Genomic DNA, 57,671 nt, shown 5'->3' with positions numbered 1-57,671 from the left:
ATTGCAGATACGTCATCACGGAAACCCATGTCTAACATACGGTCAGCTTCATCTAACACAAGGAATTCTAAGTGCTCAAGTGAAATTGATTTTTCACGAATATGATCAAGTAGACGACCCGGTGTTGCAATTAATACTTCAGGGTTTTTACGCAGCAGTTTTTCTTGATGCTGGAATGACTCACGACCAATAATTAATTGGATTTGATAATCTAAGCTCATGCCCAGGTGTTTCATGTTGGCATGTACTTGGATTGCAAGTTCACGTGTTGGCGCTAAGATCACGGCACGTACTGCGCGGTGTTCGAAACGACGTTGCTTTAACATACGCTGTAATATTGGCAGACCGTAAGCGATAGTTTTACCACTACCCGTTTGCGATGTAGCCATGATGTCACAGCCACCTAAAATAAGTGGGATAGCTGCTTCCTGCACCTCTGTTGCTTGTTCAAATCCTAAATGTTTGATTGAACTGATTAAACGTGGATCGATACCGAAATCTTGAAAGCGCAAAGAAGCTACCTCTTAAATAGAATTGAATAAATATAATTGCTAGAAAGCATTTCTGGGGCAGGAACTATATAGGAGCATAGCCAAAATTCCAACCACATTTTTCTAGTCGATGTTTACTATTGTACAGCATAAATAGAACTGACTAGCAGAAATAAACCATTATCCTCTTTAAAAGCCGTTGTTCATTGAATTAAAGCGAAAATATATTAGATAGTTAGGCAATTTTTTTAATGTTAACTAAATTTATTACATAGCAAGTAATAAGGATATATGGGTTATGCGAGCAATCAAGGTCGATTTAAATAAGGTAGTGTTACAGTATTCCTTATATAACAAAATACGCACATTATTATTATTTATGTTAGTGATAATGGTGACGGGGATGTTTATCGCTGTAGAGGTAACAAGCCAACAAGTTAACCCAGCACAAGTTGCCGCATTAACGTCACTAAAGCTTAATTTATTATGGATCACCCTCCCATTATTGCTCATGTGCTTGTTCATCTCGAAACTGGTCATGAATAGACTGGTCAAAAAGCCATTGGCAATGCTGCAAGCTGGATGTCAGCAAGCCATTGATGAGAAAGAAAATCATACAACCTCTTTGTGCTCTCCTTATGTAGAGCTCGATGGATTAATTAATTTACTGAACAAAGAGCTTGAGAAATCAGCACTCGCGCAGGTAAATAAACCGTTTTCAGGGCAAACTAAGCAGCAGTTTGTCGATAGTTTAAGTAATGATATTAGAACGCCTTTAAGCAGTATTTTGGGTACAGCGGAGTTGCTATGTGAAATGCCACAAAATACGAAATCAGTAGAATATTTAAAATTAATGAAGCAATCAGCAAGTCACATGTTGATGCTGTTGAACAATGTTGCTGATTATTCAAAAATAGAATCTGGTAATTTAGAGTTAAGCGAGGAATGCTTTGACTTGTTAGAAATTCTTGATCAGGTATATACATCTCTGCGTCCCTTGGCGCATCATAATTTACGCGTCCGTTTTAGTCTGGATTATCCTGAAGATTTACATCGATTTTATATTGGAGATCCGACTCGACTACAACAGGTTCTGGTCAATTTAGTTGTGAATGCATTGAAATTTACTGACCGTGGTTTTGTTGAATTGCAAGTGCGTGGTATCAATGGTGATAACCCTGAACTGACAGACCTTGTCTTTACTGTTAATGATACCGGTATTGGTATACCGGTGACCAAATTATCACGCCTATTTGATGCCGATGATTTATCACATCCCCATAAAACCAGTGAGGTACCTAGCGGAGGATTAAGTTTGGTCATTTGTTCGCGATTGATTAATTTAATGCAGGGGACACTACAGGTTGATAGTACGTTAGGCGAAGGCGCCAAATTCACGATCAATCTGAGCCTGCCGCGTGTTTACCCTTTACGGGCTCAGCATATTGTTGGGCGCAGTGATCTGGTATTAGCTAAATTAATCGGCCTTAAGGTTTTGCTGGTCGAAAATCATAAAATTAATCGTGTTGTGTTACAGCAGACTCTAAATCAATTGCATATGCAGGTTGTGACCGCCAATTCGGGAATCGAGAGTTTAGAGCTGGTTCAAACACATCAATTTGATCTTATTTATATGCAAGTGCACGGTGAAGATGCTTTGGCAACAATCAAATTGATCCGGTCTGGCGATTCAAGTAATAAGAAAACACCCATCATAGCGCTAACCGAGGAGCCGTTTGAATTTAACCTTGGCAAATACGAACAAGCAGCAATAGAGGGCTGTATTAGCAAGCCGATCTCTAAGCAGGCTTTGACTGATGAAAGCGTGAGGGTATTAGGCTTTGGTGCATCACAAGCGAATGTCGTGCAGCCAATTAACAAAAAATATAATGTGGCGAGCGAAGAGTAACGGTTAGGCTTTAGTTACTGTTAGCAAATAATGATCACTATCGGTAAATAATAAAGTGGCGCTAGGTTAGGCTACCATCATGCTTTTTAGCGCAAGTTGATCAGTAATATCTAGGTTCAGTTCCTCACACGCTTCTTCAAATGTTTTACCTAAGTGGCAAATATACATTTCAATAGCGATAAGGTGATTTTGTAATGCTTGTTGCTGTTCCATGATAATAATCTCCATCAGTGTTTATTAGCCGCTTTATGAGTGAATAAACTAGTCTAATTCGCTAATTTCTGTCTACCATTTCATTAATATTACAGGTTGTTATGTATATAATTGTTAACTTGCGCACAGTTATAGCGTTTTAATACTTGTATATAGCGATGAAAATGACTCAGTATTGAGCATTTATTCAATACGATGGAAGAGTCAAAATGGACGTTACAACGACGCTAATAACAAGTACGCTGGGTATCTTTGTGTGTGCTTTACTGCATTTATATGGCGCTTATAAAGAGCAAAAGTGGTTGTTCTATGTATTCAAGCCTGTCACTACACTCGCTATTGTGGCGTTATGTTGGCATCTATCCCCAGCGCTCAGTGATTATGTTTGGTTTATCTTACTGGGGCTGTTGTTGTCGACCTTAGGTGACATCTTCCTGATGCTCCCCAAAGATCGATTTATCCCCGGCTTATTAAGTTTTTTAGTCGCCCATGTAGCTTACATCGTTGCTTTTTCTATGCAGTTTGAGATGACTTATACCTGGACGTTGATCGCGCCTTTAATGATTATCGCAATATTGTATTTAACCATATTGTGGTCCTCTCTCGCGGAAATGAAAGCACCAGTCTTGGTGTATATGAGTATTATTGTGGTGATGGCCTGGGTCAGTGGTGAGCGTTACTTTAATCTAGAGAGTTCAGCCAGCCTGTATGCCTTTATTGGTGCCATTGTGTTTTTGTTTTCAGATGCGACACTGGCATTCGATCGATTTAAAAAACAGTTCCATAGTGCTTATGGCGTTATTATTGTAAGCTATTATCTTGCTCAGTATTTTATTGCACTTTCAGTTGCATGAGCGGCATCTGAAAGTGCAAGCGTCGTTACAGTAAGGGAATTAATTCGTGACTAAAATAAATCTATCTGGATTGACTATTTATCCATTAAAGTCTGCAAAAGCAATTAACTTAACCCAATCACATGTGAGTGAAATGGGCTTGGAGCATGACCGTCGCTTTATGATTAGTGACATGCAAGGACAATTTATTACCGGTCGAACACAACCTAAAATATCGACCATCAAGATTGAAGTGTCCTCTCAAGGTATCATGCTTTCTGCGCCGAAAATGCCGCCGGTAGCCCTCACATTTAAAGAACTCCAGCAAGATTATACTGATGTAACGGTTTGGGACTCATGCATTAAAGGTCAGCGCTGTAGTGAGGAAATGAACCTGTGGTTAACTAAATTCCTCGGCGTGGCATGTCAGTTACTTTATTTCGGTGAGGAGTCGTCACGCAAAGTCGCTAATTTTGATAAACAAGTTGGCTTTGCTGATGGTTTCCCGCTGTTATTAATCTCGCAAGCGTCACTTGATGAATTGAATCGTAGTACCGCCAGACCGATTGATATGCGCCAATTTAGAACCAATTTAGTCGTGACAGGTTGCGAACCTTTTGCTGAAGATACTTGGAAACGGATAAAAATAGGTGATGCTGAATTTGAATTAGTTAAAGCTTGTGAACGCTGTATTTTTACGACACTGCCCCCAGGCGAAATCAATTTTGCGGATGATAAAGAACCGTTACAAACATTAAATTTATTCCGCAAAGATAGCGAGGGCCGGATTGATTTTGGTCAAAATTTAATTAGTCATAATGATGCGGAGATTAAGCTTGGCGATAGCGTCGAAGTTTTGGAGTATCATGAACCTAAGTTTTATGCTGATAATCGTCCTAAACAGCAACCCATGGCATCAGCAGCCAAGCCGGTAGTCAAACATCCTGCCCAGCAGCAAGCTAAAACCTTATGGGGCAAAGGCGAAACAAGGCAATTGTGTTGTGTCGCGGTTATTGATGAAACACCTGATACTAAAACATTTCGTTTTCGCGTTGAACCTGCGGCATTATTGAATTACAAACCGGGCCAGTTTATTACGCTCAATCTAAAAATTGGTCAAGATCTGGTGATGCGCAACTATACTTTGTCATCTTCGCCAAGCCGACCTGATTTGTTAGCGATTACCGTCAAGCGGGTAACAGAAGGTAAAGCATCAAATTGGTTGAATGATAATTTAACGGTTGGCGGCCGCTTAGGCGCGTCATCACCGCGCGGGCCTTTTCATGCCTTTACCGCGACAACGCAAAAATTGCTATTACTGTCAGCGGGCAGTGGTATCACTCCTATGTTGTCGATGGCGCGTTATTATGCCGATACTGAGTGTGATAAAGACATTGTCTTCTTTTACAGTGCCAAAACAGCAGTAGACTTGATCGCCCTTGATGAATTGCAGTTACTCACTCGCCAACATACAAATATGCGCTTGGTACTCACTTTGACTGCTGAAACGAGCCAAAGTGCTTGGACTGGGTTGAGAGGGCGTATTGATCAGCAAATGCTCGCTGATGTGGTACGTGATATTAGTGATCGCTCTGTGTATGTTTGTGGCCCTGAAGCATTTATGGCCACGATGACGTCGGCATTAACGGCGCTTGATGTACCTGCTGAACAGCAATTTACTGAAAGTTTTGGCGATCATAAACATTCAGAGACGCCGGGCAAACCGGTGAATATCTTATTGGATAGCTGGGATACTAGTTTTATTGGCGATAACAAAACGACATTATTAGAACAAGCAGAAAAAAATGGCGTCAATATCCCTTATAATTGTCGTGCGGGTTACTGTGGCGTTTGTCGTGTGACGTTAGAATCGGGTGAAGTGCGGGTACTTGCTGATCATGCTCTCACTGATGATGGTAAAAAGGCTAAAAAGATACTGGCGTGTAGCTGCATCCCACAAACAGATGTTGTTATTAGTTAGGTCATCATACTGATGTATTGGAGCGATGACTTTGAATATGATTTTTAAACATGATCTTAAATATTAGATGTTTAAATATAACGACTCTCAAATTGTAATTAAATAAGTAGTGCTTTAAAATTTACCTACTTATGTATAGGAGTTAACAAATGAAACGTACACTTGCCATTGAATTCGCCCGCGTCGTTGAAGCCGCTGCACTTGCTGGTTATAAATGGCTAGGCCGTGGTGATAAGAATATTGCTGATGGTGCTGCTGTTGAAGCCATGCGAGTGATGCTAAATAAGATAGATATTGACGGTGAAATAGTTATTGGTGAAGGCGAAATTGATGAAGCGCCAATGCTTTACATCGGTGAGAAAGTCGGCACGAAAATAATTGGCGCTGATGCTGTTGATATTGCTGTCGATCCGATTGAAGGTACGCGCATGACTGCGATGGGCCAATCGAATGCTGTTGCTGTACTTGCTGTCGGTGAGAAAGGTGCATTTCTAAAAGCGCCTGACATGTATATGGAAAAATTGGTTGTAGGTCCAGATGCTAAAAACGCTATCGACTTAAACTTATCGCTTGAAGACAATGTTCGTAATGTCGCAAAAGCATTAAATAAAGATATTAGCGAACTAACGGTCGTGACATTAGCTAAGCCGCGCCATGACGATAAAATCAAAGTGCTGCATGCAATGGGTGTGCGTGTATTCGCATTACCTGATGGTGATGTTGCAGCGTCGATTTTATGCTGCATGCCTGAGAGTGAAGTTGATATGATGTATTGTGTTGGCGGCGCGCCAGAAGGCGTTATATCTGCTGCGGCAATACGCGCGATGGACGGTAATATGCAAGCGCGACTATTAGCGCGCCACGATGTGAAAGGTGATACGCCTGAAAACCGCGCTGCTGGTGAGATTGAAATCGCACGATGTGAAGCGCTTGGCTTAGTGGTAGGCGAAATTTTACCGTTAGATAGATTAGCTAAAAACGATAATGTTATTTTTGCTGCTACGGGTATTACCAAAGGTGACTTGGTTGAAGGTGTACAACGTAAAGGCAACCAAGTGACCACTGAAACCTTAGTTATCCGTGGTAAGTCGGGCACTATTCGTCGTATTCAGTCTACGCATATGCTTAATCGTTTCGATGCTGATCTGCAAAGCATCATCTGTTAAGCTATTCGATATACAGTAGCTAAGTAAATTGAAGATAATAAAAAGCCGCGCTAATTCAAGTAATGAAGTAACGCGGCTTTTTGGTATTCACTATTCGATAACGTTATTTTGTTATTTCGATACGATCACGTGCTGCTTGAGCAAGGTCAGCTAATAACTGCTCAGTATCTTGCCAGTGGATACAAGCATCAGTAATACTTTTACCGTAAACGAGAGGCTCGCCTGCTACGACAGCTTGATTACCTTCTTCGATAAAGCTTTCAGCCATAATACCTGAAATTTGCATGCTGCCAGTACGCATTTGCGTCATCACATCTTCAGCAACAAGTAGCTGATTAGTATGAAGCTTTTGGCTGTTGCCATGACTGAAATCTACCACAACTGAAGGTGCTAAGCCCGCATCCGTTAAGGCGTTAGTTGCAGTATCAATGTGCGAACGCTCATAGTTAGGCGTTTTACCACCACGTAAAATAACGTGACCAAATGGATTACCGTGTGTTTGGTATACCGTCATTAGGCCATCTTTATCTGGTGAGTAAAAGATATGTGGTACTTGAGCTGCGCGTACTGCATCAATGGCAATTTTCGTATTACCGTCAGTACCATTTTTGAAACCAACAGGGCAAGATAGAGCAGATGCCATTTCACGATGTACTTGGCTTTCTGTCGTACGAGCACCGATTGCGCCCCAGCTGATTAAATCGGCGATGTATTGGCCGTTAACCATGTCTAAGAATTCGGTAGCGATTGGTAAACCGATTTCAGTAATATCTACTAATAGTTTACGTGCTAAGCGTAGACCTTTGTTTGCTTGATATTTACCGTTTAAATCCGGATCGCTGATCAAGCCTTTCCAGCCCACAATGGTACGTGGCTTTTCAAAGTACACGCGCATTGCAATCACTAAGCTATCTTTATATTGCTCTTGCAATGGTTTTAGACGACGGGCGTAATCTAAAGCGGCGTTAGTATCATGAATTGAGCAAGGACCAATGATAACCAGCAGGCGTTTATCTTTACCTTCAATAATCGCTTCTATCTCTCGGCGTTTATTAATAAGTTGCTGTGCGGCGTTATCAGATAATGGAAACTCTTTAATCAGTTGACTTGGAGTGATCACCTGATCGATATAGGTAGTTCTAAGTTCGTCTGTTTTAATTGTCATGATGTCTATTAGTCTAATTATGGGCTGTGATCAGCTTAACGTAATTTCATATTATTATAAAGATAATCAGATGTCAGCTTGATTAGAATCATTAAAGCCTAATAGCAGCAGGGCTTTTCCTTGCTGCTGATAGGCCAAAAAGCGCTGCTGAATGTCGTTTGGTGCCTGCGTTGTTGGCACAAAACCGTGCTGATGATAGAAATCGGCAAGGTGGGGTAAAGCAAAGGTAAAGGTTTTACCGGTGATGAAGTGAGTACGCATCTCGCGTAATAACTGATGACCGAGTTGCTGGCCACGATAATCGGGAGACACTAACATGCCCGTGAGTAGCGTTAACTCTCCGATAGGACGTAAACGTGCGCAAGCGACAATGGTATTCTTATCTTTGCTATTGTTGTCTTTTAAAACGGCGATATGCTCGGCTTTGTTGGGGCGAGAATAAGGCAGATATTGCTTATAAAAAGGTTTAACTAACGGATTCTCTATTTTCTTTAACCACTGAAACTGCATCTCGTTGCCTTTTATTATTCGGTTTTGCATACAGATACGGTATTATCACGGTACTATCTGCATGGGATCATGCGTTACGAGTGCTAATTATTTCATGCAAATACTAAAAAATCATAATTTAAAACCTTACACCAGTTTTGGTGTTGATGCTTACGCGGCGCAATTTGTCACCGTCACGACCTTAGCTGAGCTTAAATTAGCATTAGCTATCCCAGCTCCTCAGCGATTAATTCTTGGTGGCGGTAGTAATTTATTATTTTGTGATGACTTTAATGGACTGGTTATTCGTATTTGTTTAACGGGTATCACAGTGAATGAATCAATTGATGACGTGGTGAGCTTACATGTTGCTGCAGGTGAAAACTGGCATGAATTTGTTCAGTGGACCTTGGCGCAAGGCTATGCAGGGTTAGAGAATTTAGCCCTGATACCCGGTGTTGTCGGCGCAGCCCCAGTACAAAATATTGGTGCCTATGGCGTTGAATTGAAAAATTTCTGCGATTATGTCGATGTACTTGATATTGAAAGCTTAACGGTGCGCCGTTATACATCGGCAGAATGCCAATTTGATTACCGTGATAGTATTTTCAAAGGTGAGCTTAAAGATAAAGCAGTGATCACCGCTGTGGGTATTAGATTACCGAAACCTTGGGTAGCTAAAATTAATTATGGTCCGCTAGCCAATTTAGGCTCGGATGCATCGGCATTAACAATCTTTAAGCAGGTTTGTTTGACTCGCCAACAAAAACTCCCTGATCCGAATAAGCTTGGTAATGCGGGTAGTTTTTTTAAAAACCCGATCATCAATAAAGCGCAATTTGATGTGATTTTCGAGAACAACCCAACCATGCCGCATTATTCTGCGGGTGATAAGATTAAATTGGCGGCTGGCTGGTTGATTGATCAATGTGATCTCAAAGGTTATCAGCGAGGTGGGGCGCAAGTGCATACCGAGCAGGCCTTAGTCATCGTCAATACTGGCACGGCAACAGCACATGATATTGTGATGCTTGCGCAACATATCCAAGCGACGGTGGCGGCGCGTTTTGCGGTTGAGTTACAGCATGAAGTGCGCTTCATTGGACGTGACGGTGAAACTAACTTGGCGGAGGTGTGTAATGGTTAATATGACAGCGTCACGACAACAGTTAATACGTTTACTTGCTGATGGTGAGTTTCATTCTGGTGAAGCCTTAGGTGAAACCCTAGGTGTCAGCCGCATGGCCGTGAGTAAACAGGTTAAGGTATTAGAAACAATCGGCTTAGATATATTCAAGATCACCGGTAAGGGCTATAAGCTTTCATCACCTTTACAATTGATTGATGCTCAGCAGATTGCCGAGGGGAGTGGCGTCACGGTTGAGTGTCACCAAGTGCTCGGTTCGACTAATCAACATCTATTGGATAAAGCAGCGTTATTGCATAAAGGTCACAGTTGTTTTGCGGAATATCAAACTGCTGGCCGTGGTCGTCGTGGTAAGAAATGGGTATCGCCTTATGGCTCCCATCTTTATACCAGTACTTACTGGAGCCTTGATGCCGGTATTCAAGCCGCATCTGGCTTAAGTTTGGTGATCGGTATTGCCGTTGAGCGTACGCTGACTGATTTAGGCATTGCTAATACTCAGTTGAAATGGCCGAATGATGTCTATGTTGATGGTAAGAAAATTGCCGGTGTGCTGGTTGAAATTATTGCCACCGCGGGTGGGGAGTGCCATTTAGTTATCGGCTTAGGCTTGAATGTAAATATGCCGTTGCAAGCAGGGCTGGAAATTGATCAAGCTTGGACTGATATCAGCCAACAGTTACAACTGCCACTCGATAGGAATGAGCTTGCAACCCGCTATTTATCGCATTTAGTGACGGTATTAACTGATTTTGAGCAGTTTGGCTTTTCGCATTTCGTCGAAGAATGGAACCGTTGTGATGCATTTAAAGATTGTCCGGTGGTTTTAACCTTAGGTGAGAAACAAAAACACGGTATTGCCAAAGGCATTGATCATACTGGTGCGTTATTATTGGAAATTGACGGGGTTATCAGCCCTTATGTTGGTGGCGAAGTATCATTGCGACGTGCTGAAACTTAATTGGAAGTGGATGTTACGCTAGGTTTTGACTCTAAATGGCTAAATATTCGCCAGTAGAATAAAAAAAAACTGCTTTTTAGCGATTAAGGTTGCAAGAGGTTGGGGGTTACTCTAATATCCCTCCTCGTTAAGTGACGCCGCCGACTTAGCTCAGTAGGTAGAGCAACTGACTTGTAATCAGTAGGTCGCCAGTTCGACTCCGGCAGTCGGCACCATTTAACTCGTTACTGAAGTACAATATGTGGAGGGGTTCCCGAGTGGCCAAAGGGATCAGACTGTAAATCTGACGGCTCAGCCTTCGAAGGTTCGAATCCTTCTCCCTCCACCACTTTGTATTCAGGACGCATGCGGGCGTCGTATAATGGCTATTACTCCAGCCTTCCAAGCTGATAATGCGGGTTCGATTCCCGCCGCCCGCTCCAAATTCGCTGATATGGCTCAGTCGGTAGAGCGCATCCTTGGTAAGGATGAGGTCCCCAGTTCGATTCTGGGTATCAGCACCATTTTTCAGGTCAATTGTTTCTTCTCTTATATTCTTCATATCAAATAACTACACCTTTAAAATAACCACGCTTTTAAAAATCAAAAAATAAATTTAATCATAATCTATTTAAGCTATTTGTAATTCAAATATTATTCATAATTATTTACGAATAACTTGCATGAAAAACGAAAGCCCCTATAATTAGGAGCTCCGTTTGTAGGGGTAGTTCCAATTGGTAGAAAAGGCGTTCTTCAAACTGATGTTTGTGAGTTCGATTATCTCCTCCTCCTGCCACTGTCATCACCGTGTAACAGCGGATTTTTTTGTCTTTAAGGTACAGGTTAGTAGTATGACTTCAAATACTGAAAACCAAGGAAAAGCACTAGAAACTGTAAAATGGGTACTAGTTGCTATAATTCTAATTGGCACAGTTATTGGTAACAATATTTTTAGTGAAGAATCAGTGTTAATCCGCGCAGTTGCTGTAATTATTGCCGCTGTTATTGCTGGTGGCATTGCATTGCAGACAAGTAAAGGGCGCAATGCGCTTGAATTTGCATCTGAATCAAGAACAGAAGTACGTAAAGTAGTTTGGCCTACACGCCAAGAGGCAATCCAAACTACACTTATCGTATTAGTTGTTACCGCTATTATGGCGTTAGTGCTATGGGGTCTAGATGGTATTCTAGTTCGTGTAGTTGCATTTATCACAGATGTAAAGGTATAAGTTCATGTCTGAACAGAAAATGAGATGGTACGTAGTTCAAGCCTTTTCCGGTTTTGAAGGTCGTGTTCAAAAAACATTATCAGAACACATTAAAATTCACAACATGGAAGAATACTTCGGTGAAGTACTTGTTCCAACGGAAGAAGTTGTTGAAATGCGCGCTGGTCAACGCCGCAAGAGTGAACGTAAGTTCTTCCCAGGCTACGTTTTAGTTCAAATGGTAATGAACGATGAATCATGGCATTTGGTAAGCAGTTTACCACGTGTACTTGGCTTCATTGGCGGCACTAAAGAACGTCCAGCTCCTATTACTTCTAAAGAAGCTGATCGTATTCTTAACCGTCTTCAAGATGCAATTGACAAGCCGCGTCCTAAGACGTTATTTGAAGTGGGTGAAGTGGTTCGTGTATCTGACGGTCCATTTGCTGACTTTAACGGTGTTGTTGAAGAAGTTGACTATGAAAAGAGTCGCTTAAAAGTTTCTGTATTGATCTTCGGTCGTTCTACTCCGGTTGAATTAGATTTCGGTCAAGTAGAAAAAGGCTAATTCCATTAACCAGTTAGGTTAAAGGTAAGGTCAAATACAACTATATTTGCATTTTATTGAATGAATTTTCAACAAAATGCTTGGCAAGGGCAGCAATTATATCTATAATTCGCTGCCCTTGTTTTTCGGGAAGCTAGTATCTATGTTGGATACAGCGTTCGCACCCATATTTAAGGTAAATTAAAATGGCTAAAAAAGTTACTGCGTATATTAAGCTGCAAGTTTCAGCTGGTATGGCGAATCCTAGTCCACCAGTTGGTCCTGCACTAGGTCAACACGGTGTTAACATCATGGAATTCTGTAAAGCGTTTAACGCAAAAACAGATTCTGTTGAAAAGGGTTCTCCGACTCCTGTTGTTATCACAGTTTATTCTGATCGTTCATTTACGTTCGAAACAAAGACTTCTCCAGCATCTTTCTTACTTAAGAAAGCAGCAGGCATCAAGTCTGGTTCTGGTCGTCCAAACGTTGATAAAGTGGGTACTGTTACTCGCGCTCAACTGGAAGAGATCTCTAACACTAAACAACCAGACCTTACGGGCGCTGATCTAGATGCAATGGTTCGTACTATTGCTGGTACAGCTCGCTCTATGGGCTTGAACGTAGAAGGATAATTCGGAAATGGCTAAACTTTCTAAACGTATGCGTACGATCCGCGAAAAAGTGGAATCTACAAAAGCTTACGAAATCAACGAAGCAGTTGAACTTCTTAAAGAATTAGCATCAGCTAAATTCAAAGAAAGCATCGATGTTTCTGTAAACCTAGGTATTGATTCACGTAAATCTGACCAAAACGTTCGTGGCGCTACTGTGCTACCACACGGTACTGGTCGTGAAGTACGTGTTGCAGTATTTACACAAGGTGCTAACGCTGAAGCTGCTAAAGCTGCTGGCGCTGACATCGTAGGTATGGACGATCTAGCTGCACAAGTTAAAGCCGGTGAGCTTAACTTTGATGTTGTTATCGCATCTCCAGACGCTATGCGTGTTGTTGGTCAACTAGGTCAAATCCTAGGTCCACGCGGTTTAATGCCAAACCCTAAAGTTGGTACTGTAACTCCTGACGTTGCGACTGCAGTTAAAAATGCTAAGTCTGGTCAAGTTCGTTACCGTAACGACAAAGCTGGCATCATCCACACTACTATCGGTAAAGTGGATTTTGAAGCTGCACAAATTAAAGAAAATCTTGAATCTCTATTGATCGCACTTAGCAAAGCAAAACCTGCTTCAGCTAAAGGCCAATTCATCAAGAAAATCAGCCTATCTACTACGATGGGTGCTGGTCTTTCTGTTGATATTGCAACGGTAGAGACTAAGTAATTTACAGGGAACCTTTTATCTAGTATAATTTGTTCCCTAAAAATTAGTAAATACGTTAAGGCTAATTTATTAGCTTTAACGTATTTACAAAATGTGGGTTGAAGTGAGGATATTGAGTTTAATGCTTGATATGACTTACTTCCGTCCAAGACCGTAGGAGATATTCTTACTTTGTAAGTGATATCTTAATAATGATCGGCTATTTTAATTAATACTTGAGCTTTCCTACGTAGATGGTGCAGGGCCCCTGAAGAATTTATTTCTTCTGGAATCCGAGCCGTAATGGTTCGTTTAATATCTAAGTTTACTTGGTATTATTCGGAAATTTTTAATACCGATTTTTAATCGGTTTTATCCAGGAGTATAGACCATGGCATTAGGTCTCGACGACAAAAAAGCAATTGTTGCTGAAGTCAACGAAGCTGCCAAGGCTGCGCTTTCTGCAGTAGTTGCTGATTCACGTGGCGTTACTGTAGGTGCAATGACTGGTCTTCGCAAGCTAGCTCGTGAGAACAACGTATACATTCGTGTAGTACGTAACACTCTTATGAAGCGTGCTGTTGAAGGTACTGATTTTCAGTGCCTGAGCGAAGCATTTACCGGTCCAACTCTGATCGCATTCTCTAACGAGCACCCAGGTGCTGCAGCACGTCTTTTAAAAGACTTCGCTGCACAAGAAGAATCTTTCGAAGTTAAAGCGTTAGCATTTGAAGGCGAATTTATCGGTGCAGAAAACATTGATAAATTAGCAACACTACCAACATACGATGAAGCAATTGCTCAGTTAATGATGACTATGAAAGAAGCATCAGCTGGTAAACTTGTACGTACATTGGCTGCTTTACGCGATCAAAAAGAGCAAGAAGCTGCTTAATTTAGCCGCTTTGTCTAAAATAAATTTTAATATATTAGGAATGACACATGTCTATCACTAAAGACCAAATCATCGACGCAATTGCTGAACTTTCTGTAATGGAAGTTGTTGAATTAATCGAAGCAATGGAAGAAAAATTCGGCGTATCAGCTGCAGCTGCAGTTGTTGCTGGCGGCGGCGCTGCTGCTGCTGAAGAAGAGCAAACAGAATTCGACGTAATTCTTGCTTCTTTCGGCGAAAACAAAGTTAAAGCTATTAAAGCTGTTCGTGGCGCTACAGGCCTAGGCCTTAAAGAAGCTAAAGGTGTTGTTGAATCTGCACCAGTAGCTCTTAAAGAAGGCGTTGACAAAGCAGAAGCTGAAGCTCTAAAAGCTACTCTAGAAGAAGCTGGTTGCGTTGTTGAGATCAAATAATCTATTTTTAAATAGATTATTGCCCTCATAAGGCATTGGCTGGTGATTTTTTAATCGCCGGCCTTTTTGCGCTATAGGATGTTTGGAAATTTCACATCATTTCAACCAAAATTCTGCGCACTGTTTAGCCCAATTCATTTGGTCGAGACAGTATAAAAAACATATAATGATGTTGTTAGAGCTGTCCTTTTTCAGGGCAGAGTGGGTCACTTATCAGCGAGCTGAGGAACCAAATGGTTTACTCTAATACCGAAAAAAAACGTATCCGTAAAGACTTTGGTAAAAGTGCACCAGTTGTGGCTAAACCGCAAATGTTGGCTATTCAAACTAGCTCTTTTAAAAAGTTTTTAGAAATGGATCACACAGGCGAATACGGCCTGGAAGCAGCATTCCGTAGCGTATTCCCTATTAAAAGTTACTCTGGAACTTCAGAACTTCAATATGTATCGTACCGTTTAGGTGAACCTGTATTTGACGTTAAAGAATGTCAAATCCGTGGTGTTACTTATTCAGCACCGTTACGTGTTAAATTACGCCTTGTATTATACGATCGTGATGCACCTGCAGGCACTATTAAAGATATCAAAGAACAAGAAGTTTATATGGGCGAAATCCCATTAATGACTGATACTGGTACTTTCGTTATCAATGGTACTGAACGTGTTATCGTATCTCAGTTACACCGTAGTCCTGGTGTTTTCTTCGATCACGACAAAGGTAAAACTCATTCATCAGGTAAAGTATTATATAACGCACGCGTTATTCCTTACCGTGGTTCATGGTTAGACTTTGAATTCGATCCGAAAGATAGCTTATTCGTTCGTATTGACCGTCGTCGTAAATTACCATCATCAATCATTCTTCGTGCACTTGAGTTCACGACGGAAGAAATCTTAGCAATCTTCTTTGATACTACACGTTTCGAAGTTAAAGATGGCAAGTTAATGATGGAACTAATGCCAGACCGTCTACGTGGCGAAACAGCTGTATTTGACATTATCGCTAATGGCGAAACATATGTTGAAAATGGCCGTCGTATTACTGCTCGTCATATCAAAAAGTTTGAGAAAGACGGCGTAAACGAAATCGAAGTACCATTAGAGTATATCGCTGGTAAAGTAGCTTCTAAAGATTACATCAATGAAGAAACAGGCGAAGTGATTGTTGCAGCGAATGCTGAACTAACACTAGAATCTGTTGCTGAATTGTCTCAAGCTGGTATCAAGGTAATTGATGTTCTTTATACGAACGACCTTGATGTAGGTAGTTACATGTCTGACACATTACGTGTTGACTCAACTACTAACAAACTTGAAGCGCTAGTTGAAATCTACCGTATGATGCGTCCTGGTGAACCACCAACGCGTGAAGCGGCAGAAGGCCTATTCCAAAATCTATTCTTCGCTGAAGAACGCTATGACCTATCTACTGTTGGTCGTATGAAGTTCAACCGCCGTATTGGCCGTGAAGAAGATACTGGTGCAGGCATCCTGGACAAAGCAGATATTGTTGAAGTAATGAAAACTTTGATTAATATCCGTAACGGTAAAGGCGAGGTTGATGATATCGATCACCTTGGTAACCGTCGTATTCGTTCAGTTGGCGAAATGGCAGAAAACCAATTCCGTGTTGGTTTAGTTCGTGTAGAACGTGCTGTTCGTGAACGTCTAAGTCTTGGTGATCTTGATGCTGTAATGCCACAAGATTTAATCAATGCTAAGCCGATTTCAGCTGCAATTAAAGAGTTCTTTGGTTCATCACAACTGTCTCAGTTTATGGATCAAAATAACCCGTTGTCAGAAGTTACGCACAAACGTCGTATTTCTGCATTAGGGCCTGGTGGTCTAACACGTGAACGTGCTGGTTTTGAGGTACGTGACGTACATCCAACTCACTACGGTCGTTTATGTCCGATTGAGACTCCAGAGGGACCAAACATTGGTCTAATTAACTCACTAGCTGTATTTGCCCGTACTAACGATTATGGTTTCTTAGAAACGCCATTCCGTAAAGTAATCAACGGTCAAGTTACTAATGATGTTCAATACCTTTCTGCTATTGAAGAAGGTCTGTATGCAGTTGCACAGGCTAACGCGACAGTAGATACAAATGGTGTACTTCAAGACGAATTTATCCCATGTCGTCATAAAGGTGAAACTACCTTTATGTCTGCAGATAACATTCAATATATGGACGTATCACCACAACAGATTATTTCTGTGGCAGCATCGCTAATTCCGTTCCTAGAACACGATGATGCTAACCGTGCATTGATGGGTGCGAATATGCAACGTCAAGCAGTACCAACACTAAATGCTGATAAGCCATTAGTAGGTACTGGTATTGAACGCGCGGTAGCAATCGATTCTGGTGTAACAGTTGTTGCGCTACGTGGCGGTTCAATCGACTATGCTGATGCAAGTCGTATCATCGTTAAAGTTAACGAAGATGAACTAGTACCAGGTGAAGCGGGTATTGATATCTACACGCTAACTAAGTACACACGTTCGAATCAAAACACATGTATTAACCAACGCCCAACAGTATTAACTGGTGAAGCAGTGGTTAAAGGCGACGTGCTTGCTGATGGTCCTTCAACGGATCTTGGTGAATTAGCACTTGGTCAAAACATGCGTATTGCATTCATGCCTTGGAATGGTTACAACTTCGAGGATTCAATCCTTGTATCAGAACGCGTTGTAAAAGAAGATCGTCTAACGACTATCCACATTCAAGAATTGTCATCGATTGCTCGTGATACTAAACTTGGTAGCGAAGAGATTACAGCGGACATCCCTAACGTGGGTGAAAGCGCATTATCTAAGCTAGATGAGTCTGGTATCGTTTACGTTGGTGCTGAAGTTAAGCCGGGTGATATCCTGGTAGGTAAAGTAACCCCTAAAGGTGAAACACAATTGACGCCTGAAGAAAAGCTTCTACGAGCTATCTTCGGTGAAAAAGCATCTGATGTAAAAGACAGTTCATTACGTGTACCTAACTCTGTTTACGGTACTGTAATTGACGTGCAAGTATTTACCCGTGATGGCGTAGATAAAGATAAACGTGCACAAGACATCGAGCAGATGCAACTGCGTGAAGCGAAGAAAGACTTAACTGAAGAATTATCTATCTTCGAAGAAAGCTTATTCGGTCGCGTTAAATCTCTATTACTAGCTGCTGGCAAAACGGAAGAGCAACTTAATGCTGTTTCTCGCACGCAATGGTTAGAGATTGTTCTTTCTGACGAAGAACAACAGACTCAATTAGAAGGCCTAGCTAAGCAACATGATGAGCTACGTGCTGAATTTGATTCTAAGTTTGACATCAAACGCCGTAAAATTACTCAAGGTGATGACTTAGCACCTGGTGTACTTAAGATCGTTAAAGTATACCTAGCTGTTAAACGTCGTATTCAACCGGGTGATAAAATGGCCGGTCGTCATGGTAACAAAGGTGTGATTTCAACAATCGTTCCTATTGAAGACATGCCGCACGATAAGTTTGGTGAGCCTGTTGATATCGTACTGAACCCGCTGGGTGTACCATCGCGTATGAACATCGGTCAGGTACTTGAAGTTCACTTGGGCCTTGCTGCTCGTGGTATCGGTAGTAAAATCGATAACATGATTAAAGAGCAACAAGATCTTGCTAAGATCCGTGAGTTTATTCAAAAAGCTTACGACATCGGTGATACGCATCAGAAAGTTGATTTATCAACGTACTCTGACGAGCAGGTTCGTGTTCTTGCGCACAACTTACGTAAAGGTCTGCCAATGGCAACACCTGCGTTTGATGGTGCAGCAGAAGCTGAAATCAAAGAAATGCTTAAATTGGCTGATTTACCAGAATCGGGTCAATTAGAGTTATTCGATGGTCGTACTGGTGATACATTCGAACGTCCTGTAACTGTTGGTTACATGTACATGCTGAAACTGAATCACTTGGTTGATGACAAGATGCATGCGCGTTCTACCGGTTCTTACAGCCTAGTTACTCAGCAGCCGCTGGGTGGTAAAGCTCAGTTCGGTGGTCAGCGTTTCGGTGAGATGGAAGTATGGGCTCTGGAAGCATACGGTGCAGCATATACTCTTCAAGAGATGCTAACTGTGAAGTCTGATGACGTGAACGGTCGTACTAAGATGTATAAAAACATCGTAGACGGCGATCATCGTATGGACCCAGGTATGCCTGAATCATTCAACGTATTGTTGAAAGAGATCCGCTCATTGGGTATCAACATCGAACTAGATGAAAACAAAAACAAGAAATAACTCTAATTTGAGTTAATTCTGATTTTTGATTAGCACTGCGCCTCGACTCACTCTGTGAGTTGAGGCTGCTTAGTTTTCACTCCCAGTGGAGAAAAACGTGAAAGACTTATTAAAGTTTCTAAAACAGCAAGGTAAATCGGAAGAATTCGATGGTATCAAGATTGGTCTAGCTTCTCCGGAGCAGATCCGTTCTTGGTCTTTTGGTGAAGTTAAAAAGCCAGAAACCATTAACTACCGTACCTTCAAACCAGAACGTGACGGTTTATTCTGTGCGCGTATTTTCGGCCCAGTAAAAGATTACGAATGTCTTTGCGGAAAATATAAGCGTCTGAAGCACCGTGGTGTTATCTGTGAAAAATGTGGCGTAGAAGTAACGCAAACTAAAGTTCGTCGTGACCGTATGGGCCACATCGAATTAGCGTCTCCTGTTGCACACATTTGGTTCTTGAAATCATTACCATCTCGCATCGGTCTATTATTAGACATGACGCTACGTGATATCGAACGTATTCTTTACTTCGAATCATATGTTGTTATCGAACCTGGTATGACTTCGCTAGAGCGTGGCATGATGCTGACTGAAGAGCAGTATCTTGACAACCTAGAAGAATGGGGTGATGAATTTGACGCGAAGATGGGTGCAGAAGCTGTACTTTCTTTGTTACAAGATCTTAACCTAAACCAAGACATCGAAGAAATGCGTGAAGAATTAGAGACTACAAACTCTGAAACTAAACGTAAGAAGATCACTAAACGTCTTAAATTAATGGAAGCATTCGCTGTCTCTGGTAATAAGCCAGAGTGGATGATCATGAACGTTCTACCGGTATTACCGCCAGATCTTCGTCCATTAGTACCACTAGATGGTGGCCGTTTTGCGACTTCTGATCTGAATGACCTTTACCGTCGTGTGATCAACCGTAACAACCGTCTAAAACGTCTATTAGATTTAGCTGCACCAGATATTATCGTACGTAACGAAAAACGTATGTTACAAGAATCTGTTGATGCGCTATTAGATAATGGTCGTCGTGGTCGTGCGATTACTGGTTCTAACAAACGTCCTCTTAAATCTCTTGCTGATATGATCAAGGGTAAACAAGGTCGTTTCCGTCAGAATCTACTAGGTAAACGTGTGGATTACTCTGGTCGTTCTGTAATTACAGTTGGACCAACGTTACGCTTACACCAATGTGGTCTACCTAAGAAAATGGCACTTGAGCTATTCAAGCCATTCATCTACGGTAAATTAGAATCACTTGGTTTTGCTACAACGATTAAAGCAGCTAAGAAAATGGTTGAACGTGAAGGCGCTGAAGTTTGGGATATCCTAGACGGCGTGATCCGCGAACATCCAGTAATGCTTAACCGTGCACCAACTCTTCACAGACTTGGTATTCAAGCATTCGAACCTGTACTAATTGAAGGTAAAGCAATTCAGTTACACCCTCTAGTATGTTCTGCATACAACGCCGATTTCGATGGCGATCAGATGGCTGTACACGTACCGTTAACAATTGAAGCTCAATTGGAAGCGCGTACACTGATGATGTCTACGAATAACATCCTTTCACCTGCGAATGGTGAACCGGTTATCGTACCTTCTCAAGACGTTGTATTAGGTCTTTACTACATGACTCGTTCTGGCGTTAACGCTAAGGGTGAAGGCATGGTATTAGGCAGCCCTGAAGAAGCTGAAAAGCTATATCGCAGTGGCCATGCTGAACTACATGCACGTGTTAAAGTACGTATTACTGAACATCTTAAAGATGAAGAAACTGGTGAAGTTACAGTTCGCACTGAACTGAAGAACACAACAGTAGGTCGTGCGATTCTTTATTTGGTAGCACCTACAGGTCTACCATATGCACTAATCGATCCGTCTAAAACTTTATCTGCTGAAGAAGAAGCTAAACTTGAAGCGAATCCAGCTAACTGGATCCTGAAAGTATCTAATGAAGCGTTAGGTAAAAAGCAGATTTCTAAGCTACTAAATGACTGTTACCGTCTATTAGGTCTGAAAGATACTGTTGTATTCGCCGATCAACTAATGTACACCGGTTTCCATTATGCTGCCCTTTCTGGTGCATCTGTTGGTATCGATGACATGGTTATTCCAGCAGCGAAGAAAACACTACTTGAAGAAGCTGAAATTGAAGTAACTCAAATCCAAGAGCAATTCCAATCTGGTCTTGTTACTGCGGGTGAGCGTTACAATAAAGTTATTGATATTTGGGCTCGTGCGAATGAGCTAATCTCAAAAGCAATGATGGATAACTTGTCTACAGAAACTAAACCTAACTCGTTAGGTGATGATGAGACACAGAAATCATTCAACAGTATCTTTATGATGGCCGATTCTGGTGCACGTGGTAGTGCGGCACAGATTCGTCAGCTAGCTGGTATGCGTGGTCTGATGGCGAAACCAGATGGTTCGATCATCGAAACACCAATTACGGCTAACTTCCGTGAAGGTCTAAACGTACTTCAGTACTTCATCTCAACGCATGGTGCACGTAAAGGTCTAGCCGATACAGCACTTAAAACAGCAAACTCGGGTTACCTAACTCGTCGTCTTGTTGACGTTGCACAAGATCTTGTAATTAACGAGATTGATTGTGGTACTGAAAATGGTCTAATCATTACTCCTCATATTGAAGGTGGCGATGTTGTTGAACCATTACGTGATCGTGTTTTAGGTCGTGTTGTTGCTGAAGATGTACTAAACCCAGTATCGGGCGAAGTAATTCTTCCACGTAACACGCTACTAGATGAAAAACTTTGTGACTTCTTAGAAGAACACTCAGTGGATCAAATGAAAGTTCGCTCTGTAATTACTTGTGACAATGACTTCGGTGTTTGTGCAGCTTGTTACGGTCGTGACTTAGCACGTGGCGAAATGGTTGGCCAAGGTGAAGCAGTTGGTGTTGTTGCAGCACAATCAATTGGTGAACCTGGTACACAGTTAACGATGCGTACATTCCACATTGGTGGTGCGGCATCGAGAGCATCTGCAGAAAATAATATCCAAGTGAAAAACACGGGTACTATTAAGTTCCACAACGAGAAATTCGTTGAGAACGCAGACGGCAAACTGGTTATTACTTCACGTTCATCAGAAATCACGATTATTGATGAAAACGGTCGTACTAAAGAAAGCCACAAACTGCCTTACGGTTCGATTGTTGACTTTAAAGATGGCGCAGCTATCGAGTCTGGTAGCATCCTTGCTAACTGGGACCCGCATACTCACCCAATCATCACAGAGGTGGCTGGTCAAATTAAGTTTGTTGACTTAATTGAAGGTATTACGGTTACTAAGCAAACGGATGATCTAACGGGTCTATCTAGCACGGTAATTCTTGATCCTGCAGCACGTGTTGCTGCTGGTAAAGATATGCGTCCTATGGTTAAACTTGTTGATGCAGCAGGTAATGATTTATTCATTCCTGGTACAGAAGTTATTGCACAATACTTCTTACCTGCAAACGCAATCGTTAACCTAGAAGATGGCGCGTTAGTGACTATTGGTGAAGCGTTAGCACGTATTCCTCAAGAAAGCTCGAAAACACGTGATATTACGGGTGGTCTACCACGCGTAGCGGATCTGTTTGAAGCGCGTCAGCCTAAAGATGCAGCTATCTTAGCGGAAATCTCAGGTACTATTAGTTTCGGTAAAGAAACTAAAGGTAAACGTCGTCTAGTTATCACACCGACTGATGGTGCTGAAGCTTACGAAGAGATGATCCCTAAATGGCGTCACTTGAACGTGTTTGAAGGTGAGAAAGTTGCAATTGGTGAAGTTATCGCCGATGGCCCTGAATCAGCTCACGATATTCTACGTCTACGTGGCATTAGCCATGTTGCGAACTATATCGCAAACGAAGTTCAAGAAGTATACCGTCTGCAAGGCGTTAAGATTAACGATAAGCACATTGAAACTATCGTTCGTCAAATGCTACGTAAAGCTAACGTTGTATCTGCTGGTGACAGTAACTTCCTACAAGGTGAACAAGCTGAAGTTTCACGTCTGAAAATTGCTAACCGTCAGCTAGAAGCTGAAGGCAAGCAACCAGCCGTGTTCCAGCATATCCTTATGGGTATTACTAAAGCGTCTCTTGCAACTGAGTCATTCATCTCTGCTGCATCTTTCCAAGAAACAACACGTGTTCTAACAGACGCTGCTGTACATGGTAAGATTGATGACCTTCGTGGTCTGAAAGAGAACGTTATCGTTGGTCGTCTGATCCCTGCAGGTACAGGTTTCTCTTACCACCAAGAACGCGCTAAAATGCGTGCTGGTAAGGTAGAAGAAGCTATGCCAGAGATCACTACTGATGAAGCTGAACAGAACTTAGCTAACCTATTAAATAACCTTTAATTGATTTGCTGAATGCAATTAAAGTTGTTAGCAAGTGATGACAGACCCACTGATTCACTTGCTGACTATTATTGAATAGTGAAGGCGCCCTTTATAGGGCGCCTTTTTTTTGCTTGTTTTTTAACGCTATACCAGTCTATACTCTGACACATCTTGTCGGAGTGCTTTAGGGCTGAGACCATTTAAATATGGGATCCGTGGAACCTGATCAGGCTAATACCTGCGTAAGGAAACAAGAGTGATTAATACAATAGCGTTAATAATATTGCCAATTTGTACGGGGGATCTGTAACAATTGACATCTTATTTACCGCTGTATTTGGACTTAAACTAATATAGTCTTATCACCACTCTCCATACTCAACGACAAGCAATCATCTTATTTAAAGGAATGAATGCTATGTCTGCTAATAATATAAATACCAACAGCAATACAAATCTAGATAAATCCAAAAAACCTACACGTCGTGAAAACCGTGAAAACGCCCAAGAATTTATTAACAACCTCAGTTGTGAACCCTTTCCAAATTCCGAAAAAATCCATCTCACTGGCAGCCGTGATGATTTAAGAGTCGCGATGCGCAAGATTAATCTTGATGAAACGCTAGTTGCAGGCAGTAAAGATGAACCTGTATATGAATACAACGAATCCATCCCAATCTACGATACTTCAGGTGCCTATACCGATCCTGCGATTGAAATTAACGTGCATCAAGGTTTACCTAAATTAAGGCAAGGCTGGATTGCAGAACGTAACGATATTGAAGAACTCGAAATCGTTACTTCACAGTTTGCTCAGCAACGTCTTGCAGACGATGGTATCGACCATATTCGTTTCGAACATCTACCTAAACCACTTAAAGCGATCGATGGCCAAAACGTTACTCAGATGCATTATGCGCGTAACGGTATCATCACTCCGGAAATGGAATATATCTCGATCCGTGAAAACATGGGGCGCGAGTTGATCCGCAATGAGCTGTTATTAAAGCAACATGCCGGTAATGATTTTGGTGCGAGTATTCCGGATCTTATTACTCCTGAATTTGTTCGAGAAGAAGTCGCCCGTGGTCGTGCGATCATTCCTGCTAACATTAATCACCCTGAATCTGAGCCAATGATCATCGGCCGTAATTTTTTAGTTAAAGTGAATGCCAATATTGGTAATTCGTCAGTGACATCGTCGATTGAAGAGGAAGTGGAGAAGCTCGTATGGGCTACACGCTGGGGTGCTGACACGGTGATGGACTTATCCACAGGCCGTAATATTCATGAAACCCGTGAGTGGATCCTGCGTAATTCACCTGTTCCGATCGGCACAGTTCCGATCTATCAAGCCTTAGAGAAGGTAAATGGGATCGCCGAGGATCTTACTTGGGAAGTCTTCCGTGATACGTTGATCGAACAAGCTGAGCAGGGGGTTGATTACTTCACGATCCATGCTGGGGTATTATTGCGTTATGTGCCGATGACTGCAAAACGTCTTACCGGGATCGTTTCTCGAGGTGGATCGATTATGGCGAAATGGTGTTTAACACACCATAAAGAAAACTTTGCTTATGATCATTTCGAAGAAATTTGTGCGATTTGTAAAGCATACGATGTATCACTGTCGTTAGGTGATGGTATGCGCCCGGGTTCTGCGGCTGATGCCAATGATGAAGCGCAATTTGCTGAATTACAAACGCTCGGAGAGCTGACTAAAGTAGCTTGGCAGCAAGATGTGCAAGTTATTATCGAAGGCCCTGGTCATATCCCAATGCACATGATTAAAGAGAATGTTGAAAAACAACTCGATATTTGTCATGAAGCGCCATTTTATACTTTAGGCCCACTAACGACAGATATCGCCCCAGGTTATGATCACTTTACCTCGGGTATTGGTGCTGCGCAAATCGGTTGGTACGGTTGTGCTATGTTGTGTTACGTAACGCCCAAAGAACATTTAGGCTTACCGAATAAAGAAGATGTTAAGCAAGGCATGATCACCTATAAAATATCTGCTCATGCAGCTGATTTGGCCAAAGGTTTTCCGGGTGCTCAAATCCGTGACAATGCGATGTCAAAGGCTCGTTTTGAATTCCGTTGGAATGATCAGTTTAACCTCGCTTTAGACCCTGATACTGCACGTGCTTATCACGATGAAAATATCCCGCAAGAATCGGGTAAGGTTGCGCATTTCTGCTCTATGTGTGGCCCTAAATTCTGTTCAATGAAAATATCCCAAGATGTACGTGATTACACTGCCAATCAAGAAAAGATAAAAATTCAATTACTTGATGAAGTCGTTCTGATCGATGACGTCGCTGTAATTGATGCTGAAAAAGGCATGCAGCAGATGTCTGAAGAGTTTAAAAAGCACGGCGCAGAGTTATACCTGCCTCCTACACATGATGCAGTAAATGGCCGTGTACCAGAATCTACAACCGAAAACGTGGAATAATAATTTAATGACTGAAGCCATTATTTGGACTATCGCGAGCTTTACTGCTCGTGATCATGCGACGAATCAAGCCGATATTAAAACGATTAATGCATTAGATGGGCGTGGTTACCATGTTTCTACAGCATGCTTATCTGATGAAGATTTTTCTGCTGAGCTCGCAGTGTTAAGTACCGCCGCTATGCCCGCTGCTATTAAGGTTGGCGTACTAGACACTGCATCGCATATTGATATTTTAGTTCGTTTTTTACAAGATTATAAGCAGTGCTACCCAGCATTACACGTTATCTATGAGCCGTTAACTATCACGTTAGCAGAGATGGTTAACGCTAATTATGGATTAATCGCGGCCATTCAAACAGGCTTATTGCCACTCGTTGATGTATTGATATTAACGCAAGATGAAACGAGCGTTGATGCGGCCGATTTATTTAGTACAACTAAAAAATCGATCAACTTACTGTTGAACTCCGGCGTAAAAGGCGTTTGTGCGAAAGCTATTTTTACAAACGATACCCTAGTTAACAGTAACAAATACGGTGAAGATGAACAGCAACTGTCTGTCATGTTAGATATCTATATCGATGCTGAGCGTGAAATTTTATTATCCTCACCGATCATGAGACTCAATTCATTAAGTGACGCTGAACATTGCGGTGTTTTTTCTGCAGCCCTAGCAACTGTCATTGGTCAAGATTATCCGGTTGATGATGCACTTGTTGTCGCCAGAGCGTATTTAAATCAAGCCGCAGCGATTTGGCCAACCGACCGAGAATATTTTCCCCAAGTTGTGTTACCTAATACAGTATTAGGTGATCAGCTTGGCTTAGCGCAACAAATGCAGTTAGCTTATGATTTTGCACCTTGCGATACCAACCGCCTTGGACTATATCCAGTCGTGGATACAGTTGCATGGCTAGAGAAGGTATTGCAGCAGGGGGTTAAAACCTTGCAGCTACGGATCAAAAATAAAACACCAGCGGAAGTCGTTGAAGATGTAAAAGCGGCAGTGGCTTTAGGCCGTCAGTATCAAGCTCGTCTGTTCATCAATGACTACTGGCAATTAGCCATTGAACACGGTGCTTACGGAGTTCATCTTGGCCAAGAAGATATGTTGATTGCCGATTTTGTCGCAATCAAACAGGCTGGCTTAAAGCTAGGCCTGAGTACGCATGGTTATTATGAAATATTACGTGCCCATCAAATAAAACCCAGTTATATCGCCCTTGGTCATATCTACCCGACGGTAACCAAAGATATGCCATCAAAACCACAAGGGTTACAGCGTCTACAGCGTTATGCTGATTTAATGCAAGATTATCCTTTGGTCGCTATCGGTGGAATTAGCATCGCGCGTGCGCCACAAGTGGCTGCGACTGGTGTCGGTAGTGTTGCAGTTGTGACGGCAATTACTCGTGCTGCAGATTATAAGCAAGCAATCGCTGATTTATTAGTGATTACGGAGCCGACACCTGTATCTACTTTAGTTTGTGAGCGTAATTAAAATGGCAGCATTAAGTGATCAGGAATACATGCGTTATAGCGCGCACTTACTGCTTGAAGATGTGGGTGAGAAAGGGCAGTTAGCACTACGTAATGCCAAGGTACTCATTGTTGGTGTTGGTGGACTTGGCGCACCCGTCGCCTTGTATTTAGCTGCTGCTGGTGTTGGTCATTTAGTTATAGTCGACGATGATCAGGTTGAGTTAACGAATCTGCAACGACAAATTATTTTTACTCAGCAACAATTAAAGCAAACCAAAGTGAGTGCGGCTAAAGCAGCTTTAACACAGCTTAACCCGCATATTCATGTGACAGCTATCCCAAAGAGGCTCACGCTTGATAGCGCTAATAATCAAATGGCTGAAGTGCTGGTTGATGTTGATTTAGTCATTGATTGTAGCGACAACATGCCGACGAGACAGGTGATAAATAAAATATGTGTCATGCAGAAACTGCCGTTAATTGTTGGAGCTGGTATTCGTATGGAAGGGCAGTTGATCTCGTTTAACGCACAGGATGTTGATTCTGCGTGCTACCACTGTTTATATCCTTTTGATGAAACAGCGGAAGTGAATAACTGTAGTACTTCAGGCGTACTTGGTCCACTGGTGGGTATTGTTGGTTCATTACAGGCTCTGGAAGCGATAAAGCATTTAACTGGTATGCCTGTGTCTTCACTTAATCGTTTGATGCGTTTTGATGGCAGGAGGCTGCTGTGGCAGCATTTATCGGTTGCGAAAGATCCCGACTGCAGTGTGTGCGCCATTCACTGAATATAGAAAAAATATAAATAGTTAATTAAACGGTTAATTAACTATTTAATTACATAATCGCATGTCGATAAGCGATATGAGAAATAGGATAGAAGATGAAATTAATCATTAATGATGAAATTAAGACAGTAACAGTGACGACAATTTCGTCACTGTTACTAGCACTCGAGCAGCCTGAGAAAGGCATCGCAGTGGCGGTAAATCAAGCCATTATTACGCGTCAAAAGTGGGACGATTTTCAGTTGTCAGAAAATGATCAAGTTACTTTATTCCAAGCGATAGCAGGAGGCTAAATGTCAGTATTACCTTTAAACTCAGTATTATCATTACCAAGCGATGAACTTGTCATTGCAGATAAAATATTCTCATCTCGCTTATTCACTGGTACGGGTAAATTTAGCGATCAAAAAATAATGGCTGAAGCCTTAATCGCATCGCAATCTCAGCTTGTCACTATGGCATTAAAGCGTATTGATTTAGCCAATCAAGATGATGATATTCTGAAACCGCTTATCGCTGCGGGTATGAATCTATTACCTAATACATCGGGCGCACGTGATGCAAAAGAAGCTGTCTATGCTGCGCACCTTGCACGTGAAGCATTGCAAACCAATTGGGTTAAATTAGAAATTCATCCTGATCCAAAGTATTTACTGCCAGACCCGATTGAAACCTTAAAAGCTACAGAGCAACTTGTTCGAGATGGTTTTCATGTGTTGCCTTATATTCATGCTGACCCGGTATTGTGCAAACGCTTAGAAGAAGTGGGTACTGCTGCTGTGATGCCATTAGGCGCACCAATTGGCTCGAATAAAGGTATCCGCACGGCTGAATTTTTGGAAATTATTATTGAGCAATCTAGGGTGCCAGTTATTGTCGATGCAGGTATCGGTGCACCATCTCATGCGGCGCTAGCAATGGAAATGGGTGCGGATGCGGTATTGGTGAATACAGCTATCGCAGTAGCTAAAGATCCTGTGGCAATGAGTAAAGCGTTTGCCTTAGCCGTGCAGGCCGGTCGCCAAGCTTATTTAGCTGGCTTAGGAGCTCAGGCGAGAACGGCTGTGGCATCGAGTCCGTTGACTGCATTTTTAGATCTATAATCACGCTAATTTAAGGGTTAAACATGAGCTTTTATGAGCAATTACAACAATTAGATTGGGATGATATACGCTTATCTATTTATGCCAAGACTGCGGCTGATGTTGAGCGGGCATTAGCTAAATCGAGGCTCGACCTTGATGACTTTCAAGCGTTGATCTCACCAGCGGCTGACCCCTTTCTTGAGCAGATGGCGCAGCGGAGTGTCGAGTTAACCCGACAACGTTTTGGTAATACTATCCAATTCTATGTGCCGCTGTACCTCTCTAATATGTGCTCTAATATTTGTACTTATTGTGGTTTTTCAATGCATAACAAGATCCGTCGAACCACGCTGGACATGACGCAGTTAAACAGTGAAGCGAAAGCGATTAAGAAGATGGGTTTTGATCACTTATTATTAGTGGCTGGTGAGTCAGAGCGTAAGGTCGGCATGCCGTATTTTCGCCAGGTATTTACTGAATTAAAATCGCAGTTCTCACATCTATCGTTGGAAGTACAACCGTTAGAGCAAGCTGACTATGAAGAATTAAAAGAACTTGGTCTTGACTCGGTACTAGTCTATCAAGAAACCTATAATCCCCGTACCTATGCAGAGCATCATATTAAGGGTAAGAAGTCTGATTTTAAATATCGGATAGATACGCCTGATCGTTTAGGTAAAGCGGGTATTCATAAAATGGGATTGGGTGCATTAATTGGTTTGGATGAATGGCGCACTGATTGTTTTCACGTTGCAGCACATTTAGATTACTTACAGAAACGTTATTGGCAAACCAAGTATTCAATTTCTTTTCCACGTTTAAGACCCTGTGAAGGTGCGTTTCAGCCTAAATCGATTATGAATGATCGCCAGTTAGTACAGCTGATTTGTGCCTACCGATTATTTAACCCTGATGTTGAACTGTCGTTATCAACCCGAGAGTCAGAGCATTTTCGTGACAATGTCATTCCGTTGGGGATCACCAGTATTAGCGCTGGCTCGAAAACCCAACCGGGTGGTTATTCTGATGATACAGACAAGGCATTAGAGCAGTTTGAAATTGATGATGACCGTTCACCTGCTGAAATGGCAGATTTAGTCAAGGCAATGGGTTTAGAAGTTGTTTGGAAAGATTGGGATAGGTCGTTAACGGCTCTAAAATAATGGTGTGTAGGCTGCTATCATATAGCGTGAACGCAGCCTATTCTTGGTATTTTAAAGTGGTGCTGTTTTACATTTGATCACACATGAACAAAGACTTTAAAAATTATATTTAACACCAAGCTGCGTAGATATTTCATTGGTGTTGATTGTGCCTATATCACGGTAACTGATGTTGGCGACCGCAGACCAATTGTCAGCAAACGCATAATCATTACCAAAATAAAATTCATTTATTTTAATTTTAACGCCACTTTCTTCTAACGCAGCATAGTTGTATGAGAATTTCATTTTATAGTTTTTCGTTACTTGTATATAAGTACCAATTTCACCGGCTGCGCCACCAATTTTGTCACTGTACTTCTCAATGGTACCTGGACCAGGTACCATTGAGAATTCATACACAGATCCAGCTAATTTGTAATCGGCATAACCCAGCGATACGTAAGGGGTAAATTTATTCATCGGCATGAAATAGCCGACTGAATAATATTGTTTTGTAGTCGAAAAATAATCTTGTCCAGATTCAGAGCCTGAACTCGTGCCATTAGTCCAAGCTCTTGCCCATCCTTCTCCATCAAAAGAGCTATAACTGATACTGTAGCTAGCAAATACATTGTCATAGAAGTTCCAAGATGCGTCGAGGAAGCCACCTAACGCGCTTTCCACTTGCTCATTATCAAAGAGCGCATCATCTGCCTTACCAAACTGTAGACCAGCTGAAACATAAGTAAAATCATTGTTGGCACTGGCTAATGGTGTCGCCATGATTGTAGAAACCGTGATGATGGATAATAGTACTTTTTTCATTTTAGCTTTCTCTCTATTTACACTGATTTAAACTTATGACATACGTCGCGTGACTAACGTATTAGAGTGATGAGTTATGATGATTTTTCTACTTTAACGGTTGTTTTTGTTAAACGTTTACTGATTAATTCAAGCGGTAATTTACACAGTAAAACACCCGCCGTTAACAGGACCATCATGAACAGTGATTCGTGACTAATCGTTCTGCCGTTAACCACACTGTCTAAGCCAAGTGCAATCACAGGGAATACCAAGAAACAGATCGATGCTTGGAATGGACTTGCTACTTTATTCAGTTGGAAATAAGCCATGATGCCGCCAATACCAGCGATAGCACCAAGGTAAATAACCGATAACCAAGACGTTAATGTGAATGTAGCGAAGTCTGGTTGCTCTACAAATGCGCCGACAACAAGTAACAGTACTGAAGCAACAAGACACGGTAGTGCGTTATACGTTAATACATGAATTCCCTGACAGCGAGTTTGAACACTGGTATAGATCGTTGCATGCATGAATACCGCTAATACCAAGGCGCCAACACCGATAAGGCTGCCATTCGCGCTTACACCCATCTCATTACTGATAATTGTGATTAAGCTGAATAGTGCAATGGCAAGACCTGCTATTTGGTGAAGATGTACTTTTTGACGATGTACCAATATTGCAAAACCTAAAACAACAACCGGCATAGTGGCAAAAATAATAGACGCTAAACCTGAAGAAATATATTGCTCACCAAAAATCATTAGGGTAAATGGTGCAGCAAAATAAAACACACTGATTAATGCAAATTCAAGTTTCTTCCCTTTTGGGAACATCAGTGGGATTTTAAGCCAGCGCGCCGCTAGAATTAATAGTGGTGCAGCCAGTGCAAAGCGTAAACCTGTTGCTGTGATCGGCGGGATAGAGTGAACAGCAATTTCCATCGCCATCCAGGTTGTACCCCAGATCAAACATACAGAGGCAAATAATAATGTGGCGACGAGTTTTGTATTCATAAGGCGATCTCTATATAAGTGCTGGATATTTAATATGATAATTCTATGCCTTTTGCTGGGGTATATGGTTTCCTATTGTCGATTAAAAACCACCTTATTAAACAATAAATACTCCTAATGTTGGGTTTGGTAGAAAATATTTATTTATTACCACTTTATTTCTTGGTTTTTTGTTTTGTGATTTCTATTTTTGGGAAATAAAGTGTTCGTAGGCGGGGCGTTTATTTTTGCTTTGAACATACTTAGATAATGGCGGTATTCAGCCCAATATGCTTTTTCGAATGGGTGGTTACCCACCCATTCATGTCTCTTGCTTTCATCTAAAATTTTATTAAGCTTTTGTTATTCATCGCTTTTGTTTGAACCTTAAATTGTGGCTCGATGGTTGCTATATAGTTATCACACTGTTAATTGAAATTGAATAAATTAACAACGTTATAATTATATGGAGATTCTTATGTTTAAATACGCGACGGCAATATCGATGGTACTGGCGAGCATGACTACGTTTAGTGCGCAAGCATCATCAGGAGCCTGTGAACCCGGTGAGATCGTGATTAAATTTAGTCATGTGACGAACACCAGCAAACACCCCAAAGGTATTGCTGCATCATTACTGGAAGAACGAGTAAATAAAGAGATGAATGGTAAAGCTTGTATGCAAGTTTTCCCTAACTCAACACTTTATGATGACAATAAAGTGCTTGAAGCGTTATTAAATGGTGATGTGCACTTAGCGGCTCCTTCTTTATCTAAGTTTGAAAAAATCACCAAGAAATTCCGTATCTTTGATTTACCCTTCCTGTTTGATGATGTCGCCGCGGTGGATCGTTTCCAAAACTCTGAAGCGGGTGACAAATTGAAGAATTCAATGCGTCGTCGTGGCTTACAAGGTTTAGCATTTTGGCATAACGGTATGAAGCAAATGTCTGCTAATCGCCCGCTTATTTATCCTGAAGATGCACAAGGTTTGAAATTCCGTGTTCAAGCATCTGACGTACTCGTTGCACAGTTTGAGCAACTCGGTGCTAACCCACAAAAAATGTCGTTTAAAGAAGTTTACGGCGGTCTACAAACCAAGGTTATTGATGGCCAAGAAAATACTTGGTCGAATACTTACGGTAAAAAATTCTTTGAAGTACAAGACGGTGTCACTGAAACCAACCACGGTATTCTTGATTATCTCCTTGTTACATCAAACCGCTGGTGGGCTAAATTACCGAATGATGTAAAAGTCCAACTACGTCAAATCATTGTTGAGGTGACAGCGACACGTAACGCCGAATCATCACGTATCAATAATGAAAACAAAGCTAACATTATCGCTGCTGGTGGCATCGTGCGTACGTTAACACCTGAACAGCGCGAAGCCTGGGTTGATAAGCTACAGCCTGTTTGGTCTAAATTCGAAAAAGATATTGGTAGTGACTTGATCCAGAAAGCATTAGCGTCGAATAAATCATAATACCAAGCGGCATAAGTTACTTATGCCGCGTTAAGCGAATTGAAGGGAACCAATATGAATAATGGATTATGGGCGCGCTTGGGGCGTATATCCGATAGTGTCGAAGAGCTAAATATAGCTATGTCATTAGGTGTGATGACCTTACTGACCTTTGCTAATGTAGTGTTTCGGTATTTGTTCAATGGCAATATTTTATGGGCGTTAGAATTAACCGTATTTTTATTTGCTTGGTTAGTATTGGTAGGAGCGTCGTACGGGGTAAAAAAACATTCACATATTGGTGTTGATATCTTAGTTAACATGGCCTCGGTGAAATTACGTAAGGTTTATGCTGTTATCGCCGTGAGTGCGTGTTTACTTTTTTCTGTCCTGTTGTTGATTGGATCGTGGAATTATTGGTATCCGTTTATTACCGAGCAAGCTTGGTATGAAACCGATGATATTCCAATGCCAGAATTCTTACAGTTTCTAGCTGATTGGCTTAATGAGGGGGAGCGTTATGAAAAACTACCGCGTTTTATACCTTATTTTTCGTTACCGCTAGGCACTGCGTTACTGACATTTAGATTTGCGCAGCTGTTATGGCAAGTGCTCACTAACAAAATAGACCGTGTGATCGCAAGTCACGAAGCTGAAGAAGCGTTGGCGGTATTGGATCAAGAAGATAACAAGGATTAAGTTATGGTTTTAGGTATATTGTTATTGATGATCATCGGGTTCATGATGTTCGGCGTGCCAATCGCGGTATCACTTGGTTTATCCAGTATTTTGTTTTTACTGGCTAGTTCAGATGCCAGTTTAGCCTCTGTCGCGCAAACGCTATTTAATGCGTTTGCTGGGCATTACACCTTATTGGCGATCCCATTTTTCATTTTGGCCTCGACTTTTATGTCCACTGGTGGTGTTGCTCAGCGCATCATTCGTTTCGCTGTCGCTATCGTGGGTTGGTTCCCTGGCGGTTTAGCGATTGCTTCAGTGGTGGCGTGTATGATGTTCGCAGCATTGTCTGGTTCATCACCTGCAACGGTTGTCGCTATCGGCAGTTTAGTGATTGCCGGTATGGTTAAGAATGGTTACAGCAAGGAGTTTGCTGCTGGGGTTATTTGTAATGCGGGGACCTTGGGTATCCTAATCCCGCCTTCGATCGTAATGGTAGTATATGCTGCTGCTACAGATGTCTCTGTTGGGCGCATGTTCTTGGCAGGTGTGGTGCCTGGCACATTAGCGGGACTGATGTTGATTATTGCTATTTTAATTACCGCAAAAGTGAAGAAACTGCCTGCACAACCGTTTGTAGGTTGGAGTGAAGTTTTCCGTTCTGCCCGGGATGCATCATGGGGATTAATGCTAATTGTCATTATCCTTGGCGGTATTTATGGTGGTATCTTTACACCGACAGAAGCGGCCGCAGTTGCTGCAGTTTATGCGTTTGTGATTGCTAACTTTGTGTATAAAGATATGGGCCCTTTTGCAGATAAGAAAAGTACTCAATCTGTCATTGTTAAATCATTTCATGTGTTATGCCATCCCGATACCAAGAAAAGCTTATTTGATGCCGGTAAAATGACGATCATGTTGCTGTTCATTGTTGCCAACGCCTTAATTCTAAAACATGTGTTAACTGAAGAGCGTATACCACAGATGATCACTGAAGCCATGTTAAGTGCAGGTCTTGGGCCCATCGCATTTTTGATTGTGGTGAATGTATTGCTGTTGATTGGTGGCCAGTTTATGGAACCATCAGGGCTGTTGATTATTGTCGCACCGTTAGTATTTCCGATTGCGTTAGAATTGGGTATTGATCCTATCCATCTTGGTATCATCATGGTGGTGAATATGGAGATTGGTATGATCACACCGCCGGTTGGCTTGAATCTATTTGTGACTTCTGGCGTCGCGCATATGTCGATGTTACAAGTGGTGAAAGCGGTTATGCCATGGGTTGCGTTGATGTTGGTGTTCTTGATGATAGTGACGTATGTGCCTTGGGTATCAACCTGGTTACCAACCTTGATGATGGGACCTGAATTGATCATTCGTTAATACGTACTTACGTTATAAAGTGATATGACAAAAAATTAATACGACGACACCAAAATGGTCAGCATATGCTGACCATTTTTAGTTGTTTAGTTTGTTTCAATAAACGTTATTTCAGCGGTTGCTCTTTAAAGGCTTGTTTGTCTATTTGATGTTTCTGCATTTTGTCATACAAGGTTTTACGCGCTAGATTGAGCTGATGCATGGTGTCTTTAATACTGCCATTGCAGCTTGTTAGCGCTTGCTCAATGAGGATTTTTTCGAATGCTTCAACTTGCTCTGATAAATTTTGCGTTAGGCTTGCTTGTGCCTCATTAGACGAGTTAAGGCCGGTCAGTTTCCCCAATAATATATAACGTTCAGCTGCGTTTCGTAATTCACGTACATTACCTGGCCAGTCATGGGCAAGCAATGTCTGCACATCCTGAAGTGGTAAGGCTGGCACTGCTTTACAATATCGCGCGGCAGAGACTAATAAGAAGTGGTGGAACAGACTTTGAATATCATCGAAGCGTTGGCGCAGGGGCGGTAAGTTGAGGGTGACGATATTGAGACGATAATAAAGGTCTTGGCGAAATGTACCTTCGACAGCAGCTTGGGTTAAATCGACTTTGGTAGCGGCAATAATACGAATATCTAAAGGTATCTCTTTATTAGAACCGACGCGCTCGAGTGTTCTTTCCTGCAAAATACGTAGCAGTTTAATCTGCGCTTGCATAGGCATTGATTCGATTTCATCAAGAAATAAAGTACCACCTTGAGCGAATTCAAATTTACCAATACGTCGTTCAGATGCGCCTGAAAATGCGCCTTTTTCATGGCCAAATAATTCACTTTCAATTAAGTTTTCAGGCACTGCGCCGCAGTTGATGGCGACAAAATTATGTGTCCGACGACTACTTTGTTCATGTAAGGATCGCGCAACTAGCTCTTTACCTGTCCCTGTTTCACCGAACAATAAAATATCAGCAGGGGTATCGGCAATATGACTGATCATTTCTCGTAATTCAATAATGGATTTAGTTGTGCCAATGATCCGTGGCCCAAGTGTTTCTTTGGCCTGTAGCGCTTTTTTTAAGGTTTTGTTTTCTTCGGTTAACAAGCGCTTTTCGATAGCACGCTTGACTGACTCTGTGAGTCTAACTGAGGCAAATGGCTTTTCAATAAAATCATAAGCGCCATCGCGCATCGCTTGTACGGCGAGAGAAATATCACCGTGACCAGTGATTAAAATAACGGGTAGGCTAGGGTCTTGTTGCATTAGCTTTAGTAGTAATTGGTGGCCACACAAACCCGGTAAGCGAATATCTGTGATCACCACTAGCGGCGTTTCGATGGCGAGCTGAGCCAATGCGGTTTCTGCATCGGCAAAACAAGTTACGCTGATCCCTGCCAGCTCTAAAGTTTGCTGATTAGCGAACCGTAAATCTTTTTCGTCATCAATAAAAAAAACCTGACTCATTATTTATCCTATGATTTTATTATGCTCTCGTACTACTGGCTGTATTACTTCGTTATTATTTGATACTGGCGCTATTGTTTTCGCTGCGGGTATATTTTCCCTGGCGTTGTCGTTGCAGGGATCGTCGTTGTTGAAGTGGTCGCTGTCGGTACCATCGCCAACGGTAAACTAAGGCTGAATCTCGCGCCAGCGTTAGGCCTATTCTCCGCGGTAATATTACCCTGCATGTTACGCATTATTTTGTGCGAAATAGATAAACCCAGCCCTAAACCTGTTTCTTTAGTGGTGAAAAATGGGTCAAACAGTTGTGACAAATTTTCTTTGCTGATCCCTGCGCCAGAATCGTCAACTTGAACAATGACCTGCTGTTGGTCGCGACATAAAGACACATGAATATGTTTGTCACTAGACTCTTCGACCGCTTGCATCGCATTGGATAGTAAGTTCACCAGCACTTGTTCTAATTGCACCTGGTCGACATTAACCAGTACTTCAATATTGGCATCATCAAGGGTGATAGCCACTTGATGATTTTTTAATTGCGGTCTGACTAACTCGATAGCCATATTTATCACATTGAGTAATGGCACTGGGTGTAATTCACCACTGGATTTACGGGCAAAAAACTTTAGTTGCGAGCTTATTTTTGCCATGCGTTCGGTTAAATGAATAATGCGTTGCAAGTTATCATCGGTAGATTGATATTGTTCGCGTTGTAAGAATACCAAGGCGTTATCTGCATAACTTCGAATAGCTGCGAGGGGATTATTTAACTCATGACTAATACTGGCTGATAGCTGACCCAATACCGCGAGCTTTGCGGTTTGAATTAATTCTTTTTGTGTGTCGCGTAGGGTTTGCTCCATTTTTTGGCGTTCAATGATTTCATTATTCAGATCGGCAGTACGTCGTTTTACTTCTTGTTTAAGTTTGTATTTTGTTTTAATGCGAAGCAGTTCTTTGTCTTTGGCTCGCTGATGTTTATGCATCGATAATTTTAAGCGTAAATTGAGTAACCAAAAAACCAGTGACAGTAATACTAGGCCAATGGCCATATCGATAAAAATAGCGGTTAGGGGGGTAAATACACGTACTGTCCAGCCTGCTGTCGGCATCGACTTACTTATCGATAAATAATTTGTGACGAATGGCTTCGCCGTTTTCAGTTGCAGTAACGTCGGACTTTCTTGTAGTTGCCCTGAGAAATTGAGAGCCGCTATTGTTTTATTGCCATAGCGGCGGCTGGCCGCTATTTTTTGCAGCTTAGCGCTATTCAGCGGTGTTAGGCTGTGTAGTAACCATGACGCGGTGTTAGAGATGAAAATAACATTGTCATCATCGGTAACCATGAAGTGTGATTGTTTTCCGGTCCATTCTTTTTCGATCTTGGATAAATCCATTTTGACCACAACCACACCGATTATTTTACCGGCGTAGATAACTGGCGAAGAAAAATAATAACCTCTTTGCCCTGATGTGGTACCTAAGGCAAAATAACGTCCCTGCTGCCCTTTGACTGCCTGCTGAAAATAAGGACGAAAAGCAAAGTTTTTACCGATGAAGGTTTGCTCTCCTCGCCAGTTATTGGCTGCAATAGTCGTTCCGTTAATATCAAGTAGGTAAGTATCTGATGCGCCAATTGTATTGTTAACGTGTTTTAAATAACGGTTGGTTTTCTCTGTTAGCGCTGTGTTGTCGGTATCTTGTAAGCTGGCGACGACGAGCTTTTGATCAAAAAGTAATTTAGGTATCGCGTTAAAGCGTTGTAATTGACTTTGCAGGTGAGCGGTGAAAATATCTAATTGTTGATTACTTTGAGTGACCAATTTGGCATAACCAGATCGCCAAATCCAGCTTGATAAAATGATCAAACTGATTAGATAAAAGCCAATTAGAAATTTTCGTGTAGTTAACATTATTATCACCTCTAGGTGTACAATAACGTAACATGCTGGATTTACAAATTAATGGCGCTGAGAGTGCGAAGTAGGCACTGTTCATCGTGTTATTTTATTACTTATTAAGCTTATTTCCCAAGTCCTGTGTTTGATAGTGGAGTGGTTGAGAGTACTATGGTTGAAAGCACTATACTTGAAATTAGAATGTTGATGATTGTATTTTTAAAGAAAGGATTTACTTCATTATGTTAGATTCGAAGGATAAATTGATTTTAGATTTGTTGCAGCGTGATGCGTCGCTGTCAATTGCTGATCTAGCCGACAAAGTCAGTTTGACGGTATCACCTTGCTGGAAACGGTTAAAACGTTTAGAAGACAGTGGTTATATTTTACGTCGTGTGGCTTTATTGAATGAGCAAAAGCTCGGTCTTGCATTAACGGCTTTTGTTAATATCAAAACTCAAAATCACAGTGATATCTGGTTTAAGAAGTTTGTTGTCAGCGTGAATGATTTTGCTGAAGTGATCGAATTTTACCGTATGGCGGGCGAATACGACTACATGATGAAGGTACTAGTAAAGGACATGGCTGCGTTTGATGTTTTTTATAAACGATTAGTGAATTGCGTCGATGGTTTAACCGATGTCACCTCTTCTTTTGCGATGGAAGGGTTAAAAAATACGACGCAATTACCAATCACTTAACTAATTTTTAATTTAGTTCCTAATTCAGTGCTAAGTTAGCGCTGAACTTATAGTTTTAGCAGGTCTTCCGCTATTTTTTTAGCGCTGTGGGGCGGTGCAAATGCCGCTACATATTGGCCCTGTGGATTAACCAAGTATAGTCGAGATGAGTGATTGATAAGGTAACTTTCACGCTGCTCTTCCGGTATTGGCGCTGTATAAGGTACAGAAACATATTTACCGTTATTGGCTAAAAATGTTTTTTGATAAATAACCCCAAAGCTAGCCACTAACTTATCTATCTCGCTGCTTGCGCCTGTCATGCCGATAAAATCATCGTTATAAAAGTGCGTGTAAGTTGTCAGCATCTCATTGCTATCACGCTGTGGGTCAACCGAGATAAACACCACTTGTGGCATTACTTTACCCGCGTCAGCCATGATTCCCGCGACATTATTGAGATTGTATAGTTCTGTCGGGCAAACATCTGGGCAGCTGGCATAGCCAAAGAATACTAATGACCATTTATCTTTAAACAGTGCATTGGTAAATTCTTGTTTATCACCGAGGGCGAACTCTGGCAAGGTGACTTGGTGTGGTTGCGCGTATGCGGTGGTGAATGTCGGTAGACTTGGCTGCTGCATATTATTGGCAACGATAGCGCCGAGTGCACTAAGGCCGATAATACCCGCAGCGATGATAGCCTTAGATTTTTTCATTTTAGATCCCTTTATCGAAACTAGTTATGTTTCATATCAGAATGGTCCATATTACCGTGGTCCATGTTGCCGTGATCCATTTTATTTTTACGGTTATCACGTTTCACTGGCATTTCAGCACTGATTTTCTCACCGTTCAATAGCGTAAATGAAACATTAACAAGCTCGCCTGGCGCTGCAATCTTGTTTGGTTCTAATAGCATTACATGGTAACTGCCCGGTTTGAATTGAAACATGGTATTGGCGGGGATGGTGACTTGTTGCTGTTTTTGCATTGTCATCATGCCATCTTTTTTACCTGATAAATGCAGTTCACTACGACCAAAACCTTGCGCCTCAACATCAGTGATCACTATAGGCTTATTGGTGTGATTCATCACGGTGAAAAAAGCCGCTTGTACTTTTGCAGATGGTGGTGCTGCACGAACCCAAGAATCCATGATCATCAGATTGATTTTCTCTGCTGCAAATGTTGGCGAGGCAGAAAAAATAGCGCTAGCGATAAGGGTCGTCATTATTGATTTTTGCATTTGTTCATCCTGAATTAATGAGTCGTAGTAGTAAATTGAAAAGGCACTAAATAAGGTTGGCCGGCAACCGTGACGGTGAGATCTGCCTGCCAAAGCATTTCACCCAATATACATATCGCCAGTGCCGTCTCGGCTTGATATGTGTTTTTATCGACAGCATCGAGTGTGGTAGGGAAGCCGGGCATCGTCATGTTAACCCCATTAATCGTTACGCTGGCATTATCAATTTTAGTGCCGTTTAAGTTAACGGATAATGGTGTCATCGGTTTGGCATTAAATGGCGTGATAGAAAGGGTAATTGTTTGCTCTGGTGTGAGTTGCACTTGGCATGCTTGTTCATTCACTCGGCAGTCTTGTTGCAGTGGTAATTGCACACTATTGAGATCGCGCTGTGGCTGATAGAAGAAATTGAAATAACCGACTGCGGCGGCAGAGATAATGCTCACACTAACTGTTAACCATTTAGACATGGGTAAAGACTCTTATACTTGGCATTGGATCATGAAAAGAATATTCGTTCTATAATAAAACGATTAATAACATAATATTACTTTAATTTTAACAGCAGATAAACGGGCAATGTAAGAAAACTATCGCTAGCGCGTATTTCGTTGGGGATTGGTAATGACTTTAAATCAGCTGATGCCGCTGAAATCACATTGTCGGCATCAGCCAGTATAAGGCTAGTGCGAGTTGTTTTTGATTATTCTGTAGTGTGTTTGCACCAACCCAGATGGGTAACATTGTGATGATAAGACCGTGACATCAAGGGCTGGTTGTGGCGCGTTAAATAAGCGAATACCATTACCGAGCAAGATTGGAATGGTGGATATAATTAATTCATCAATAAGATCGAGTCGTAATAATGAGTCTGCTAAATTAGCGCCACCGAGTAACCAGATATTACCTTCGTTGGTGGCTTTTAATTGTGTTATCGTCGCAGCGGGGTCGGTAATAAAAGTGACGTTATCATTGGGGATAATATCGGGTGAATGTGAGGCGACAAAGCATTGTTTATTGGCATAAGGCCAATCACCAAAATCTTTAATTACTTTAAAGGAAGTATTACCCATCATCACGGCACTAACGCCTTCTAAGAAGGTTTGATAACCGTAATCTTCACCTTGTACATCGACATGTGAGAGCCATGATATGTCATGGTCTGGCTTTGCTATATAACCGTCTAAACTTGTTGCTATATATAAAATAACGTTCGACATAATCATCGCTCCCAGTTGAATGCAAATTAACTCATTTTAATTCATTAATGTATCTAGTGCTGTTTGAGAAGGGGCAAACCAGTATGATCCTGTTACCGCATCTGAATAATCAATCAATCTATCAGTGACGCCGTCTGGAATTCCGTACATACGTTGTAATTGCGTGGTGAAGCGTAATTGATCACATGCGAATGCTAAAAAGTATAGTCCGTGTTCCGATGCGTTACCATATGGCGAGCTGCGACGATAGATTTTCATACCCGATACATCGGTGCGGCTGACGTGTGAATTCGCTGGCATGGCATCGCCTGATAATTCAATATCGTCTTCTTTTGTTCTGCCTACAACCGCCTCTTGCTCTGGTACTGGCATCGCATTGAAACTGCTTAGATCATGTACCCATTTTTGTGATAATACAAAACTACCACCCGCACCAGATTGTCCTTCTGGGATCAATGATGCTAATTGACGCGCGTCTTCTTTTGGATTCGCAGTACCATCAACGAAACCAATTAAGTCACGGTTTTTGTGATATTGAAAACCTGATATATCGAGCTGCGTGTCGGCGATTTTAGTCAGCATTTTTTGAATATGAAATGCTTGCTCTAATGTATGGCTAGCATTGTCACTGTGGATCCAAAACATCACATCACCTTGAGAGGCCAAGGCTTTTTTACCATGTGAGCTGGCGATCTCGGTAAAATCGTTAAATAACGGCAATTCCAGTTCAGGTAGTAACGTATTCGTGGTGCTACGGCCAAAGGCAATCACGATATTAATATCGTCAGTTTGCTTCGTTAACGCACCTTGTAGTGCTTGCTGAATATCCGCTAAGTAAACATCTTCTTTAAAAGTATATTCTAAATGATGGTAGCTTTGGCTTTGTTCGTTAAAAATAGCGATTTGTGGTTGGGTCATGCCAACTCCTTTCAATACAGAGCCAATCTAAACATTTAGATTGGCTCATGAAAAATAATTAAATAGCGTGTGTAGCTTGAGATAACCACTGTAAATCAGAACCGCTTAACAATGGTGATAATGCGTCACGTACTTGGGCGTGATATGCATTGATCCAGTTTACTTCATCTTGTGAGAGTAGTTGTTGATCTATGAGATGCAAATCAAAAGGAACCAAGGTTAATGTTTCAAACTCATAAAACGTTTTACCATCGTGGCCATTGTCTTTCTCGACAACATAAATCAAGTTCTCACAACGAATACCGTATTCATCTTGTTTGTAATAACCCGGTTCATTAGATACCACCATACCAGGTAGTAATGCGACACTATTTGAGTTTTTACCAATGCGATGCGGACCTTCGTGTACATTTAGGAAACAACCCACACCATGGCCAGTGCCGTGGTCGTAGTCATAACCTTGTTGCCATAAGAATTGACGGGCTAATGAATCTAATTGCCCACCGTTCGTGCCTGCTGGAAATTTCATGTTAGCAAGGGCAATATGACCTTTCAGTACCAAGGTGAACATTTTTTTATGTTCTGCACTCGGTGTACCAATCGCAACAGTACGGGTAATATCCGTTGTCCCATCAAGGTACTGGGCACCAGAGTCGAACAGGTAGATACTGTCCATCGGCAGTTGTGCTGGCACACCATTATTATGATTGTAATGGCACATAGCTGCATTACCACCGGCAGCTGAAATCGTATCAAAACTTAATTCAACGAAGTGTTCGTTCGATGCTCGGAAAGTGGTTAGCTTGTCAGAAAGGAAGCCTTCATCATGCAAATTACCCGCTGTGACTTCTTGTTGTAACCAGTTAAGGAATCGTACTTCTGAAGCACCGTCACGGATATGTGATGCGCGCATACCTGACAATTCAACGGTATTTTTACACGCTCTTGGTAACGCAACAGGATCATCGCCTGCAATTAAAGTGGCGCCCGCACGTTGCGCTGTTAACTGGCTAAAAGCATTTGATGCCTCAGGATCGGCTAATACTGTTAGCTGTTGTTCACCTAGTGCCTGGTAAGTTGCTGTTGCTTGTGCTTCTTCGATAATTTCAACGCCTGTACCCACATGTTCGTGGAAACCCGCTGGAATTTTTGCTGGGTTCGTAAAGAACGACATCGAACCATCTTTACGTAATATCGCACTGCCAAGAATAACGCAGAAGCAGTGAATGTCTTTACCACGAATATTCAATAACCAAGCAATCGAGTCTAATGCGCTAATCAGTACGGCGTCCGCACCTTGTTTCGCGATATCGGCACCGATTTGTTGACGTTTTTCTAGGCTTGATTGACCTGTGTATTTTTCATCAAGTAATAAACCAAGATTTTCTGTTGGCGTCGGTCTGTCCGCCCAGCTTAAATCAATCGGATTTTGGTCAACAGCAACTAAGTTAATCTGTTTTGCTGCTAAGGTTTTTTCACTGGCATTGTGCCAATTTAAGTTATGTACTTTAGCGTCATAACCGACATTAGCATTTGCAGGTAATTGTTCACTTAACCAAGCCACATGTGGTTCTTCATTAAGGTGATAAAACTCAAAACAATCGCCGCTGACTTGTTGTTTTACTTGAATGGTATAACGACCATCAGTAAATATAGCTGCGCGATCTTTTAAAATGATCACGGTACCAGCAGAACCGGTAAAGTTACTGCACCATAATAGACGCTCATTATGTGCTGGCACGTATTCGCCAAGGTACTCATCTGCACGCGGTACGATAAAGGCGTCTAAGTTCGCGGCACTCATGTGCGCGCGTATTGCTGCTAATTTCAGTTCTATTGCTTGAGGCATCTTGCTGTCCGGTTTGTCATGTTACCTGACGCGATGTACTGCGTTTTATAGGGGTCATGTTCTGGTTATAGAAAGAGAGAATACTGAAACATTAACCTGTTAGGGTTTAGATATGCAAGAGGAGGTAATGGGGATTGTGATATTTTCAGTAATTATATAGTGATTAAGTCATTATTTACGGCTTTATTTATCTTTGCTGGTGGCTGATCTTAGTTTAACTTGGTGATCTGCCACCCATTTATAAAGTAAAGAGTAGAAGGTGAATCGTAGCAGGTTAAGCGTATCGTTATGATTTTTCAGTCACTACACGACGCTTGTTATGCCAGTTGATTTGTTGGATCACTAAGCCAACGATAATGGTCACTAAACCGATAAAGGTTGAAGGGTGGATCTCTTCACCGACAATCGCGCTGAGTAGGAACAATGAGATAAACGGTGAGATGAAAATCAAATTACTGACCTGTGCGGTATTCGTCGCTAACTTAATCGCCATTAACCATAATACAAATGAAATGCCCATCTCAAATAAGCCGATATAAACCGCCCCTAAAATACCTTCGATAGAGTTGAAGTTGAAATCAGACAGCAGCGCGGTCGCGATGAGGGTAAAGGGCAGGCTTAATAAAAATCCCAGCAATAAGCTCACAATCGGATCATTATTATTCTTGGCATTAATGATCCAATAGCTTGCCCAAATGAGTGTGCTTAATAATGCAAACGCGACCCCGAGTGGACTCTCAAAATTAAGCCCTAACAAATCGCCTTTAGTCGCAATTACTAACGCGCCGGTATAACTGAATAGTATCGCTACCCAGTCTTTTTTACGGATTTTTTGGCCAAGAAAAGGCACTGATAATAATGTCAACGTAATTGCCCAAGTGTAGTTTAGCGCTTGTGCTTGAGAGGCTGGCAGTAAGTCATAGGCTTTAAATAACACCAAGTAATACAGGAACGGGTTAATCACACCGAGCGTTAAATAAAATAGTGGCTGCTTAACGAAATATTTTTTAAGCAGGTGCATTTTTTTCTGCTTAAAGGCTATACAGGTAAGCAACACGATACTGGTTAGTGAGGCAATCAATACCATTTGAATCGGTTCAAAATGACTAAGCGTAATTTTAAATGCAGAGGCAACCGTGGACCAGAGTAGTACTGTTATTAAACCGAACAGCATGGCTTTCTTTTGATTTTTCATGAGTACCAATTTTGAGAGGGAGGTAAATGCGTGTTAGCAGTGTAATCGGCAAATTTATTCAGATCTAGTATTTCATGCGGGATAACTGATATTGAGATAATTAATGGGTGGCTTAACACGAATATATCCGTGTAAGCCACTTTGTGATTTAATGCTCAGACTTTAAATCGAGGTTAAAATAGCGCTTAAAAAAGAGGTCAATCGCAATGATTAACCGGGGAGATTAAAACGCATATTCCTCAGCAACCTCAGTTAACTTATCTGCCACGGAAAGCAGGTTATGGGCTGATTGTGTTGCGCCTGTCGCCACTGAACGTGCTGAATCTGCGCCAGCTGAAACATTACTGACATTACGTTCAATTTCTGCGGCAGCAAGGCTTTGCTCTTCAATCGCGCTAGCAATTTGGTCATTAATGGCCACTATTTTATCTACGGATAGGGTGATTGCTTCAAAAGTATTAGAGGCCTCTTTGGCTTGCATCACGCCCATGTTGGCTTGCTCTCTGCCTACGGCCATGACTTTTACGGATTCTTTCGCGCCAGATTGCACGCGCTCAATCATCACTTGAATTTCATTGGTTGATTGTTGAGTGCGACTGGCTAGCGTTCTTACTTCATCGGCGACCACGGCAAAACCACGGCCTTGCTCTCCGGCTCTTGCTGCTTCTATGGCGGCATTAAGCGCGAGTAAATTAGTTTGATCGGCAATACTTCGGATCACTTCGACAACGCCGCCAATATCGGCGCAATGACTTTCCAGTTTTTGAATCGTCTGACTTGATGTTTCGACTTCTGATGCAATGGCATTAATGGCGATAATTGTTTGGTCAACAACTTGCTTACCTTCTAATACCGCCCGTTCAGCATCATGAGTTGCGCCAGTTGCATCACTGGCATTCACAGCCATGTCTGTTGATGTTGTTGCCATTAGTTTGATTGCTGCGGCTATTTGATGGGTTTCCGTTTGCTGCGCAGTAATGGTTGTTTCAGCTGAATTGGTTTTATCGGTAATGTCTTGCACTGAGCTATGTACATCGACTGCACTGCTATTGAGTTGTTTCACTAAGGTACGCATGCCATCAATGGTACTGTTAAAGTGTTGGGCGATAATGGCTAATTCATCACGACTAATAATTTTTACGTTCTCGGACAGGTCACCATTAGAGACATTTTGTGCAACGCGACTAATACTGCGGATGGTTTCTGTTAGCGAGATATAAATACTTAATAAAATCACCACACAAACCACGAATAAGATAATTAGGATCGCGTAGAACACATTCAACTCATTATTTTTCTCATTCAAGCGAACGGTTATTTCATTACCTAAGGTATTAAAAGCCACCTCATATAAACGCGTAATATTGACTTGTAATTCATCTCCCAAACGATAGAGGGTATTAGGGTCAATTTTTATCTCGGCAGAAACGGTATTAATTAATTGGCGATCCAATAAATCATCGAGTGTCGCCATCGTCGTTTTGATCTGATTAAGTGGTGGCGTTAAAATATTATTATAGTTTGAGTTGATTGCTAGGAGCGCTTGCACATCATTATTTGTGGCGGAAAATATAATGTTGAGCTGATCGATACGGCGGCTTAAATCATCAAAGCTGGTGGCGGTGAATGTAGCAAATGCAGCTGTTTCTGCCGCTTTGTCTGTGACTTGGTAAGTAAAGTCGAGCAGTCGAGGTAATTGGGTTTGAGTCAAATTAATGAGGTAGTAGCTGCTCAGGTGTGAATCAAATAATAGCTTGCTTTCGCTATTGATTTCACGCGTACCAATACGCAGGTTTTCTAGCATCAAATCAACCGCGTAAAAAATTTCTTCAGGTAATAAAAAATCACTGTCCGCTTTTAATTGCTGCCAATCAGTCGTGATTTTATCAAATGCAGATAGCTGTGAGCCTGTCGCGGCAGTATAAGCACGATAATATTGATTAAAAGTATTTTCTGCGAGGGTTTGCGCTTGAGCGATGTTTTCATCACCAGGCCCGAGCTCTGCGACTTCTAGGCTTAATAAATGGCGATATTCAATAAGTTTATTGGCGACTTCAGGTAGGGCTTGAAGTAATTCATAACCTTGTAATTCAGACTCTGCAAAAGCGATATCTTTTTGTGTTTGCGAGATAATAGTTGATGAGAAAAATACAATGGGCGTAGTTAGTAATAAAATCACTAAACCAAATTTTTTCTGGAATGATAATCGGCTAATCAAGTAGGTGATTGGCTGCAATAATGTGCCCATAAAAATATCCTTATCAATATGGTTAGGAGTCGCTAGCGTCGAAGTATGGATAAGTGCCTAATGCTAAGGCATCAATAATATAACTAGTTGTTGCGTTAATGTTAAGTATTTCTGGTGTGTATTTAACAAATAAACAAGCGTTTCGTGATCTGTATAGTGAGATCTAAGGGATTATTGAAATTAAAGGGAGAAATTGATGTGCACGTGATCGCTGTGCACATCAGAGTAGACGCTTGGTTTAGCGCATTGTTACAAACTCTTCTGAGCCTGTTGGGTGGATAGCGACAACGCTATCGAAATCCGCTTTCGTTGCGCCCATTTTCATCGCAACACCAAAACCTTGGATCATTTCGTCCACAGCAAAACCAATACCGTGTAGACCAACAACCGTTTCATTTTCACCAGCGCAAACTAGCTTCATTTTACAAGGTTGGCGGTTTGACGTGATCGCTGTATACATAGCTGTAAAACCAGACTGGTATACTTTCACGTTTTCTTCGCCATATTGTGCAATCGCTTCTGGTTCAGTTAAACCGATTGTACCGATTGGCGGGTGGCTAAATACAACAGTTGGGATCAGTGTGTAATCCATTTTAGCCGTTGTTTTACCGTTAAACAGACGTTCTGATAATTGACGACCTGCTTTAACTGCAACAGGAGTTAATTCAACACCACCTTCCATAATATCACCAACACAGTAGATACCATCAACATTGGTGTTTTGGAATTCATCTACTTTGATGTAACCACGATCATTCGTTTCAACACCGGTAGCAGCGAGGTTAATCTTGTCTGTCGAAGGGTGACGACCAATAGCCCAGATTAGCGTATCAACATTTTGTGATTCACCATTCTCAAGATGTAGCGTGATAGAACCATCAGCTTCTTTTACGACTTCTTTTGGAACTGAGTTTGTATGCAATGTAGGACCTTCGGTATTCATTACATCAACAAGCGTATCAATAACCATAGGATCAAAGCTACGTAGTGGCGATTCCTTACGCACGAACAAATGTGTCTCAGTGCCTAGGCCGTGTAATACACCGGCTAATTCAACTGCAATGTAACCCGCGCCGATAACAGCAACACGTTTTGGCTGTTCTGTTAGTTCAAAGAAACCATTTGAATCGATACCGTGTTCAGCACCAGGTACGTTTGGAATTGTTGGCGCGCCACCTGTTGCAATCAGGATGTGATCGGCAGTGTATGTTTCGCCGTTGACTTTGACTGTGTTTTTATCTTCAAAAGTTGCGAAACCTTTGATCACTGTTACCTTGTTATTACCAAGAACATTGTCATAAGAAGTATGAATACGACTAATATATGCTTCACGTGCCGCTACTAATTTACCCCAATCAAGGCCTTTGTTTTCTACATCAAAGCCATAGTCTTTTGCATAAAGGTGCATTGCTTCTGCGATTTGAGCGCCGTGCCACATTACTTTTTTCGGAACACAACCAACATTCACACAAGTACCACCTAGTGCGTTAGCTTCGATGATGGCAACTTTTTTACCGTACATTGAGGCTCTGTTTGCAGATGCAATACCGCCGCTACCACCACCAATGGCAATATAATCAAAATGCTGTGACATATTCATAGTCCTTAATTGAGAAGATGAGCTTATTATATGACTAAGTTCATGCTGTTGTTTTGTAATAAAGTTAATTACACAGTTTAAACTGAATTGAGAGATATTATTAGTAGGTAAAGCCATTCACGGTCATTACTTTTACCTATCAATGCTAAATCTGATGCACCCGACACGTGTCGATATTTACTCGCTATACTTGAAATTATCATTTTATAGCCGCATTAACTAATTAATATCATTATAAATAGGATGACTCTATGACTAACCCACTTTTGACTATGACTGGCTTGCCCCCGTTCGCGAGTATTAAACCCGAGCATATCGTACCAGCAATAACACAAGCTATTACTGATTGTGAAGCGGCGATTGTTAACGTATTAGCTAATGATGATGCAGTCACTTGGGCTAACTTGGTTGCGCCTTTAGAAGAAAGTGATGACAGGTTAGGTCGTATTTGGTCGCCTATTGGTCACTTGAATGCTGTTGTTAGTAATGATGAGTTACGTGAAGCACATGATGCTTGCTTACCATTGTTGTCTGAATATTCAACGAAAGTTGGACAGAACCAGGGGTTATTTTTAGCTTACCAGCAATTACATGACAGTGATGAATTTGCAAGGTTATCAACAGCGCAGCAAAAAGTACTTACCAATGCACTACGTGATTTTAGATTATCGGGCATTGATTTAGTCGATAATGAAAAACAGCGTTATGGCGAGATCACGAAACGTTTATCACAACTGACATCAACATTTAGCAACAATGTTATGGATGCAACGATAGGTTGGCAAAAAGAGATCACCGATGAAGCATTGCTGATTGGTTTACCTGAGTCAGCAAAAGCCGCTGCAAAAGCAACAGCAGAAAGCAAATCATTAACAGGTTATCTGTTCACGTTAGACTTCCCAAGCTACCTACCTGTGATGATGTACTCTGAAAATAGAGAGTTACGTCGTGAAGTGTATGAAGCATTCTGTACACGAGCATCCGATGTTGGTCCTAATGCCGGTAAGTGGGATAATACCGCAATCATGGCTGAAATTATCGCTCTGCGTCACGAGCTTGCTGAATTACTTGGTTTTGCTAATTTTGCAGAAAAATCGTTAGCGACAAAAATGGCTGAAACACCAGAACAAGTGATTGAGTTTTTAACTGACCTTGCTGATAAATCAGTGTCGCAAGCGGATGTCGAATTAGCTGAGATCCAAGCCTTCGCTAAAGATAATTTCATGGCAAAAGACTTAGAAGCGTGGGATTTAACGTTTTATGCTGAAAAGCTAAAACAAGCGAAGTATACAATTTCTGATGAAGAACTGCGTCCATACTTCCCGGAAGACCGAGTTGTCAAAGGCATGTTTGAAGTGGTTAAACGTTTATTTGGTCTTAACATTATTGAAGAGCTAGGTGCCGAGTCTTGGCATACCGATGTGCGATTCTTCGAGATATTTGATGAAGAAGGCGAGTTACGCGGTAGTTTCTATCTTGATTTATATGCACGTGAACATAAACGTGGCGGGGCTTGGATGAATGATTGTCTAACGCATCGTATTAAAGCCGATGGCGAACTGCAAAAGCCTGTGGCTTACTTAACATGTAACTTCAATAAACCAGTTGGCGATATGCCTGCGCTGTTTACGCATAATGAAGTGACAACATTGTTCCATGAATTTGGTCATGGCTTACACCATATGCTAACGAAAGTTATTCCTGCTGCTGTGTCTGGTATTAACGGTGTGCCTTGGGATGCCGTTGAGCTACCAAGTCAGTTTATGGAAAACTGGTGTTGGCAAGAAGAGGCACTAGCCTTTATTTCTGGGCACCATGAAACGGATGAGCCATTACCTCAAGCAATGCTAGAGAAACTGCTTGCGGCGAAAAACTTTAATTCAGCGATGGGCATGCTACGCCAAATTGAATTTAGTTTGTTTGATTTCCGTATGCATATGGAATACAACCCTGCGCAAGGTTCGAATATCCAATCGGTATTAAATTCGGTACGTGAAAAAGTATCAGTGCTACCTGCCCCAGAGTTTAACCGTTTCCAAAATGGTTTTTCACACATCTTTGCTGGTGGTTATGCGGCAGGTTATTACAGCTACAAATGGGCTGAAGTATTATCAGCAGATGCCTTTTCGCGCTTTGAAGAAGAAGGTATCTTTAACGCTGAAACTGGCCGTGACTTTATGAGTTGTGTGCTAGAACGTGGCGGTAGTGATACTCCTATGGCGTTATTCGAGCAATTTCGCGGACGTAAACCAAGCACATTCGCATTATTAAATCACTCTGGTATCAGTTAATGCGATGGATAACTTGCCGTAACAGATAGGTTATAGCGGTTATAATTTAGTTTTGATTTTAAAACAGTGGTAAATTGTGTATTCTCTTTGCGTGATATGTACCACTGATTTTTTAGTGCAAAAGTATTACCATAGTTCTAAATGGGCTAGGTAATACTGAATTGATATCCATCTGCCGCAACTAAACAAATCAAATTCTGGATAGGATCTATGATCGATACTCTCACGCCTAGTGATATAAACAGTGATATAAAAATTGATACACTACCATCGCTAGACGTTAATAATCTTGATCTATTTCTCACCAATCTAGCGACATTACTGCGTATTGATACTATTTATGTCGCGACTGTTTGTCCTCAATCTCTAGAGTTGACGGTTTTATCTTGTCTGCAGCAGGGCGTATTAGATGGCAACCTTGCTATTGATTTCAAATCCATGCCTTGTTTTGCAACATACCAACGTGGTTATGCTGAATATGAGCAGAGTCTATCCCATCGATTTCCTGAACAAGCATTGTTGCAAGCGTGGAAAGCTGAAGCCTATTTAGGTATTCGTTTACATGATGCATCTGGCCAGCCCATTGGTATATTATCGGCATTTTTTCCTCGCCAACTTTCTAAACATAAACTGGAATTAAATTTAATTCGTTTAGTCTCAGGTTTCTTAGAAAGAGAACTTCAGCCGATACAGATAAAAGCATTACCTGTAATCATTGATACTGATACTACTTGTACTGATAGTCACGCTAACGCTGAGTTAAGTGCTTATACGTTGTGGTTGAAAGACAATATTGCTAAAGGTCGGTTAAGTAGTTGGAGCTATTATCTTAGTCAGGATAAATTAGAATGTTCCGATTCTGCTGCTAGTATCATTGAAACCAATGATGTTAAGAAAATAGATAAACTCGAAGCATTGTTAGCATTAGTACATGACACGGATAAAAAATCGGTATTACGTGATTTTCATCATGCGATGGTCGCTAAAACAGCTACATCCATCCGCAGTATTTTTAACATCACGACATTACTCGGTAATTCAAAACGCATTCAAAGTGATATTTACCCAATTGTAGATGAATTGGGACAGGTATATCGACTGGACTGTATTAGTAAAGACATCACGGCGGAAGAATTAACAAAAAAACGAGCGTCTGCACAAGAGCGTATTCTTGAAACTATTCTAGCCACAACCCCTGTAGGGTTAGTCAAATTAAATGCCAATCGTGAAATTGAATGGGTGAATAAGCAGGCATGTAAAATGTTTGGTTATGGATTGGAAGACTTTCATCAATTACGTGAGCAAGGCAGATTAAATACCAGCAGCCTGAACTTATATTTCGATGACGATAAAGAATTGTTTGAAGAATACTATCAAGATATATATGCCAACAAACGCAATAACTTCACGCTTAATGCGCGTTACCGTCACCGCGATGGCAGTATCTTATGGACTAAACTAACGGTCACCGCGGTTAGGAATGATATTAATAAAATTCAATATTTCATTAATACCATTCAAGATCTCACCGAAGAGCAAGATAATAGACAACGTCTGTCGATTATTGAAAGCGTGTACAGACACAGTGCTGAGGGGATCATGTTATGTGATGCCAATCAGAAGATTATCGATGTTAATCCAGCATTTGAAGTTATCACCGGTTATAACGCTGAAAATGCAATCGGTCGTACACATGATTTATTACGATCTGGTGTCCATGATGATCAGTTTTATGATGATATAACCGCGGCATTGCTGAAACACAATGAATGGAAAGGTGTCATCTGGAGTCGTAACCGTGCTGGCGATATTTTTGCTCAGCAAGTGACGCTATCAAGTATTAGAGAAGGCGGTAAACTTAAATATTTCTTTGCTGTTTTTTCGGATGTGACTGAAGAGAAAAAAACCGAACAGCAAATTATCACGCAATCCAATTTTGATGCGTTAACTGGGTTACCTAATCGCCAATATTTTAGTGCTGAAATGCATCAAATAATCGATAAGTCAGCTAAAAATAACGAAAAGTTTGCCATTATTTATATCGATCTCGATGATTTTAAATCAGTGAATAATTCAGAAGATTTTAAAGCGGGTGACCGTTTATTAAAAGAAACGACAGAACGACTGAAATATCGCAGTAGAGACAGTGATTTCCTTGCCCGTATCGACGGTGATGAATTTGCCTTCATCATTCCTGATGTCTTTAATAAACGCCAAGCTGCAGTATACGCCAAGCAGTTGCAAGGGGTGTTCGCACAAGCTTATAAATTGTCTAATCAACAACGCTATGTGACCGCGTCAGTCGGAATTACGATGTACCCAGAAGATGGTCTATCAGTTGAAGCATTAATGCAAAGTGCAGAGCAAGCTGTATTTGAAGCAAAGCGAAACGGGCGTAATCAATGCGTTACTTTTACTCAAGAACTAAGTGACGCGGCGATCCTTAAACATCAAACCGTTGTCGAATTAGCTGAAGCGATCAAACGCGGTAATCTTGACGTTTACTATCAACCAATTATTGATAATGCGACAGGTAAAATAGACAAACTAGAAGCATTAGTGCGTTGGCACCATAAGGACAGAGGGTTCATTTCTCCTGCCGAGTTTATTCCGCTTGCTGAAGAAGGTGGCTTGATTCAGAGTCTGGGTGAGTATGTACTCGATCAGGCGTGTTGTGATCTTAAAATCATGCATGACGCTGGCTTCCCTTACATTGAAATGAGCGTGAACCGTTCAAGCCTAGAATTTAAGACTGTCGATATGCAGGCATCAGAATGGCTAAAAGTGATCTCGTCGCATAACCTACCTTATGCATCGCTGACAATGGAGATAACGGAAAGTTTGTTGATGGATATGGATGGTCAGTATATGCAGCGCATTAATGCGTTAAAACAAGCCGGAGTCAAAATCGCTATCGATGATTTTGGGACTGGTTATTCGTCATTAAACTATTTACGTAGCTTACCTGCCGATATCGTTAAAATTGATCGTAGTTTTATTATTAACATTCCAGATAACCAACAAGATAACTTATTACTCGATGGTATTATTACGATTGTTCATAACTTGGGGATGAAAGTCGTCACTGAGGGCGTCGAAACCCAAGCACAGCTACACTATTTACAAGAAAAGAAATGTGATTACTCACAAGGCTTCTTATTGTGTCGACCAATACCGCTGCACGAATTATTGGAATTCATCACGCAAAATGAAAGTGCTTTTAAATAACACTTTTATCTAATCATCAACTGAATTTAGGTTGTATTGGTATTTTTTGCTAATATAGGCATTCGTACTCGAATAATTAAACCTAACCTTATCAGGCCACCATGAACAGCATACAAATAATCACAACAGATTCACTATTTTCTGATCACATTGCAGCACTTGCTAAACAATGGGGATTCTCTCTTGAACCTGTGGCTGATGCTCAATTTCAATTGCTCTATTCTGATAAGGGACTTGAGCTATTTAAACTTGATGAACCCAAGCTCGGCGCTGTGTATGTTGATTTTGCTGGTGGCGCTGTTAATCACCGTCGTAAATTCGGTGGTGGTAAGGGGCAAGCGATTGCCAAAGCTGTCGGTTTAAAATCAGGCGTGACGCCGTCAGTATTGGATGGCACTGCCGGTTTAGGTCGTGATGCGTTTGTATTGGCATCATTAGGTTGTAACGTTACCATGCTGGAACGTTCGCCTATTGTTGCAGCATTACTTGAAGATGGTTTAAAGCGCGCCGTACAAGATGAAGAGATTGGTAGCTGGATTGGCACACGACTAAAGTTAATATTTGCATCGAGCCTATCAGAATTAGAAGTGTTAGGTATCGCTCCAGATGTGGTGTACCTCGACCCTATGTATCCGCATAAGAAAAAATCGGCGTTAGTTAAAAAAGAAATGCGTGTATTCCAATCATTAGTTGGTGCAGATTTAGATGCCGATGGTTTGTTTGCACCTGCAATGCGTGTTGCGACTAAGCGTGTCGTGGTTAAGCGTCCTGATTATGCCGAATATATTGCCAATGCAGAACCCAGCATGGCTATTGAAACAAAGAAAAATCGTTTTGATGTTTATGTAAAACAGGCAATGAAATAGCTCATGTGCTTTACTTGCGCAGTTATTAATATCGGGTAGATATTTTATTTTAATATAATATATGGAATGAGGCTCAAGGTTTTTAATGTTTAGCTGTGCTAACTTTGCGACCCAAATGGGCCTAACTATAGACGAGGGATAGTTGTGCTACTTGAATTAGATAATATTGAGAACGAATTGACGAGTTCATATGTGTTTACAGATGAAGATCACCGCCTTTTGCGCTCTTATGATGGCGTAATTGAAGGTATTGCGACATTATTTGGTAAACAGTGTGAAGTGATCCTGCATTCATTAGAGAGTGTAGACCGTTCTGTTATTAAAATTGAAAATGGTTTTAATACAGGTCGTGTTGAAGGATCACCAATTACCGATTTAGCACTTAAGATGCTACAAGATATATCGGCGCAAAATAAGCAATGTTCAAAAGCGTACTTTACGCAGACTAAAGATGGTCAAATGATGCGTTCTATGACGATCGCAATCAAAAACCGTTCAGAAAGAACAATTGGTTTAATTTGTATTAACATTAATATTGGTGCATCGTTTATTGATTTTGTGCAGGAGCTTTTACCTACTCCTGAAGCAAGAGAAACAGAACTGTCTTCTGAGAACTTTGCTACCACGGTTGAAGAATTGGTCGACCGTTCAGTAGAAGAAACAATTACTGATATTAATAACCGTACTGATATCGCGAATAATGCTAAAAATAAGCACATCGTCATATCACTGCACCAACAAGGTATTTTTGATATTAAAGATGCAATCAATATGGTTGCTGATAAACTTAATATTTCAAAACATACTGTGTACTTATATATACGCCAAATTAAATCTGATGAAGCAGAGTTATAAGATCCAGACATAGATAGTTACTATTTACGTTCTCTTATTCTGTGAAGATGAATATATAAAGTATAGAAAGGTGATTATCGTATGATTAATCACCTTTTTTTTGTTTTGATTTTGTAAACTTACACTTAACGATCTAGGTATGTGTGATTATCGTACGTAGTAAGGGGCTTGACTAATTAGTTGATATAAAACTTGCCAAGCAAGTCAAGATCTCTATAATGCGACCTCACTGACACGGCAACAGCCGCTAGGTAAGGTGTTTAAAAACGACTTAGGTTATTTTTTAAACCGCCTGAATAAAGCATCGATAGGTGCTTGACTTCGAAACTGGTTTGCGTATAATACGCAGCCTGACTACGACGCAAGGCGTCAAGGTCAACGCTCTTTAACAATTTATTCAAGCAATCTGTGTGAGCACTTGCAGAGATATAATGACCAAATATTATATCAATGTAAT

At 41.3% G+C, this 57,671-nt stretch carries 46 protein-coding genes, 4 tRNA genes and 1 riboswitch (1 of these 51 running past the window's edge); of the genes, 32 read left to right on the top strand and 18 right to left on the bottom strand.

Features of this window, described 5'->3' with window-relative positions; genetic code table 11:
• Positions 1-512, bottom strand: the 5' portion of a protein-coding gene (locus JFU56_RS20050; RefSeq protein WP_198439023.1) for a DEAD/DEAH box helicase. Its footprint begins 871 nt before the window's first position; the window shows 512 of its 1,383 coding nt (coding positions 1-512); its start codon is at positions 510-512; its stop codon lies beyond the left edge, outside the window.
• Positions 513-789: 277 nt separating this feature from the next.
• Between JFU56_RS20050 and JFU56_RS20045 the strand changes: the two genes are divergently transcribed.
• Positions 790-2,400, top strand: a complete 1,611-nt coding sequence (locus tag JFU56_RS20045) for a hybrid sensor histidine kinase/response regulator (protein WP_198439022.1) — start codon at positions 790-792, stop codon at positions 2,398-2,400.
• Positions 2,401-2,466: 66 nt separating this feature from the next.
• On the opposite strand, the gene JFU56_RS20040 is transcribed toward JFU56_RS20045, so the two are convergent.
• Entirely contained in the window at positions 2,467-2,613 is a 147-nt protein-coding gene (locus JFU56_RS20040) for a hypothetical protein (RefSeq protein ID WP_019442543.1), read from the bottom strand.
• 209 nt (positions 2,614-2,822) lie between these two features.
• Here JFU56_RS20040 and JFU56_RS20035 point away from each other — a divergent pair, with 209 nt between their 5' ends.
• The 3 genes from JFU56_RS20035 (at position 2,823) to glpX (ending at position 6,593) form a co-directional block, all read left to right on the top strand.
• Complete coding sequence (locus JFU56_RS20035) at positions 2,823-3,467, top strand: lysoplasmalogenase (RefSeq protein WP_198439021.1); 645 nt, start codon at positions 2,823-2,825, stop codon at positions 3,465-3,467.
• A 46-nt stretch (positions 3,468-3,513) separates the two neighbouring features.
• Complete coding sequence (locus JFU56_RS20030) at positions 3,514-5,427, top strand: MOSC N-terminal beta barrel domain-containing protein (RefSeq protein WP_198439020.1); 1,914 nt, start codon at positions 3,514-3,516, stop codon at positions 5,425-5,427.
• A 149-nt stretch (positions 5,428-5,576) separates the two neighbouring features.
• Positions 5,577-6,593 carry a class II fructose-bisphosphatase gene (gene glpX / locus JFU56_RS20025; RefSeq protein WP_198439019.1) on the top strand — a complete coding sequence of 339 codons (1,017 nt, stop codon included), beginning with the start codon at positions 5,577-5,579 and terminating at the stop codon, positions 6,591-6,593.
• Positions 6,594-6,696: 103 nt separating this feature from the next.
• Here glpX and JFU56_RS20020 read toward each other — a convergent pair whose 3' ends face one another.
• Both JFU56_RS20020 and JFU56_RS20015 read right to left on the bottom strand, forming a co-directional pair.
• Complete coding sequence (locus JFU56_RS20020; protein ID WP_198439018.1) at positions 6,697-7,758, bottom strand: 3-deoxy-7-phosphoheptulonate synthase; 1,062 nt, start codon at positions 7,756-7,758, stop codon at positions 6,697-6,699.
• Positions 7,759-7,824: 66 nt separating this feature from the next.
• On the bottom strand, positions 7,825-8,268 hold the full coding sequence (locus JFU56_RS20015; protein WP_198439017.1) for a GNAT family N-acetyltransferase: 444 nt from the start codon (positions 8,266-8,268) through the stop codon (positions 7,825-7,827).
• 61 nt (positions 8,269-8,329) lie between these two features.
• Between JFU56_RS20015 and murB the strand changes: the two genes are divergently transcribed.
• From murB to thiH, 20 genes are all read left to right on the top strand, one after another.
• Positions 8,330-9,394 carry a UDP-N-acetylmuramate dehydrogenase gene (gene murB / locus JFU56_RS20010; protein WP_198439016.1) on the top strand — a complete coding sequence of 355 codons (1,065 nt, stop codon included), beginning with the start codon at positions 8,330-8,332 and terminating at the stop codon, positions 9,392-9,394.
• Positions 9,387-10,355, top strand: a complete 969-nt coding sequence (gene birA / locus JFU56_RS20005) for a bifunctional biotin--[acetyl-CoA-carboxylase] ligase/biotin operon repressor BirA (RefSeq protein WP_198439015.1) — start codon at positions 9,387-9,389, stop codon at positions 10,353-10,355. Before murB ends, birA begins: the two co-directional genes overlap by 8 nt.
• Before the next feature lie 139 nt (positions 10,356-10,494).
• Positions 10,495-10,570, top strand: a tRNA-Thr gene (locus JFU56_RS20000).
• Positions 10,571-10,598: 28 nt separating this feature from the next.
• Positions 10,599-10,683: transfer RNA gene (locus JFU56_RS19995), tRNA-Tyr, on the top strand.
• A gap of 19 nt (positions 10,684-10,702) precedes the next feature.
• Positions 10,703-10,777 (top strand) — tRNA-Gly (locus tag JFU56_RS19990).
• Positions 10,778-10,782: 5 nt separating this feature from the next.
• Positions 10,783-10,858 (top strand) — tRNA-Thr (locus tag JFU56_RS19985).
• A gap of 330 nt (positions 10,859-11,188) precedes the next feature.
• Positions 11,189-11,566, top strand: a complete 378-nt coding sequence (gene secE, locus JFU56_RS19980; protein ID WP_019442535.1) for a preprotein translocase subunit SecE — start codon at positions 11,189-11,191, stop codon at positions 11,564-11,566.
• Positions 11,567-11,570: 4 nt separating this feature from the next.
• Positions 11,571-12,113, top strand: coding sequence for a transcription termination/antitermination protein NusG (gene nusG / locus JFU56_RS19975; RefSeq protein WP_198439014.1), 543 nt, complete (start codon positions 11,571-11,573; stop codon positions 12,111-12,113).
• Positions 12,114-12,298: 185 nt separating this feature from the next.
• Entirely contained in the window at positions 12,299-12,727 is a 429-nt protein-coding gene (rplK, locus tag JFU56_RS19970; protein WP_198439013.1) for a 50S ribosomal protein L11, read from the top strand.
• 7 nt (positions 12,728-12,734) lie between these two features.
• Positions 12,735-13,433 carry a 50S ribosomal protein L1 gene (rplA, locus tag JFU56_RS19965; RefSeq protein WP_019442532.1) on the top strand — a complete coding sequence of 233 codons (699 nt, stop codon included), beginning with the start codon at positions 12,735-12,737 and terminating at the stop codon, positions 13,431-13,433.
• A gap of 370 nt (positions 13,434-13,803) precedes the next feature.
• Complete coding sequence (gene rplJ / locus JFU56_RS19960) at positions 13,804-14,307, top strand: 50S ribosomal protein L10 (RefSeq protein ID WP_019442531.1); 504 nt, start codon at positions 13,804-13,806, stop codon at positions 14,305-14,307.
• Between the two features lie 47 nt (positions 14,308-14,354).
• Positions 14,355-14,720, top strand: coding sequence for a 50S ribosomal protein L7/L12 (gene rplL, locus JFU56_RS19955; RefSeq protein ID WP_019442530.1), 366 nt, complete (start codon positions 14,355-14,357; stop codon positions 14,718-14,720).
• A 233-nt stretch (positions 14,721-14,953) separates the two neighbouring features.
• On the top strand, positions 14,954-18,991 hold the full coding sequence (gene rpoB / locus JFU56_RS19950) for a DNA-directed RNA polymerase subunit beta (RefSeq protein WP_198439012.1): 4,038 nt from the start codon (positions 14,954-14,956) through the stop codon (positions 18,989-18,991).
• Positions 18,992-19,088: 97 nt separating this feature from the next.
• A complete protein-coding gene (rpoC, locus tag JFU56_RS19945) occupies positions 19,089-23,372 on the top strand; it encodes a DNA-directed RNA polymerase subunit beta' (protein ID WP_198439011.1) in 4,284 nt (1,427 codons plus the stop codon).
• Positions 23,373-23,519: 147 nt separating this feature from the next.
• A riboswitch (TPP riboswitch) is annotated at positions 23,520-23,621 on the top strand.
• Positions 23,622-23,772: 151 nt separating this feature from the next.
• Positions 23,773-25,815 (top strand): phosphomethylpyrimidine synthase ThiC, encoded by a 2,043-nt coding sequence (gene thiC, locus JFU56_RS19940; RefSeq protein ID WP_198439010.1) that lies wholly within the window; start codon positions 23,773-23,775, stop codon positions 25,813-25,815.
• Between the two features lie 7 nt (positions 25,816-25,822).
• Entirely contained in the window at positions 25,823-27,319 is a 1,497-nt protein-coding gene (gene thiE, locus JFU56_RS19935; RefSeq protein WP_198439009.1) for a thiamine phosphate synthase, read from the top strand.
• A gap of 1 nt (position 27,320) precedes the next feature.
• Positions 27,321-28,091 (top strand): HesA/MoeB/ThiF family protein, encoded by a 771-nt coding sequence (locus JFU56_RS19930; protein WP_198439008.1) that lies wholly within the window; start codon positions 27,321-27,323, stop codon positions 28,089-28,091.
• A 95-nt stretch (positions 28,092-28,186) separates the two neighbouring features.
• Complete coding sequence (thiS, locus tag JFU56_RS19925; protein ID WP_198439007.1) at positions 28,187-28,384, top strand: sulfur carrier protein ThiS; 198 nt, start codon at positions 28,187-28,189, stop codon at positions 28,382-28,384.
• Positions 28,385-29,194: a thiazole synthase gene (locus tag JFU56_RS19920; RefSeq protein WP_198439006.1), complete on the top strand. Its 810-nt coding sequence runs from the start codon at positions 28,385-28,387 to the stop codon at positions 29,192-29,194.
• A gap of 23 nt (positions 29,195-29,217) precedes the next feature.
• Positions 29,218-30,339: a 2-iminoacetate synthase ThiH gene (thiH, locus tag JFU56_RS19915; RefSeq protein ID WP_198439005.1), complete on the top strand. Its 1,122-nt coding sequence runs from the start codon at positions 29,218-29,220 to the stop codon at positions 30,337-30,339.
• Positions 30,340-30,435: 96 nt separating this feature from the next.
• Here the strand turns inward: thiH and JFU56_RS19910 are convergent, their stop codons facing one another.
• Both JFU56_RS19910 and JFU56_RS19905 read right to left on the bottom strand, forming a co-directional pair.
• Positions 30,436-31,146 (bottom strand): outer membrane beta-barrel protein, encoded by a 711-nt coding sequence (locus tag JFU56_RS19910; RefSeq protein WP_198439004.1) that lies wholly within the window; start codon positions 31,144-31,146, stop codon positions 30,436-30,438.
• A gap of 74 nt (positions 31,147-31,220) precedes the next feature.
• On the bottom strand, positions 31,221-32,147 hold the full coding sequence (locus JFU56_RS19905) for a DMT family transporter (RefSeq protein ID WP_198439003.1): 927 nt from the start codon (positions 32,145-32,147) through the stop codon (positions 31,221-31,223).
• 457 nt (positions 32,148-32,604) lie between these two features.
• Between JFU56_RS19905 and JFU56_RS19900 the strand changes: the two genes are divergently transcribed.
• From JFU56_RS19900 to JFU56_RS19890, 3 genes are read left to right on the top strand one after another with little or no spacing between them, the layout of a single operon-like run.
• Entirely contained in the window at positions 32,605-33,612 is a 1,008-nt protein-coding gene (locus tag JFU56_RS19900) for a TRAP transporter substrate-binding protein (RefSeq protein ID WP_198439002.1), read from the top strand.
• Positions 33,613-33,666: 54 nt separating this feature from the next.
• A complete protein-coding gene (locus JFU56_RS19895) occupies positions 33,667-34,290 on the top strand; it encodes a TRAP transporter small permease (RefSeq protein ID WP_198439001.1) in 624 nt (207 codons plus the stop codon).
• Positions 34,291-34,293: 3 nt separating this feature from the next.
• Positions 34,294-35,655, top strand: coding sequence for a TRAP transporter large permease (locus JFU56_RS19890; RefSeq protein ID WP_198439000.1), 1,362 nt, complete (start codon positions 34,294-34,296; stop codon positions 35,653-35,655).
• A gap of 106 nt (positions 35,656-35,761) precedes the next feature.
• Here the strand turns inward: JFU56_RS19890 and JFU56_RS19885 are convergent, their stop codons facing one another.
• Positions 35,762-37,114, bottom strand: coding sequence for a sigma-54 dependent transcriptional regulator (locus tag JFU56_RS19885; RefSeq protein ID WP_198438999.1), 1,353 nt, complete (start codon positions 37,112-37,114; stop codon positions 35,762-35,764).
• A gap of 71 nt (positions 37,115-37,185) precedes the next feature.
• Positions 37,186-39,030, bottom strand: a complete 1,845-nt coding sequence (locus JFU56_RS19880) for an ATP-binding protein (RefSeq protein ID WP_198438998.1) — start codon at positions 39,028-39,030, stop codon at positions 37,186-37,188.
• A 227-nt stretch (positions 39,031-39,257) separates the two neighbouring features.
• Between JFU56_RS19880 and JFU56_RS19875 the strand changes: the two genes are divergently transcribed.
• Complete coding sequence (locus JFU56_RS19875; RefSeq protein WP_198438997.1) at positions 39,258-39,716, top strand: Lrp/AsnC family transcriptional regulator; 459 nt, start codon at positions 39,258-39,260, stop codon at positions 39,714-39,716.
• A 47-nt stretch (positions 39,717-39,763) separates the two neighbouring features.
• Here JFU56_RS19875 and JFU56_RS19870 read toward each other — a convergent pair whose 3' ends face one another.
• The 9 genes from JFU56_RS19870 to gorA form a co-directional block, all read right to left on the bottom strand.
• Entirely contained in the window at positions 39,764-40,414 is a 651-nt protein-coding gene (locus tag JFU56_RS19870; RefSeq protein WP_198438996.1) for an SCO family protein, read from the bottom strand.
• Between the two features lie 20 nt (positions 40,415-40,434).
• Positions 40,435-40,944 carry a copper chaperone PCu(A)C gene (locus JFU56_RS19865; protein WP_198438995.1) on the bottom strand — a complete coding sequence of 170 codons (510 nt, stop codon included), beginning with the start codon at positions 40,942-40,944 and terminating at the stop codon, positions 40,435-40,437.
• A 14-nt stretch (positions 40,945-40,958) separates the two neighbouring features.
• Positions 40,959-41,414 (bottom strand): hypothetical protein, encoded by a 456-nt coding sequence (locus tag JFU56_RS19860; protein WP_198438994.1) that lies wholly within the window; start codon positions 41,412-41,414, stop codon positions 40,959-40,961.
• Positions 41,415-41,627: 213 nt separating this feature from the next.
• Positions 41,628-42,164, bottom strand: coding sequence for a dihydrofolate reductase family protein (locus JFU56_RS19855; protein ID WP_198438993.1), 537 nt, complete (start codon positions 42,162-42,164; stop codon positions 41,628-41,630).
• Between the two features lie 36 nt (positions 42,165-42,200).
• Positions 42,201-43,082, bottom strand: a complete 882-nt coding sequence (locus JFU56_RS19850) for a Dyp-type peroxidase (protein ID WP_198438992.1) — start codon at positions 43,080-43,082, stop codon at positions 42,201-42,203.
• A 58-nt stretch (positions 43,083-43,140) separates the two neighbouring features.
• Positions 43,141-44,931, bottom strand: coding sequence for an aminopeptidase P family protein (locus JFU56_RS19845; RefSeq protein WP_198438991.1), 1,791 nt, complete (start codon positions 44,929-44,931; stop codon positions 43,141-43,143).
• Positions 44,932-45,217: 286 nt separating this feature from the next.
• Positions 45,218-46,126, bottom strand: coding sequence for a DMT family transporter (locus JFU56_RS19840; protein ID WP_198438990.1), 909 nt, complete (start codon positions 46,124-46,126; stop codon positions 45,218-45,220).
• Positions 46,127-46,349: 223 nt separating this feature from the next.
• Positions 46,350-48,374 (bottom strand): methyl-accepting chemotaxis protein, encoded by a 2,025-nt coding sequence (locus JFU56_RS19835; RefSeq protein ID WP_198438989.1) that lies wholly within the window; start codon positions 48,372-48,374, stop codon positions 46,350-46,352.
• A 238-nt stretch (positions 48,375-48,612) separates the two neighbouring features.
• A complete protein-coding gene (gorA, locus tag JFU56_RS19830) occupies positions 48,613-49,968 on the bottom strand; it encodes a glutathione-disulfide reductase (RefSeq protein ID WP_198438988.1) in 1,356 nt (451 codons plus the stop codon).
• A gap of 257 nt (positions 49,969-50,225) precedes the next feature.
• On the opposite strand from gorA, the gene prlC reads away from it, so the two are divergent.
• The 4 genes from prlC to JFU56_RS19810 all read left to right on the top strand — a co-directional run bounded on the left by prlC (position 50,226) and on the right by JFU56_RS19810 (position 57,214).
• Positions 50,226-52,265 carry an oligopeptidase A gene (prlC, locus tag JFU56_RS19825; protein ID WP_198438987.1) on the top strand — a complete coding sequence of 680 codons (2,040 nt, stop codon included), beginning with the start codon at positions 50,226-50,228 and terminating at the stop codon, positions 52,263-52,265.
• Positions 52,266-52,475: 210 nt separating this feature from the next.
• Positions 52,476-55,493: an EAL domain-containing protein gene (locus tag JFU56_RS19820; RefSeq protein WP_198438986.1), complete on the top strand. Its 3,018-nt coding sequence runs from the start codon at positions 52,476-52,478 to the stop codon at positions 55,491-55,493.
• Positions 55,494-55,594: 101 nt separating this feature from the next.
• Positions 55,595-56,359 (top strand): class I SAM-dependent methyltransferase, encoded by a 765-nt coding sequence (locus JFU56_RS19815; protein ID WP_242066037.1) that lies wholly within the window; start codon positions 55,595-55,597, stop codon positions 56,357-56,359.
• A 144-nt stretch (positions 56,360-56,503) separates the two neighbouring features.
• Entirely contained in the window at positions 56,504-57,214 is a 711-nt protein-coding gene (locus JFU56_RS19810; RefSeq protein ID WP_019442501.1) for a transcriptional regulator, read from the top strand.
• A 260-nt stretch (positions 57,215-57,474) separates the two neighbouring features.
• On the opposite strand, the gene JFU56_RS22905 is transcribed toward JFU56_RS19810, so the two are convergent.
• Positions 57,475-57,671, bottom strand: a 197-nt coding sequence (locus tag JFU56_RS22905) for a hypothetical protein (protein WP_206759251.1), incomplete at its 5' end; no start/stop codon positions are given.

The sequence above is a fragment of the Moritella sp. F3 genome (genome assembly GCF_015082335.1).
In the GTDB taxonomy this organism is placed as follows: Bacteria; Pseudomonadota; Gammaproteobacteria; order Enterobacterales; family Moritellaceae; genus Moritella.
This window is presented reverse-complemented; position numbering and strand designations above follow the sequence as displayed.

Bases quoted from the DNA above. Each gene is read 5' to 3' on its own strand.
- JFU56_RS20045 (WP_198439022.1), top strand. From the start codon at position 790: ATGCGAGCAATCAAGGTCGATTTAAATAAGGTAGTGTTACAGTATTCC.
- birA (WP_198439015.1), top strand. From the start codon at position 9,387: ATGGTTAATATGACAGCGTCACGACAACAGTTAATACGTTTACTTGCT.
- JFU56_RS19895 (WP_198439001.1), top strand. From the start codon at position 33,667: ATGAATAATGGATTATGGGCGCGCTTGGGGCGTATATCCGATAGTGTC.
- JFU56_RS19860 (WP_198438994.1), bottom strand. From the start codon at position 41,414: ATGTCTAAATGGTTAACAGTTAGTGTGAGCATTATCTCTGCCGCCGCA.
- rplJ (WP_019442531.1), top strand. From the start codon at position 13,804: ATGGCATTAGGTCTCGACGACAAAAAAGCAATTGTTGCTGAAGTCAAC.
- prlC (WP_198438987.1), top strand. From the start codon at position 50,226: ATGACTAACCCACTTTTGACTATGACTGGCTTGCCCCCGTTCGCGAGT.
- glpX (WP_198439019.1), top strand. From the start codon at position 5,577: ATGAAACGTACACTTGCCATTGAATTCGCCCGCGTCGTTGAAGCCGCT.
- rplL (WP_019442530.1), top strand. From the start codon at position 14,355: ATGTCTATCACTAAAGACCAAATCATCGACGCAATTGCTGAACTTTCT.
- JFU56_RS19905 (WP_198439003.1), bottom strand. From the start codon at position 32,147: ATGAATACAAAACTCGTCGCCACATTATTATTTGCCTCTGTATGTTTG.
- JFU56_RS19820 (WP_198438986.1), top strand. From the start codon at position 52,476: ATGATCGATACTCTCACGCCTAGTGATATAAACAGTGATATAAAAATT.
- rplK (WP_198439013.1), top strand. From the start codon at position 12,299: ATGGCTAAAAAAGTTACTGCGTATATTAAGCTGCAAGTTTCAGCTGGT.
- rpoB (WP_198439012.1), top strand. From the start codon at position 14,954: ATGGTTTACTCTAATACCGAAAAAAAACGTATCCGTAAAGACTTTGGT.
- JFU56_RS19900 (WP_198439002.1), top strand. From the start codon at position 32,605: ATGTTTAAATACGCGACGGCAATATCGATGGTACTGGCGAGCATGACT.
- JFU56_RS19930 (WP_198439008.1), top strand. From the start codon at position 27,321: ATGGCAGCATTAAGTGATCAGGAATACATGCGTTATAGCGCGCACTTA.
- JFU56_RS19920 (WP_198439006.1), top strand. From the start codon at position 28,385: ATGTCAGTATTACCTTTAAACTCAGTATTATCATTACCAAGCGATGAA.
- gorA (WP_198438988.1), bottom strand. From the start codon at position 49,968: ATGTCACAGCATTTTGATTATATTGCCATTGGTGGTGGTAGCGGCGGT.
- rplA (WP_019442532.1), top strand. From the start codon at position 12,735: ATGGCTAAACTTTCTAAACGTATGCGTACGATCCGCGAAAAAGTGGAA.
- murB (WP_198439016.1), top strand. From the start codon at position 8,330: ATGGGATCATGCGTTACGAGTGCTAATTATTTCATGCAAATACTAAAA.
- JFU56_RS20035 (WP_198439021.1), top strand. From the start codon at position 2,823: ATGGACGTTACAACGACGCTAATAACAAGTACGCTGGGTATCTTTGTG.
- JFU56_RS20040 (WP_019442543.1), bottom strand. From the start codon at position 2,613: ATGGAACAGCAACAAGCATTACAAAATCACCTTATCGCTATTGAAATG.
- thiH (WP_198439005.1), top strand. From the start codon at position 29,218: ATGAGCTTTTATGAGCAATTACAACAATTAGATTGGGATGATATACGC.
- JFU56_RS19910 (WP_198439004.1), bottom strand. From the start codon at position 31,146: ATGAAAAAAGTACTATTATCCATCATCACGGTTTCTACAATCATGGCG.
- JFU56_RS19865 (WP_198438995.1), bottom strand. From the start codon at position 40,944: ATGCAAAAATCAATAATGACGACCCTTATCGCTAGCGCTATTTTTTCT.
- thiE (WP_198439009.1), top strand. From the start codon at position 25,823: ATGACTGAAGCCATTATTTGGACTATCGCGAGCTTTACTGCTCGTGAT.
- JFU56_RS19845 (WP_198438991.1), bottom strand. From the start codon at position 44,931: ATGCCTCAAGCAATAGAACTGAAATTAGCAGCAATACGCGCGCACATG.
- JFU56_RS20020 (WP_198439018.1), bottom strand. From the start codon at position 7,758: ATGACAATTAAAACAGACGAACTTAGAACTACCTATATCGATCAGGTG.
- JFU56_RS19835 (WP_198438989.1), bottom strand. From the start codon at position 48,374: ATGGGCACATTATTGCAGCCAATCACCTACTTGATTAGCCGATTATCA.
- JFU56_RS19870 (WP_198438996.1), bottom strand. From the start codon at position 40,414: ATGAAAAAATCTAAGGCTATCATCGCTGCGGGTATTATCGGCCTTAGT.
- secE (WP_019442535.1), top strand. From the start codon at position 11,189: ATGACTTCAAATACTGAAAACCAAGGAAAAGCACTAGAAACTGTAAAA.
- nusG (WP_198439014.1), top strand. From the start codon at position 11,571: ATGTCTGAACAGAAAATGAGATGGTACGTAGTTCAAGCCTTTTCCGGT.
- JFU56_RS19855 (WP_198438993.1), bottom strand. From the start codon at position 42,164: ATGTCGAACGTTATTTTATATATAGCAACAAGTTTAGACGGTTATATA.
- JFU56_RS19840 (WP_198438990.1), bottom strand. From the start codon at position 46,126: ATGAAAAATCAAAAGAAAGCCATGCTGTTCGGTTTAATAACAGTACTA.
- JFU56_RS20015 (WP_198439017.1), bottom strand. From the start codon at position 8,268: ATGCAGTTTCAGTGGTTAAAGAAAATAGAGAATCCGTTAGTTAAACCT.
- thiC (WP_198439010.1), top strand. From the start codon at position 23,773: ATGTCTGCTAATAATATAAATACCAACAGCAATACAAATCTAGATAAA.
- JFU56_RS19880 (WP_198438998.1), bottom strand. From the start codon at position 39,030: ATGTTAACTACACGAAAATTTCTAATTGGCTTTTATCTAATCAGTTTG.
- thiS (WP_198439007.1), top strand. From the start codon at position 28,187: ATGAAATTAATCATTAATGATGAAATTAAGACAGTAACAGTGACGACA.
- JFU56_RS19885 (WP_198438999.1), bottom strand. From the start codon at position 37,114: ATGAGTCAGGTTTTTTTTATTGATGACGAAAAAGATTTACGGTTCGCT.
- JFU56_RS19875 (WP_198438997.1), top strand. From the start codon at position 39,258: ATGTTAGATTCGAAGGATAAATTGATTTTAGATTTGTTGCAGCGTGAT.
- JFU56_RS19890 (WP_198439000.1), top strand. From the start codon at position 34,294: ATGGTTTTAGGTATATTGTTATTGATGATCATCGGGTTCATGATGTTC.
- JFU56_RS19815 (WP_242066037.1), top strand. From the start codon at position 55,595: ATGAACAGCATACAAATAATCACAACAGATTCACTATTTTCTGATCAC.
- JFU56_RS19850 (WP_198438992.1), bottom strand. From the start codon at position 43,082: ATGACCCAACCACAAATCGCTATTTTTAACGAACAAAGCCAAAGCTAC.